Genomic DNA, 41,287 nt, shown 5'->3' on the forward strand with positions numbered 1-41,287 from the left:
TCACAGTTCGTCTTGCGGTACTCGGCTCGTACCACGCGGCGCTGAGAGCTCGGTGCGCACCAAGCCCGTGCCGTGGCTTCGCGAATTTTCCACGGCCCGTACATCGGTACCTCAAGGCACCAGGAAGTCAATCTTGGCCGGGCGGGCCCCCGCCATTGCCCGGGAGCCGCCGATCAGCTTCCTGCCTACGCCACGTGAGGAGCCGTCAGTTGTTGTCGCCCGTGTCTTCCTCGTTGTTCAGGATGTCGGCGTCGATGTCGTTCAGGTGCAGCAGCGTGAGAATGTCGACGTACTTCACCGAGTCGTTGAGGACGTCGTTCAGTGCGGTCAGGTCGTCGAGGATGCTGAGCTGGCTCAGGATGCTCTGCCCGCTGTTGTTCGGGTTGGGGCCGACACTGGCCGAGGCCGCGGTGGCGGAGAAGCCCAGGGCGGCGGCCGCGATTGCTGCACCGGCCAGAATGCGACGGATCATGTTTGGTTTCCTCCATGGATCGGCGCGGAAAACCCGACGCCATAGTCGTTTGTGCAGGGCTGTGAGGTGCCGCCAATAACAATCGCGGCAGGCAGCGAGAACCGCAACTCAGAATGCCCTCATGAAGGTCAAGGAGGCGCCTCGATTTCTTGGCACTCGGTTTTCCCGCTCATCGACGGCGCTCGGTATATTGCGTGTACCGGCAGGCCGTCGAACGAGATTTGTTTTGGCCGCCCCCGAGAATGCCCGCGCAATCGTTCACCGCCGGTTAGGCAACGATCACCCGAAACTTGAGAATCTCCCGCACGCCGATCGGCGAATGGAGCCGGCGGCCGGACGGCATTGATCACCGGCCCTCATAGAAAACGACCATGAATTCCGGACGCCGGAGCTCGTCATCGCGGCCGGGGGTACGCCCCCGGGCGGGTCAGGAGGGGTCGCTCAGGTGGTCGAGGGCCGCCGAGAGCCGCTGGACGGCCTCCAGGCACTCGCGCGCCCCCTCGACCCCCAGCTCCCCCACCAGCCGGTCGGCGAACGCCTGGTGGGCGGGGACGATCTTGGCGATGGCCTCCCGCCCGGCCGCCGTGGGCTGGAGCAGCTTGGCCCGCCGGTGCGCCGGATTGGGCCGGTATTCGGCCAGCTCCCGCTCCACCAGCAGATCCGCGATCCGCTGCACCCCCTGCCGGGTCATCCCCATGGCCCGGGCGATGCCGGCGACGGGCAACGGCTCGCGCAGGACGGCCCCGAGCACCTGCCACCACGCGGCCGTCATCCCCACCGGCCGCGCCAGACCCTCCGCCACGTGCAGGAACTGGCCGTAGAGCCGGAAGGAGCCCAGGGCCAGCCCGGACAGCAGGTCACCGCTCTCGCTCATGCCGCCATCAGCACCTCGTAGGCCGTGGCGTCGCTCCTGGAGAACAGCCGGAACCAGGCGTCCAGCACCTCGGGCCGGTAGACGTCGAGCCGCCGGAAGATCTCCCTGGCGAACGCCACCGGCTCCGTCGGCCCGGCCGTGACGAGGTCGCCCCCGAGCACCGCGTCCCGGTCGAGGTAGTGCTTGGAGCCCGCGTATCCCTCCTGCGCCTCCAGATACTGCACCACGGCGCTGGTGTGGTCGCGGTCGTCCAGCAGCCCCTCGCGGGCCAGCCCGGCCGTGGCGCCGCAGATGGCCGCCACCGGCACCCCGGCGTCGAGGAACTCCCCGGCCTTGCGCGCGAACGGCGCCAGCTCCGCGCCCGCGTCCCACAGATCGGCCCCCGGCAGGATGAGCAGCGCGCTGTCGGCCGGGGAGAGCTCTTCGAGCGCGAGGTCCGGCGTGATCCGCAGGCCCCCCATGGTGACGATCGGATCGGTGGTCGGGCCGACGGTGACGATCTCGTAGCCGCCGGGCTCCCGCATGTAGCGCCCGTTGCGCAGGTGGGCGGTGGCGTGACCGGTCTCCCAGTCGGCGAGCGTGTCGTAAACGGCGTGGTGAACGATTCCCTTCATGACAGCATCTTGTCATTTCGACATCATGTTGTCAATCGATTCCCGTGCGAGGATAGGCGGCATGGCAGAGATCGTCGGCGGAGGACGTCCGGTCAACGACGCCGAACGGCGCGTGATCGCATATCTGCGAGACCACGCGCCCGCCGACTGGCTGCTGCTGCACAACGTCGAGGTCCCGCGCGGCCATGACGTCTTCGAGGTGGACCTGATCGTGCTGACCGGCCACTCGCTCGTGGTCGTCGACGTCAAGGGCACCCGGGGGCGCATCGAGGTGTCGGGCACGCGCTGGTTCCCGCCGCGCAGGGAGGCGTTCGGGTCTCCGGTGGCCAAGCTGCGGGGCACGGCGAAGGCGCTCAAGGGCCTGCTGGTCTCCAGGGCCACCCAGCTCGAACGCGTCTACGTCGACAGCCTGGTCGTGCTGACCTCGCCCGACGCCGAGCTGATCGACCCGGCCGGGCGCGACGCGGTCAACGTCGCCGACCTGCCCGGCCTGCTGGCCACGCTGAGCGACGTCTCGCGGGTCAGGCGCGGGTGCAGCCCCGACGCGAAGCCGTACATGACGGCGATCCTCGACGCGCTCAACCAGACCGTGCGCCGCAGCACCGCCCCGCCCAGGTTCGGCAACTGGGAGGTGGAGGAGCAGCTCGGCGGCGACACCAAGGTCACCGAATATCGCGCGTTCAACGCCACGCTGCCGGGCAGCGAGACCGTGCTGCTGCGGGTCTACCAGGCCGACCCGCTGGCCGACCACACGGCGCGGGCGGCCGAGCGGCAGCGCATCGCCAACGCCTACCAGACGCTGGCCCGCATCCCGCCGCACCCGTGCGTGGTGCGCTCGCGCGACTTCTTCGCCATCGACGACGAGAGCCGCTTCGTGCTGGTGCTCGACGACGTGCACGGCGAGGCGCTGCACCTGGCGCTGGGCAAGGGCGCCCCGCTGGGCGTGATCCAGGACCTGATGCGCGGGCTGGCGCACGCGCACGCCAACGGCGTGGTCCACCGCGCGCTGACCCCGGCCGCCGTGCTCGTCACCGACGACGGGCGCGCGGTGCTGACGGGGTTCGACTACGCCAAGCCGGGGCCGCGCAACTACACCGTCGCCCACGAGCTGGGCAACGTGCTCGACGCCCACTACGTGGCGCCGGAGTGCCAGGAGCGGCCCGACCGCATGACGACCGCCTCCGACGTGTACGCGGCCGGGGTCATCGCCCACCAGCTCCTCACCGGCCTGCTCCCGACCAGCGCCGACGCCCAGGGCCCCGAGGTGCCCGAGGTGGTGCGCCGGATGCTCGACCACTCGCCGGCCAAGCGGCCCACGGCGGCCGAGGCGCTGCAGGCCCTGGAGAGCGCGCCGGCCGCCCCGGAGTCGAGGCTCAAACGGCTCGTACGCCGCATAGTGTCCCGCTCATGACGATCAACCTGCGCCCTGTGGAAGAGGACGACCTGCCCTTCGTCCACAGGCTCACCAGCGACCCGCACAGCACCGGCGAGTTCCAGTGGTACGGCTTCCAGAGCCCCCACCGCCTGCGCGACCGCTGGAGCAGCGGCTCCTCGTGCGCTACCTGTTCGACCACTCCACGGCCAACCGGATCGAGGCGTCCACCGAGCTCACGAACGTGGCCGAGCAGCGGGCGCTGGAGAAGGCCGGTTTCACCCGTGACGGAGTGCTCAGGGGCGCCGGGTTCCGGGCGGGTCAGTGGCGTGACGGCGTGCTCTACAGCGTGATCCGCTCCGACCTGGGTCAGAGGCTGGAGCGCAGGGCGCTGGCGTGCCGGAGATAGTCGAGCGCCAGCCCCGTGCGCCCGGCCGAGCGGTGCAGCTCCCCCAGGAGCTGGGTGGTGGACGCCTCGCCGCTGCGGTCCCCCAGCTCCTGGAAGATCTCCAGCGACCGTTCGAGCCCGGCCGAGGCCGGGGCCAGCTCGCCGCGGGCCGCCTGCAACCCGGCCAGGCTCTGCAGCGCGTACGCCCCGCAGTGCCGGTCCCCCAGCGACTCGAAGATCTCCAACGCGTGCCGGTGGAACGACATCGCCTGGTGCAGGTGGCCCATCTGGAGGCACACGCAGCCCTCCCGGTGGGCGTCCCCGAGCTCCTGGGCCAGCCGCATGGCCTGGCCGAGTGACTCCGACGCCTGCGCCAGGTCCCCCGACTTCAGGCACACGCGGCCGATGGCCTGGCGGGCGAAGGCCTCGCCGTGCCGGTCGCCGGTGGCCAGGAAGATCGCCAGGGCGTGCCGGAAGTGGCCGAGGGAGCGCGCGTGGCGGCCGCGGAACTGGCTGACCGCTCCGAGGCCGCAGATGGAGGTGGCTTCGGCCCTTCTGTCTCCTAATTCATGAAATATCCGGCGGGAGCGGGTGAAGCCCTCGGCGGACTCGTCGTACCGGTCCTGGTAGAGGCTCACCTGCGCCAGGCCCCTCAGCATGGCGGCCTCGCCGTACCTGTCGCCGGCCGCGCGGGCGGCGGCCAGGGCGGCGGCGTGTGTGCGCCGCCACGTCTCCAGGTGGCAGTGCAGGTCGAGGTAGGGCACCATCGCGGCGGCCAGCCCCCACGCGGACTCGGCCAGCCCGAGCCCGGCCGCCACCTCCACCGCCCCGGCCAGGGCCTCGTGCTCGGCCTCGAACCAGGTGACCGGGTCGGAGGTCAGCCGTTCGAGCGTGTGCTCGGGCAGCCGCCAGCGCGGCGCCCTGGCGGCGGTGAGGCTGAAGACGGTGGTAGGCAGCCGCGCCATGGCGTGCTCGGTGGTCGCGGTCCACGCCGCCAGCACCCGCCCGACCGCGTCCAGGCCGTCCCCGCGCTGCAGGGCGTGGCGGGCGATGAGGCCGGGCACCCGGTAGCGCGGCTGGCCCATCGGGTCGGTGCCGACCAGGTCCAGCAGGTTGACGTCCACCAGCAGGTCAGTGACGTCGTGTGCGCCGTGCCGGCCGAGGGCCGCGTCGACCACCCAGCCGGGCTGGGCGGGCGCCCCGAGCAGGCCCAGCGTGCCCAGAGTACGGGCGGCCTCCCGCGGCAGGCGCTCGTAGCCGTGGTCCAGGGTCGCCCGCACGTCCCGCAGCTCGCCCAGCCAGTCGTCCTCCAGCCGCTGCCGCAGCACCGACAGCGACCATCCGGGCCGCGCGGCCAGCCGCGTGCCCGCGTTCCGCACGGCCAGCGGGAGCCCGCCGCAGGCGGCCACGATGGCGCGGGCGGCCTCCCGCTCGCGCGCCACCCGCTCCACGCCCGCGATCTGCCCGAGCAGCGACAGCGCCTCCTCGGGGGCCAGCTCGCCGAGCTGGATGCGGACCGCGCCGGGTAACTCGGTGATCCGGCGGCGGCTGGTGACGATCACCGCGCTGCCGGTGCCGGGCAGCAGCGGCCGTACCTGCCCGGCGTCGCGGGCGTCGTCGAGCAGCACCAGCATGGGCCGCTCGGCCAGCAGCGAGCGCAGCAGCGCCGAGCGCTCGGGCACGGTCGGCGGCGCGGCGTCCACGCCGAGCGCCCTGAGCGCCTCGGCCAGCAGGCCGGCCGGCTCCCTGCCGCCCAGCTCCAGGTAGAGCTGCCCGGCCGGGTACGCCTCGCGCAGGGCGTGCGCCGCGTGCACGGCCAGCGCCGACTTGCCCGCCCCCGGCGGCCCGGAGATCACCGCGACGGCGAACGGCCGGCCCAGCTCGGCCACCGCGTCGGCCCGGCCGGTGAAGTCGGGCAGGTCGGGCGGGAGCTGGCGGGGCGCCGCCCGGAGCGCCCCGGCGGCGGTCCGGCGGCGCGGCGACGCCTCGCCCGCGCGGGTCGGGGCCTCGTCCGCCAGGATCAGCTCGTACGCGCCGCGCAGCCCGGCCCCAGGCTCGACCCCGAGCTCGTCCACGAGCTGGTCGCGGACGCTTGCGTAGACCCGCAGGGCCTCGGCCTTCCTGCCGTCCTCGTGCAGGGTCAGCAGCAGGCGGCCCCACAGGTCCTCCCGGTAGGGGTGCTCGGCCAGCAGCCCGCGCAGCTCGGTGATGGCCCCGTCGCGGTCACCGCGCTCGATCCGCCGCTCGACCATCGCCTCGGCGGCGCGCAGGCGCAGCTGGTGCAGGGGTTCGAGGCGGCGGTCCCAGACGGGGCTGCCGGGCAGGTCGCACAGCGGCGCGCCACGCCACAGGGCCAGCGCCCCGGCGTGATCGCCCCGGTCGACCAGGTCCTCGAACGCCAGCAGATCGAGCGCGCCGCGGTCCACGTCGATCGCGTAGCCGCTGCCGTCGGCCCGCAGCCACTCGGGGCCCAGGTCAGTGCGGAGGTCGGAGCGGAGGTCGGAGCGGAGCGAGCTGACGTACGTACGCAGGTTGGCCTGGGCGGAGCGGGGCGGACGGTGCGGCCAGAGCACCTCGGCCAGCCGGTCGGCGCCGACCACCCGCCCCGCGTCCAGCAGCAGCGTGGCCAGCAACAGTCGTGGTTTCCTGCCGGAGATCCGGACGGGACGCCCGTCGGAGCGGACCTCGAGCGGCCCGAGCACGTGGAAGGTGACCGTCATCCGCATCAGCTCCTCTACGGAGGCCTGACAGCTCTTTGTATCGGTTCTGGACGATTCTTGTGCGGCCTGTGCGGACCCTGGTCTCAGAGATCCCACGGGAAAGGATCACCTCATGAAGCTCAGCGGAGCAATGGTCGCGGGCCTCGCCTTGTTATTCGGTCTGGGTACGACCTCCGCCGCCGCGGCCGACCCGGAGCCGGAATCGCCGCAGGCGCAGATACTCGCAACGAACTTCCAGCTGCCGTTCCCCTGCGGCCAGAGCTGGACGGGCAACTCCAGCGCCAGCAGCGCGCACCAGTCGTGGGAGATCGACTTCAACCGGGGCAGCACCGCCGGCGCCGACCTCGGCGACCCCGTGGTGGCCGCCGCCTCGGGGACGGTGGCGATCTCGGCCCACCAGGGCTCGACCAACGGGTTCGGGAACCTCGTCAAGATCGACCACGGGGGCGGCTGGGCCACGTACTACGCCCATCTGAACGTCCGCTCGGTCAGCGCCGGCCAGGCCGTCTCGCAGGGCCAGCAGATCGGGACGGTCGGCAACACCAGCAAGCCAGGCAACAACATCTCGCCTCACCTCCACTACGAGGTACGGCTGGGAACCAGCTACCCGTCCAACATCCAGAAGGCCGTTTTCAACGGCGTCACGTTCGGGTACCCGCAGCAGACGCTGACCTCGAGGAACTGCGGCGGCTCGACCAACCCGTACACCCCGCAGGAGGTCTGCGGCTCGGGCTACAGCGTGATCGACTCGGCCGCGCTCGGCAGCGACGGCACCGTCTACCTGCTCTACAACAGCGGCAACGGCAACAACTGCGTCGCCACGCTGAAGTCGAGGTCCCTCGGCACGGCCACCGCCACCAGCGCCTACCTGGAGGTACAGGGCAGCACGAGGAAGACCGACTCGGGCAACTACGGCTACTACGCGGGACCGGTCATCGCCTCGGCGGCCGGCACGTGCGTCAGGTGGGGCGGCAAGGCCGGCGCGTCGGCCTACGACAGCCCGTTCGAGCACTGCGACTGACCTGACCCGGGCAGGCCGGGCGGAATTCCGCCCGGCCTGCTCGGCGGTGCCTATTCGGGAGTGATGGTGTCGAGCACGTCGATGACGTAGAGCATGGGCCGCTCCCCCGGGGACGGCACGGCCACCCGGCTGCCGACCCGCTGCCCGGCCAGCGCGTCCACCCAGGCGGCCGGCACGGCCCCCTCCTCCAGCGTGAACGCGCTGGGCCCGCCCCGCCGGTACGAGGAATCAACGACGGTCCTCGACGGCCAGGACGCGGCCACGTACTGGATGACCACCTTCGACCCCGCCACGACCTCCCGTCCCGACCCGTCGATGACGGTACGCGGCGGCGCGGCCGGCGTGAGGTCGGCCGGGATCACCGGCAGCGTGCGCCCGACGAGCCGCGCGTCCGGCGGGTAGCCGCCCAGGATGTCGAAGACGAACACCAGCGTGTCCGTCGGCGAGACGCCGGTCAGCGGCACGTTCGGGCCGAGGGCCTCGCCCGCCGAGCTGACCAGCATGACCCTGGTGCCCGCCGGCCGGCCGATGAGCGACTGCCGCCAGGTCTCCGACACCTGCCTGCCGTCGAAGACGACCGTGGTGGGCTGGTTGCCGTCGTAGGTGCTCATGTACGGCCGGTTGCCGGACCAGCGCCGGATGTCCACGTCGGCGAGCACCACGTCACCGGGCACCGTACGCCGCCCGCTGCCCACCGACAGCACCGTGATCCGCGGCATGCGCCCCGGCTGGCCCTTGGGTATGGAGACGATCGGCTTGCTGCCGAACCGCCCGGTGACGACGGGTTGCGTGCCCTCCTCGGCCAGGCCACACGACGTGGCGAGCATGAGGAGGGCAGGCCAGAACAGACGCACGATTTCCTCCCGGACCAGATCCGAAGGAGTTACTTGCCGCAAGTGCCAAAAGGAAAGCTTCGGGACGCGCCATCTCACGACAAACTTGTCCCGTGAGCGAGCGAGTCATCGGATGCGGCAGTCTGCTCTCGGGGGAGGAGTCGCTGTGAGCAAGCCCAACTTGGCGCGGCGGGTGGCGGAGGCGGCCGAGATCGCGCTGACCACCCGAAAATACGTGACGTTCATCGACGTCGTGACCGGCCTGCGCTGGCTGCACTCCAGGCACGTGGACACCTGGCGGCAGGGCCGGGCGGCCACGCTGGCCGAGCTGGCGGCGGTCGACGAGGAGCGCCTGGTCACCACGGCCGCCCTGCTGCGCGACTGGGCGCGCGCCAAGGGGCTCAGGCCGGTGGACACGCCCTACGTCGCCGGCACCCGCGACCGCCGCGAGCTGCGCTTCACCGCGCGGCACCCGCAGGAGCCGTTCCGGGTGCACTGGCTGTCCCCCGACCTCAGCGAGGCCAGGGTGCGGCGGCTCACCGAGACGCAGAGCAAGGCGCCCGACCTGGTGGCGGTGGCCCCGCTCGACGCCTGGACGTGCGCGTCCTGCGCCGACACCGGCCCCTACCTGATCATGGAGGACGACCGGCCCCACTGCCTGACCTGCGCGGACATGGACCACCTGGTCTTCCTGCCGGCCGGGAACGCGGCGCTCAGCCGCCGCGCCAAGCAGGAGAGCGGCCTGTCGGCCGTGGTCGTCCAGTACAACCGGCGGCGCAAGGTCTACCAGCGCCTGGGCCTGCTGGTGGAGGACGCCGCGCTGGCCGCCGCCGAGGACCGGTGCCTGGCCGACGAGGAGGTGCGCCTGCGCCGGCGCGAGCGCGACCGCGTACGCCGGGCGGAGCAGGACGTCGACTTCCAGGCCCGGATGGCCGCCGAGATCGCCCGGCTGTTCCCCGGCTGCCCCGAGCCGCGGGCACGGGAGATCGCCGAGCACGCCGGCCAGCGCGGCAGCGGCCGGGTGGGCAGGTCGGCGGCGGCCAGAGCCCTCGACGAGAACGCGATCACCCTCGCCGTGATCGCCTCGATCCGGCACCTCGACACCGACTACGACCGCCTGCTGATGGCGGGCGTGCCCCGGATGGAGGCGCGGGAGCAGATCAGGGACCGCATCGAGCGCAAGCTCGATGAGTTCCGCGGGCCGCGCTAGTGTCGAAAACATGAGCGACTGGCACGACACACGGGAACAGCTCCGCGCGTTCGCACTCGGGCTGCCCGAGGCTCACGAGGACCACCCCTGGGGTGACACGGTCATCAAGGTCAACAAGAAGGTGTTCCTCTTCCTCGGCGTCGACGAGGAGACCGAGAAGTGGGGTCCCGCGTTCGGCGTGAAGCTGCTGTCGGAGGCCCACGGCCACGCGCTGACCGTCGAGGGCGCCCAGCCGAGCGGCTACGGCCTGGGCAAGGCGGGCTGGGTGACCGTGCCCTTCCTGTCGGCGCTGCCGGAGACCGAGATCCTGCTCGACTGGGTGGAGGAGAGCTACCGCGCGATCGCCCCCAAGCGCGCGATCAAGGAGCTCGACCTCAGGTGACCGCCAGCCGCGTGGCGTACCTCTCGTCCCGCCAGAGCTCCTTGTCCAGCACCTCCAGCAGCGTGGTGGCGGCGTCGTAGGTGTCGGCGTAGCCGATGTAGAGGGGCGCGAAGCCGAACCTGAGGATGTCGGGGGCGCGGAAGTCGCCGTGCACGCCCTGGTCGATCAGCGCCCGCATGACCGGGTAGCCGTCGGGGTGGCGCAGGCTCACCTGGCTGCCCCGCGCGGCGGGGTCGGCCGGCGAGGCCAGCTCCAGCCGGTCGCCGACCAGGTCGACGAAGAGCGAGGTCAGGGCCATGCTCTTGGCTCGCACCTGGTCCATCGGCACCCGCTCCCACACGTCGAGCGCCGCCTCCAGCGCCGCGAACGACAACACGTGCGGGGTGCTCACCGCGAAGCGCCTGATGCCCTCGGCGGGCCGGAAGCCGGTCTCGAACGCGAACGGCTCGGCGTGGCCGTGCCAGCCGGACAGCACGTTCTCGGCGGTGGCGTGGTGGCGGGGGTTCACGTAGAGGAACGCGGGCGCGCCCGGACCGGCGTTGAGGTACTTGTACGTGCAGCCGACCGCGAAGTCGGCCTCCGAGACGTCCACCTCCATGGCGCCCACGCTGTGGCACACGTCCCAGACGATCAGCGCCCCGGCCGCGTGCGCCTCGGCGGTGACCGACGGCACGTCGTGGCGGGCGCCGGTGCGGTAGTCCACCTCCGACAGCAGCACCACGGCGGCGTCGTCGAAGCGCCCCTCGGCCAGGTCGCGCAGCTCGTAACCGCCGCCGAGCAGTTTGGCCAGGCCCTGCACCATGTAGTGGTCGGTGGGGAAGTTCCGCACGTCGGAGACGATCACCCGGCGCTCCGGGCGCAGCCTCAGCGCCGCCGCCACCGCCTGGAAGATCGCGATCGAGGTCGCGTTGCCCACCACGACCTGCCCGGGGCCCGCGCCGATCAACGGGGCCAGCCGGTCGCCGGCGCTGAGCGGCTGCGCGTACCAGCCGGCGTGGTTCCAGCCTCCGACGAGCTGCCTGCCCCATTCGTCCTCGACGGTCCGCCGCACCCGCTCCGCGGTACGGCGGGGCAGCGCGCCCAGCGAGTTGCCGACGAGGTAGACGACCCCCTCGGGCAGGACGAACTCCTCCTTGAAGGCCCGCAGCGGATCCTCGGCGTCGAGGGCGAGGCACTGATCGCGATCCAAGTTCACTCCTGACGTGGGGGGATGGTGGCCAATACCCGGTTCACGCCATTCTGGTACTTCCGGACGTACCAGTTCTGCACCGGGTTGTGCCGCGCGTCCAGGCGGAACGTGCCGCGCGGCCCCGACAGCTCGCCCAGCTCCCCCAGCCGCCGCCCCAGATCGCCGCCCCTGGACAGCGCCGCGTCGATGAGGCGCATGGCGTCCCAGCTCTGCAGCGCCACCGCGGACGGGTTCTGGCCGGTCCTGGCCCGCCACCTGGCGACGAAGGCGGCGTTGTCCGGGTTGTCCAGCGCGGGCGAGTACATGCCGACGGTCGTGATGCCCTCGGCGTCCGGGCCGACGGCCCGCAGGACGTCCTCGTCCGTCAGGTTCATGCAGGCCAGCAGCTCGATCTTGGTGTCGTAGCCGAGCCGCTTGAACGCGGTGGTGAACGCGACCGCCTCGCCGCCGGCGTAGAAGGCGTACAGGAGCTTCGCCTCCGGCGGGATCTGCTCGAAGTACGGCTCCAGGTCGGTCAGCCGGCCGTACGGCGTCAGGATCTGCTTGAGCGGCTCGGCCCCGAAGCCCTCGGTGAAGCCCCTGAGCGTCTCGACGCCCGCCGAGTAGTCGGAGGCCATGACCACCACGCCCTGCCCGCCGTACCGCTCGGCGGCGTGGCGGCCGGCGGCGTGGCCGTGGTCGTGGTTGGTGTAGGAGACGCGGAAGACGTTCGGGCCGGCCAGCTCGTCGGCGCCCGCGTTGGCGACCACCACCGGCGTACGGCCCGCCTGGCCGGCCACCGCCACGGCGACGGGCGAGGCGATCAGACCGGTGATCGCGTCCACGCCCTCCTCGTCGATGAGCTTCCTGGCCGCCTGCTGGCCCTGCTCCGGCGAGCCCCCGTCGTCGGCCACGACGAGCTCGGCCGGCCTGCCGCCCAGGCGCTCGCCGTGGTCGTCGAGATAGAGGCGCATGGCGGTCTCCATGTCGTCGCCGAGCACGGCGTACACGCCGGTCTGCGAGATGATCGCGCCGATCCTGACCTGGCGCTCGTCCTCATCGGGCGGCGGCACCGACCCGCCGCACCCGGCGGCCATCAGCACCGCCAGACCGACCGCGGGCAGCCCCAGCACGGGTACGCGCATGGGGTGGCTCCCTTCAGCCCAGGAACGCCTCGGCGTTGCCGGCGAGGAGCTTGGCGCGGGCCGCGCCGGACAGGAAGCCGGCGTTGCGGATCAGGTCACCCGAGGGTGACTCGCCCAGGGGATAGGGAAAGTCGCTGCCGAGCATCACATGGTCCTCCCCGAGGGTGTCGACGAGCAGCCGCAGCGCGCGCTCGTCGAAGACGGCAGAGTCGACGCTGAACCTGCCGAGGTAGTGGGACGGCGGCCGTTCGGAGCCGCCGACCACGTCGTGCCTGCGGTGCCAGGCGTTCTCGACCCGGCCGAGCCAGAAGGCGAACGAGCCGCCGCCGTGCGCGAAGCAGATCCGCAACGTGTCCGGCACGCGGTCGAACACGCCGCCGAGGATCATCGCCAGGATGGACAGGTGGGTCTCCGCCGGCATGCCGACCAGCCACTGCGCCATCCAGCGCGCGACGCGCGGCCCCGTGGGCATGTCCCACGGGTGCACGAAGACGGGAACGTTCCGCCCGGCGCAGTGGCGCAGGAACTCCACGACCCCGGGGTCGTCGAGGTCGCGATCGCCGACGTGGTTGCCGATCTCCACGCCGCGGTGGCCGTTGTCCAGGCAGCGGTCGAGCTCCGCGCAGGCCAGCTCCGGGTCCTGCAGCGGCACCTGGCAGAACGGGATCAGCCGATCGCCGGCGCAGATCTCCAGGGCCAGGTCGTTGAAGACCTTCGCGATCCGTACGCCCTGCGCGGCCGGCCGGTCGTAGCCGAAGAAGACGGGCGTGGGCGAGACCACCTGCCGGTCCACGCCGTCCTTGTCCATCCGTTCCAGCCGGACCCGAGGATCCCAGCAGTCATCCTGAATTTTCCGGAATTGTCGGTCGTTGATGAGGATCGTCGCTTCGCGCTCCGACTCGATCCTCAGCCTGGGCGCCCCGGGCCAGCCCAGTTCGGGCCAGCCCTTGGGCACGTGGTGCGTGTGTACGTCAGTGACCATAGAGGACCATCTAGCCCTTGCCAGGGTGCAGCGCGCCGCATTGACCGCAGGTGCGGGCCTTCTCGTCGCCGTAGAACGCCTCGAAGACCGGCGGCAGGTCCTTGACGATGTCGCGGACCTGCAGCTCGACCTCGTGCACGAGGCCCCCGCACTCCATGCAGTACCACTGGAACTTCTCCAGCTCGCCCTCCGGCCGGATGCGCTCCACCACCAGCCCCACCGACCCGGCCTCGGGCCGCTGCGGGGAGTGCGGCACGCGCGGCGGCAGCAGCCACATCTGGCCCTCGCGGATGTGCACGGTCCCGGGGCCGTCCTCGGTGACGACGTTGACGTGCATGTTGCCGCGCACCTGGTAGAACAGCTCCTCGTACGGGTCCACGTGGAAGTCGGTCCTGGAGTTCGGCCCGCCGACCACCATCACGATGAAGTCGTTCGCCTTCTCGAAGACCACCTTGTTGCCGACCGGCGGCTTGAGCAGGTGGGCGTGCTCGTCGATCCACCTGGTGAAGTCAATGGGCGCAATCATGATCGCTCCTGCGGATGGTAGGCGACGGCTTGCATCTCGATGAGGAGATGGGGGTGCGGCAACTGGTGCACCGCGACCGTGGTCCTGGTCGGCCCCTCCTCGTCGAAGAACTCGGCGTAGACCTCGTTGTATCCCCTGAAGTCGTTCATGTTCACCAGGTAGGTGGTGATCTGCACGAGGTCGGCGAGCGAGCCGCCCGCCGCCTTGAGGATGTCGCCGACGTTCTCGATGACCGCTCTGGTCTGGGCGCGGATGTCCAGGTTCGTCGCCCCGTACTTGTCCACCTCCACGCCCACGAACGTGTCGTCGGGCCGCCGGCAGCTGGTGCCTGAGACGTACAGGAAGTCGCCGGCCCGTTTGACGTGCGGGAACCGCCCTCGGGGGGTGGCCTTGCCCGGCACCCGGATGGCCTTGGGCCTCACTTCCCGAACACCGCCCGCACGGAGCCGAGTCCCTCGATCCGCGCCTCGAACACGTCCTCGGGACCCACGGGCACCACCGGCCCCAGCGCACCGGTCAGCACCACGTCCCCGGCCCGCAGCGCGAAGTCGGTGCGGCCGAGCCGGGAGGCCAGCCAGACGGCGGCGTTGAGCGGGTTGCCCTGGCACCTCTCGCCGGCGCCGGTCGAGACCTCCTGCCCGCCGCGGCTCATCGTCATCCCGGCCGCGCGCAGGTCGAGCCCCGCCAGCGGCACGGGCGTGCAGCCCAGCACGAACGCGCCGCCCGAGGCGTTGTCCGCGATCGTGTCGGCCGCCGTGATGTCCCAGCCGGCGATCCGGGAGTCGGCGATCTCGATGGCGGGCAGCGCGAACTCCACCGCCCTGATCACGTCGGCCACCGTGAACGGCCCGCCCTCCAGGTCCCTGCCGAGCACCAGCGCGACCTCCGCCTCGGCCCGCGGCTGCAGGAACCGCTCCACCGGGATCGGCAGCCCGTCGCCGTGGCACATGTCCGCGAAGAGCATGCCGAAGTCCGGCTGGTCGACGCCGAGCTGCTGCTGCACCACCGGGTTCGTGAGGCCGATCTTCCTGCCGACCAGCCGCCGCCCCGCGCCGAGCGCCCGCCTCGTGTTGATCTCCTGTACGGCGTACCCGTCGGCCGCCGTGCTGACCAGGTCCCTGATCGGTGCGCAGGGCTTGCCCGAGCGCGCCGCCTCCGCCAGCCGGTCGGCGGCCTGGGCGCGCGCGTCCACTGCCTGGGACCATTCGTCATGCATCGGGCTGCTCCAGTTTGATGGTGATCGTGGTGGGTTCGGAGTAGAAGTCGAGTGACCGGGTGCCGCCCTCCCGGCCGATGCCCGAGAGCTTCACCCCGCCGAACGGGGTCCGCAGATCGCGCAGATACCAGGTGTTGACCCAGACGAGCCCGGCCTCCAGGCGCTGGGCCACGCGGTGCGCGCGGTCGAGGTTGGTGGTCCACAACGTGGCGGCCAGGCCGTAGTCGCTGCCGTTGGCCAGGTCGATCGCCTCGGCCTCGCTGTCGAAGGGGGCGACGTGGCACACGGGACCGAAGATCTCCTCCCTGTTGAACCTGGACCACTCCGACAAGCCTGTCACCACCGTCGGTTCCACGAAATACCCGGAATCGCGATGATCGCCGAATACAGGGACGCTGCCCCCCGTGAGCACCTTGGCTCCCTCCGAGCGGGCCAAGGCGTAGTAGGAGAGCACCTTGTCGCGATGTTCCGACGAGATCATCGGCTGGGGCTCCACCTCCTGGGCGCGAACGGCCAGCCGGGCGCAGAAGTCCTCGAAGATCGAGCGGTGGACGTACATCCGCTCGGTGCACAGGCAGACCTGGCCGCCGTTGGTGAAGACCGACTTCATGGTGCCCTCGACCGCCCGGTCGAGGTCGCAGTCCTCGAAGACCAGCCCGGCGTTCTTGCCGCCCAGCTCGAACGAGATCGGCTTGACCCGGTCGGCCGCCGTCTTCATGATCGCCGTGCCGGTGGCGGTGGACCCGGTGAACGTCACGGCGTCCACGCCCGGGTGCTCGACGAGCAGCTGGCCGGCCGGCCCGTGCCCGAAGATGATGTTGACCACGCCGGGCGGAAGCCCCGTCTCGGAGCAGATCTCGGCGAACACGGCGGCCGAGCCGGGCGTCTGCTCCGACGGCTTGACCACCACGGTGTTGCCCGCGACGAGGGCGGGCGCGAGCTTCCAGGTCATGAGCAGGAACGGCAGGTTCCACGGGACGATCACCGCGACCACGCCGTGCGGCCTGCGTACGGTGTAGCTGAGCGTCCCGGACAGGTGGAAGGCGTCGTCGGGACGCTGGGCGGCGATCTCGGCGAAGGCGCGGAAGTTCGCGATGCCGCGCGGGATGTCGAGCGTGCGCGTCTGGTCGAGCGGCTTGCCCGTGTCGGCGATCTCCGCCGCCACCAGGTCGTCGAACCGGGCCTCGATGCCCTCGGCCAGGCGCCGCATCCACCCGGCGCGCTCGCCGACGGGCATCCCCGCCCAGTCGCGCGCCGCCTCCCTGGCCGCGCGCACCGCCCGGTCGGCCACCTCGGGATCGGCCTCGTGGACCTGTCTGACCACCGCGCCCGTCACAGGGTCGTGGACGGGAAACGCCTTGCCCGCGGCCACCGGCTGGCCACCGATGAAATGGGTCAGCACAACAGTCTCCTCATCTCTCCCTCACTCCCCGGTATAGATCGCCGTGCGCTCCCTGGACAACAGGGTGTTCCGGGACACGGAACCCCCGATCGCATCGTCTCGCCGGAACGCGGCGCGCGCCATGCGCGATGCTGGTGGACATGCAGACCCGTACAGATCGAATCGCCGCCCACGACGGCTCCTTCGACGTCCGCGTGTGGCTTCCCGACTCCGGCACCGGCCCCGGGCTCCTCCTGGTGCAGGAGATCTACGGAGTGGGCCCGTACATCGAGAAGGTCGCCCTTGACCTGGCCTCCCGCGGTTACGTGGTGGCCGCGCCGGACCTGTTCTGGCGCCTGCGGCCACACTGGCAGGGCGAGCACACGCCCGAGGGCACACAGGCCGCGATCGAGCTGAGCGCGGGCTTCGATCTCGCGCAGGGCGTGGCCGACTGCGCGCTCACGGTCGCCCATCTGGACGCGCGGCCCGAGGTGAGCGGCGGCGTCGGCGCGCTCGGCTTCTGCCTGGGCGGCTCGATCGGCTACATGCTGGCCACCCAGGTCGAGATGGCCGCGGTCCTGTCCTTCTACGGCTCGGCCGTCCCCGACGCGACCGGCCTGATGGAGCGCATCGAGGCGCCGCTGCTGCTGGTGTTCGGCGGCAGCGACCCCTACATCCCGCGCGAGCGGGTTGCGGTCGTCGAGAAGGCCGCCGAGTCCAGGCCGAACGTGGTCATGCACGTCGAGGAAGAGGCCGGGCACGCCTTCCACAACAGCGAGTCGCCGATGTTCCACCACCCGGAGGCCGCGGAGCGTGCCTGGCGGGTGGCACTGGCCTTCCTTGAGGAGCATCTTCCCGCCCGATGAGACCTGTCCAGATGGACATCTTCCGGTACCCCTAGATCAATCGCCATCATGGTCGGATGGCGCGGACGTGGGAATTGTGGGGAAACGTCATTATTGCTGGTACGTTTGCGCTCCCCCTGGCCTTGCTAGCAATCTTGCTCCTCTCCCGCCACCGCGCCCGCGCCCGCCATCCGGCTGCCCTGCGCACCTCGATCGCCGACGTCGGCATCGCGGTCGGGACCGCTCCATGGATATGGATGATCCTCACGCCGTCGGACGGCCCGGCAGGGGTCGGCCTGGTCCCGCTCGCCGACCTCGCGGACCTCGCCGAGGCCCCGTGGGAGGCGGTGTCGGTGCAGGTCGGAGGCAACCTGCTGGTCTTCGCGGCGCTGGGCGCCCTGCTTCCCGTACGCAGCCGCGCCATGTCCTCGATCGCCCGCGTTGCGGCCATCGCGGCGGCATTTTCGGTCCTGGTCGAGGTGCTCCAGTATGTGCTGCGCCTGGGTCGTTTCTCGTCCGTGGACGACGTCATCCTCAACACGGCAGGCGCTGCGATCTTCGCTTTGGTTACTCGCCGCTGGTGGGCCGATCGAATACCGGCCGGGACCGTTCCACGGTAACGGTCCGCTAAAACATCGCGGAATTCACCACACGGGCACGATCCGCTCAAAATCAGCCCGCGACCATCGCTTGCTTCTGTGCGATCGTGGACAAGACGGGGCAAGTTCTCTGGAGACGCCACAACCTGGTTGGTGACAGAGGGTGATCAAAGTTGTCTGAATCCCCGGTACCCCACGAGCCCCCTATCTATCGACGCATCGCCGACGGTCTCCGCGCCCGGATTCTGTCCGGCGAACTGCGCGACGGGGACCGACTACCGGGCGAGAACGCGCTCATGGCCGACTACGCAATCGCACGAGCCACCGCCAGGCAGGCGCTTGCCGTACTGATCAACGAAGGGCTGGCGGTGCCCAGACGAGGTTCGGGGGTTTACGTGCGGCTGTTCAAACCCATACGCAGGCACGGCTCGCGCCGTCTGTCACGAGAGCAGTGGGGCCAGGGGCGGGCCATCTGGGACGCGGACACGCGTGGCCGGCCTTTCACCGTGGACCGGGTGGAGGTGGCGTTGGAGCGAGCCACGGAGGAGGTGGCGGGCGTCCTGGAGAGCGGCGAGGTATGGGTACGGCGGCGCCGCTACTCGGTGGACACCAGACCCGTGCAACTGGCCACGTCCTACTTCCCCGCCCATCTGGTCGAGGGCAGCGCGATCACCCTCGCGGACACCGGCCCGGGCGGCGTCTATGCCAGGCTGAGCGACCTGGGCGTCCCGCCCGCCCACTTCACCGAGGAGGTTCGGGCCCGGATGCCGGGGCCGCGCGAGAGCGGGCTGCTCGACCTACCGGGCGGCACCCCCGTCATCGTGATCTCGCGGACGGCGTACACGTCGGGCGGGTTGCCGATCGAGCTCAACGAGATGGTGCTGGACTCGGCGGCGTACGTACTCCAGTACGACTTCGACGCGTGATTCAAGCCGATCTGTCAAGCGATAGGTTGACCTGTCCGTCACGATCATTGAATTCTCTAGAGAGGTGCCGCATCTTCTAAGGAGATGGAAACCTCGCCTGGGGGCCCGGGAAAGGTGGACAGCGATGTCCTTTGATCGGCACCTTGCCGAAATCGCCCGGGAATACCCCCAGTGGACCATCTGGCGGAGCGATGCGGGCCGCTGGTGGGCCACGAGACACCATCCGCTCAGCGCGGCGCAGCGCGATGCCGGATGTGCGATGACCATCGACGCGGACGACCCGGACGGCCTGCGCGACCAGCTCCGGGACCAGGAGAGGCGGGCCGGCGAGCAGACCACGTGGCGGGCCGGCCCCGCACCTCCTTGACGCAGGTCGTGGAGCGTTCCGCGACCGGCGTACACAAGCAGCCCGGTGCCGGGTCCAGCGTCTCGGCGGCCCCGGTACCGGGCCCCCAAACAGGAGGGGCCACGAACGCGGAAGCCTCCGACCCTATCGGGGGCGGGGGCTTCCGCTCCCCACCCCCGTAGAGTCGTCGGCATGCTGTTCGAGCGGCGCCTGCGCGAGGGCATCCAGGATGGTTCGATCACCCTGGCCTTCAGGCGATGGAAACGTCCCCAGGTCACGGCCGGCGGGCGCTACCGCATGGGTCACGGGCTGATGGCGGAGGTCACCTCGGTGGCGGTGACCTCCGCCGAGGACGTGACGGAGGAGGAGGCCAGGGCGGCGGGCTATCCGGACCGCGCCGCCCTCCTCGCGGACCTCGCGGCGCGGGGCTCCGACCCCGTCCACCGCCTGGCGCTGCGCCTGGTGCGCGAGCCCGACCCGCGCGACGTGCTGGCCGCGAGCTCCACACTGGCCCAGGAGGAGGTGGCGGCACTCACCGCGCGGCTGGACCGGATGGGCCCCTGGGCGCTCCCCACGCTGCGGCTCATCGCCGCACGGCCCGGGGTGCGGGCCGGGGACCTGGCGCCGGAGGTGGGCCAGGACGTCGCCCGGTTCAAGCTCAACGTGCGCAAGCTGAAGGAGCTCGGCCTGACGATCAGCCTGGAGACCGGCTACCGCGTCTCACCACGGGGTGCGGCCTACCTGGCGGCCAGGCCCTGACCCCTGTCCCCACGGGGACAGGGGCGAGGCGGCCTGGTTACTTCTTCGCCTCCGACAGCCGGACGATGTGCACGTCCGTGTCGTCCGAGATGCCCTCTTCCTTGGGCTGCTGCTGCTCCTCGGGCTCGTCCTCCTCGACGATCACCCGCACGTCGTCCTGCGGGTTCTGCGGCGCCGGCGGCGTCGCGGCCTCGGGGACCAGCGGCCCGGCGTTCGACTCGCTGCGCATGAGGTCACCGAGCACCGAGCTGATCTCCGTCAGCCGCCGCACGACCTCGGTGTGCGTGTTGGACAGGTATTCGACCCGCCGCCCCGCCTGCTCGTCCAGCGCGGCGGTACGCTGCCGCGCGGCGGCCAGCATCGAGTCGGCCTCCCCGCGCGCTCCCGTCGTGAGCTGCTCGGCCTGCGCGGTCGCGGACTGCACCAGCTGCTCGGCCTGCGCGGTGGCGGACTGCACCAACTGCTCGGCCTGGGCGTGGGCGGACTGCAGTGACTGCTCAGACTCGGACCGGGCCGAGGAGAGCAGCTGCTCGGCTTCGGACCGCGCCTCCCTCAGCGTCTCCTCGGCCTCCGTGCGGGCGGCGGTGAGCTGCTCCTCCGCGTCGCTGCCCGCCTGGGCCAGCATCCGCTCGGCGGCCTGCGTGGCCTCGCTCACCCGCCGCTCGGCCTCCGCCTGCGCGGAGGTGAGGATCTTGTCGGCGGTCTCGCGGGAGCTCGTGACGAGCCGGTCGGCCTCCGACTTGGCCGCGTCGCGCACGCTGGCGGCCTCGGCCTCGGCGTCCTCGCGCTTGGACGCGGCCTCCTCCTCTCCGAGCCGGAGGATCTGCGCGAGTCTGGGGCTGAGGTCCTCGTAGCTCTGAGGGGTCTCGACCATGCGCCGCCTGGCCTCGGCCAGCTCGATGCGGCCCTGTTCCGCCTGGTCGATCGCCCGTGCCAGCCTCTCCTCCAGATCCCGTATCTGGTTACGGGTACGGATCATGTAGTCGTGGACCTGGCGGCGGTTGTAGCCGCGCATCACGACTTCGAAGGTGTCCTCTTGCATCAGATCGGGAATGCTCTCGTGCTGGTGTGTCATGGGGGTTACCTAAGGGTGGTTTGCGTGAGGCGGGGGAAAACTGCGGGTTGTGAGGGTCTGGCGACGAGACGTCAGGAAACGACTTTCCTGCCATCTGCCCACGTCCGCAACCCGAACGCCATACCCCGACCTGGAATTACGATGTGTCGAATGTACATAGCAGCGTTGGACAACGGAGCAGTCCCAGACATACACCCTGAGGCGTACATAGCCCCCAGCGCCGTCGTGGTCGGCAACGTACGCGTGGGCCGGGCGTCCAGCATCTGGTACGGCTCCGTTCTCCGTGGGGACGACGAGCGGATCGAGATCGGCGCGGAGTGCAACGTCCAGGACCTGTGCTGCCTGCACTCCGACCCCGGCGAGCCCGCGATCCTGGAAGACCGCGTCAGCCTGGGCCACAAGGCGATGGTCCACGGCGCCCACGTGGAGTCCGGCGCGCTGATCGGCATCGGCGCGATCGTGCTGGGGGGCGCCCACGTGGGGGCGGGCACGCTGGTGGCCGCCGGAGCGCTGGTGGGCCCCGGCAAGAAGATCCCCGCGGGCGTGCTGGTCGCGGGCGTGCCGGGCAAGATCGTGCGTGAGCTCACCGACGACGACCGCGACTCTTTCGCGCGTACGCCGGACAACTACATGGCCAAGGCGCTCAGGCACCGGCAGGCGTCATCGCTTTGATCAGGACCTCGTCCGACACCGACGCGCTGTTGAGCGGGTCGGCATATTCCGGCAGCTCCGGCCTCAGGAAGCGGACGAAGTCGACCGTGACCTCGAGGTCGGGCGTGCCCTTGACCTGCGTGGCGTTGGCCTTGGCCGCGTCCTTCTTGAGCAGGCTGTAGCTGTCCCAGTCGGTGTAGGCCGTGATCCCCCACTGGAGCACGTCAGGCAGGGTCGACGGCCAGCGCCGGCCCACCTTCCACTTCCCGCCGTCCTCCTTGTACAGCGCGACGAAGACCCGGCCCACCCTGGCCAGCGAGAGCTCCACCCACCCGCTCTTGACGGCCAGCTCCTGCGGTTTGGAGCTGCCGTCCTGGGTGTACTTCACCTCGACCTGGCCGCTCTTCTCGCCGGTGCCGGTGGTGACCGACACCCAGTTGGGCTTGGCGTACGAGTTGGGCTGGCGGGCCATCAGCCCCCCGAGCGAGAACTTCCGCTTGGGCTGGCCGCCCTTCTTGCCCTCGACCTTGATCCGGGCGTGCATGACGATGTCCCCGGCGAGCTCCTGGTAGACGAAGGGGCCCCGGAAGCCGTCGAACCAGGCCGAGGTCTTGGGCTCCAGGTACAGCGAGCCCTTCACGGTCTTGTTCACGTCGTACTTGGCGATCCGGTCGATGTCCTTCTCGGTCTCGCTGAGCTTGGTCCACATCGTCAGGTCGGCGGCCTTGTCGAACTCCGTGGAGGCCGCGCCGACCTCCCCACCGGGCGCCGGGGGCGTGGCGTTCTGTAGCGTGAGTATGCCGGGACCGGTGGGCGTCGGCCGCGCCGACGTGGACGTACCGCAACCGGAGAGCACGCTTACGACTGCCAACATCCCTGCTACCTTCGCCCTCATAGCGGACATTCTGCCGTGAAATGCCGATGGATGATCCGAGTACTCCCAGTACGATGACCGCCGTGCCACCCTGGGACGCGTTCACCGCCACAGAGGCGGAGGTCCGCGCGATGGTCGCGGACCCGCGCTGGCAGGGCCTTTCCGTGCCCGACCGCGCCCACGTGCTCGCTGCCAGAATTCTTGTGACCCCAGCCGGCGACCGATGGATCTTCGGGGCCCACGCCCGCTGGCACCTGCTCGACCCCGCCGACGGCCGCTGGCACCTGGCCCCGCCGCCGAGGGGCACGCGGGTCCGCCAGGTGGGGCACCCGGCGGCGGCCCTGCCGGACGACGTGGTGCCGGCCGGCCACGACTTCCACGCCGAGCCCGGCTCCGTCCAGTCGTTCGTCGGCCCCGACGTGCCCGAGAGCCTCACCGAGCAGGTCCGCGTGCTGGTACGCGCCGGCGGGCGCAAGTCGGAGCTGGACTACCCGCTGACGGCGTTCGACGAGATCTTCGCCTCCGACGTGCCGAGCACCGTGGCGGCCGTCTGGGGCACGATCATGTGGTGCGCGTACGCGCCGGCCTTCGACGGCAACGAGCGGCTGATCACCGTGTTCGGCGAATACCTACGCCGCCCGCTGCCCGGCGACGAGTGGGTGCGCTGGCTGCCCGCCCCGCCGCTCCTCGACCTCGTCACGCTCGTGGTCGAGCGGCTGCGGGCCGGGCGCTCGCGGGAGGCGCTCAGGCTGGCCGCCGTGATGGCGGACACGGCCCAGATCCTGCTGCTGGACACCCGCTTCAGGCCGCGGGCGCTGGCCCTGCTCACGATGGTGGAGCCCGTGCTGCGCCGGCCGGGGCTCGACGACGCGCACGACGCCGCCGAGCCGGTGCGCCGGGCGTGGCTGGGGCGCTGCCCGGCGCGGCTGTGCCGGGCCCTGCTCGTGGAGAACGACCCGGAGGCGCACTTCTCCCACGCCCTCTACGACCTCGTGGAGGCGCTGTCCTTCATGCCGGACCCGCGGGAGGCCGCGGCCGCGTTCCTGGCCGACCTGTCCGACTCCAGGGGGACGCTGCCGGGGCGGCTGGACCACCGGCTGCGGCTGGCGTACGAGGAGTTGCGGCGCGCGGGGCGCACCGGCACGTCCGCCGCCGAGTCGACGCAGCCGGAGGGCTTCCCGGTCCGTACGGGCGGGGTCTCGGTCGCGCCGGCCCCGGTGCTGGAGGTGGCGCCGCCGGACCGGGCGAGCGGGGCGGCGGTGCTCGGGGCCGCGTACGCCATGGGGCTCGCGTGGGGCCGGCTGACGGGGGCCAAGGTGCCGGAGCGGGGGCTGGCGGGGCAGGCGGCACTCGTCCGTAAGATCGTCCACGAACGCGACGATCACCACACCGGTCACGCCTAAACCACTAATACCGTTATTTCACCCTTACTCCCCCTATATCGTTCTAACACTTCTGATAACAGCAAATTCGCTGAATTGTGATCTCGGATTCGGGAAATGATCCTCCTGGGGGCCCCGCGGCGCGGAAAGGAATGACTCCGATGGGCCATGTCGCCGGAAGGGCCTCAGCCGTAACCTCGTAGAGGGTGTGGGCTGCGGAAGGAAGGACGACGCGGTGGGGCACGACGACCTGGACTCTCGGGTCCACGACCGTGTCGCGTTGGACGAGATTGCGCTCTACGCCGAGGTGCTCACGGCCGTGGCTGTCAGCGAGCGGCGGCTGACCTTGGACGAACTCGACGACGCGCTCGGATTGCGGACTTCGGCGAGCCGCTGAAGGACCAACACGATTACTAGCCCCGGGGACCTAGTTCCCGGCTCCAAAGGGGTCGGGAAGGCTGGTTTCCGGGGTTTCTCATAACTAGTCAATCCGCCGCCCGGTCCTCCGACTTACGGACGAGACGGCCACTCCTACGAGCGCACGAGGCGGGCGATCGCCGCCGAGGCCTCCTTCACCTTCGCCTCGGCCTCGGGCCCGCCGGTGTTGATCGCGTCGGTCACGCAGTGGGAGATGTGCTCCTCGAGCAGCCCCAGCGCCACCGCCTGCAGCGCCCGCGTCGCCGCGGAGACCTGGGTGAGCACGTCGATGCAGTAGGCATCGTCGTCGACCATGCGCTGCAGGCCCCTGATCTGCCCCTCGATCCGCCGCAGGCGCGTCAGATAGGCCTGCTTGTCCCCGCTGTACCCATGCATGGTTCTACGGTACCCGTAACAGGTATCCGCTAGCGGAGATCGGCGATGAGCTTCTCCCACTGCTCGGCCACCTCGTCGGCCGAGTGGCGCACCGCCGTGTCCCGCGCCCCCGCCGCGAGCGAGCGCCGCCTGCGCTCGTCGTCGATCAGCGCCAGCAGCGCCGCCGCGAACAGCTGCGGATCGCTGTCCACCTCGGGCACCAGCACGCCGTTGTAGCCCGTCGCCACGAACTCCCTGGGCCCCCTGGCCCCCTCGAAGGCCACCACGGGCACCCCGCACCCCATGGCCTCCAGCACGGTCATGCCCAGGTCTTCACTGTGCGAGGTGTTGGCCACGATCGACGCCTTGGCGAACTCGCCCGCCAGATCCGGCGTGGTGCCCATGAAGTAGACGTGGTTGTGCAGGTTGAGGTCGCGCACCAGCGCGCGCAACCGGCGCTCCTCGGGCCCGCCGCCGTAGAGCCGCAGCCGCCAGTCCGGCCGCTTGTCCGCCACGATCGCGAACGCCCGGATCAGCCGGTCGTAAGCCTTCATCGGCACCCACCGCCCGCCGGCGGCCACGATCCGGTTGTCCATCCGCGAGCGCGGCCACGGGCCGCTCGGGAGCGCGTCCAGCACGCTGTGCACGACGGGCCCGTCGCCGAGGAGCTTGGTCCACTCCTCCTGGGCCGACTCCGTGGCCGTCACGACGGCGCTCAGGCGCGGGTAGAAGCGTTGCACGGGACCCGGCACGGCCGGTCGGCCCCACTCCCGGGCGATCTTGATGGTCTCGCGCGGCGCGTGCCGGGCGGCCTGGACGCCGATCCCGGGCCGGGTCGTGATCAGGACGTCGGACCTGAGGTTGCGCAGCACCCGCCACAGCGCCACCTCAGTACGCACCTGGCCGCGCGGCAGCAGGTGCCTGACCCCCGGCCTGGCGTCGACCACGCTGCGCATGGTCACCTGCGGGCCGACGGGGAAGAACGGCTTCTCCTTCTGCCGCCTGATGCTGATCACCTCGACGTCGTGCCGCTCGGCGAGTGCGGTGGCGAGGTTCAGCGTGGCGCGGACGTCGCCCCGCATGGCGTACGCCGAGGCGAGGACCAGGCTGACCTTCATCCGCCGACCTCGATCCGCAGCTCGTCGTCCGCGGTGTAGCAGGGCTTGATGAGCACGCCGTCCACCCTGGCCGACGGGTAGTGCAGGCGGCGCCGCTTGCCGTCGACGTCGTCGAGCCGCGCGCCCAGCCGCAGCGGCGTGGGCACCCCGTCGACCTCCAGCGCGGGCTCCCAGGTGCCGGAGCTCGCCGCGCCGTCGGGGTCGGCGGCCAGCACGTCCACGAGGGAGACGGCGGCGTGGAAGCGCACGCCCTGCACCGTGGCCGTGGCCGACAGGTGGGCGCTGGTCTGCCGCCGGTCGAGCGTCAGGACGGCCTCGTGGCGGGAGTCGTCGTCCTCGAGCCCGGTGAAGGCCAGCAGGCCCATCACCTCGAAGCGGCCCTCCCTGAACCAGATGGAGCGCACCTCGGCCACCGGCTCGGCGTCGGAGATCTTCAGCGCCAGGAACCCGTTGCGGGTGCGGTAGGAACGGTAGGCGAGGGACCGTTTGCACAGCGCGTACGCGTCGAGGTGGTCGAGCGAGAAGCCCGGATCCACGCTGCGCAGCCTGCTGCGCTTGCCGTCATTGCGCAGATAGGCGTCCCAGCGCCCGGTGCTGAGCTCCAGCGGCGCCAGCGAGACCGCCAGCGTGGCCTCACGCGCCCGCGCGCCTGGACTGCCGAGCAGCACGTCGCGTTCCACCCCCGTGGTGCGATGCCTGAGAACGAGTTCGGTGCCGTCTTCCAGTGGTTCGTCGATGGCTAGTCGCAGGGAGAGCACGTCGGCCAGGGTGACCTCGGCGTCCGTGACGACGACGCCCATCACGAGCCCCCTCCCCGTCGAATAGAGCCATGCGACGTTGAGGTTACCGTGATTTTCCCGTTATGTGGATGCCGGATTTCGCGTAGACACACCCGTTGACAGGCGAAACTCCTCCACACCAGGTGTGGAGGAGTCCGACATCTCGTGGTCAGGAAGCTCCCTTGACCGACTTGATCAACAGCTGGGCCACGTCCACGACTTCGAGCGACTCCTTGGCCTCGCCGTTGTTCTTCTTCTCGTTGATCGCGTCACCGAGCATCACCATGCAGAACGGGCAGGCGGTGGAGACGGTGTCGGGATTCGTGGTCAGCGCCTCGTCCACGCGCTCGGTGTTGATGCGCTTGCCGATGCGCTCCTCCATCCACATGCGCGCGCCGCCGGCGCCGCAGCAGAAGCCGCGGTCCTTGTGGCGGTGCATCTCCTGGGTCTGCACGCCGGGCACCTTCGACATGATGTCGCGGGGCTGGGAGTAGACCTTGTTGTGGCGGCCGAGGAAGCACGGGTCGTGGTAGGTGATCTTCTCCTCGATCGGCGTGACCGGGGTGAGCAGGCCCTCGTCGACCAGCTTGGACAGCAGCTGGGTGTGGTGCACGACCTCGTACGTGCCGCCGAGCTGCGGATATTCGTTGGCGAGGGTGTTGAAGCAGTGGGGGCAGGTGGCCACGATCTTCTTCACGCCCGCGTCGTTGAGCGTCTCGATGTTCTGCTGGGCGAGCATGTTGAACAGGTATTCCATGCCCAGCCGCCGGGCCGGGTCACCGGTGCACGCCTCCATCGGGCCGAGCACCGCGAACTTCACGCCCGCGATGTGCAGCAGCTCCGCGACGGCCTTGGTGGTCTTCTTGGCCCGGTCCTCCAGCGCGCCCGCGCAGCCCACCCAGAACAGGTATTCGGCGTCCTCGGGCATCTTCTCCTCGACGACCTCGACCTCGAAGTCGAGCTCCTCGATCCAGTCGGCCCGCTTCATCTCGGACATGCCCCACGGGTTGCCCTTGTTCTCCAGGTTCTTCACCATCACCCCCGCCTCGGACGGGAACGACGACTCCACCATCACCTGGTAGCGGCGCATGTCGAGGATGTGGTCGATGTGCTCGATGTCCACCGGGCACTGCTCGACGCAGGCGCCGCAGTTGGTGCAGGACCACAGCACGTCGGGGTGGATCACGCCGTCCTCGCCGACCAGCGGCTTCTCCAGCAGCGCCAGCACGTCGGTGTCCTTGTGCTCGACACCGCCCGCGGCCGCCATCAGGTACGGCGCCACCTTGAAGGCGTGGTCACGCTGGTCGAGGATGAGCATCTTCGGCGACAGCGGCTTGTCGGTGTTCCACGCCGGGCACTGCGACTGGCAACGGCCGCACTCCGTACAGGAGTAGAAGTCGAGGAAGCCCTTCCACGTGGTGTCGCCGATCTTGCCGCGCCCGAGCCGCTCCGGGTCGAGGTCCTCGTCCTCGAAGTCGACCGGCTTGCCGTCCACGCGCATCTCCGGCGCGCCGCCCAGGCCGTCGGGGCGGCGCGAGAAGAGCACGTTGAGCGGGGCGGTGAAGATGTGCAGGTGCTTGGAGTTCACCACGATGACCAGGAACACCAGCATGAAGCCGATGTGCAGGAGCAGCGCGATCTCCTCCAGCAGCCCGCTCTGCGGCAGCACGTCACCGAGCGCGAGCGACACGAAGGCGCCCGAGGAGTAGGGGAAGTTGCCGTTGGCGGCGGCCGCGCCGCGGGCGAGGAAGAGCGTCCAGATGATGTTGAAGATCATGAACAGGACGAGCCACGCGCCGCCCAGGTGCGAGCCGGAGAAGCGGGAGTCGCGGCCGAGCGTCTTGGGCGAGTTCTTGATCCGGATGATCGCGAAGGCGACCAGGCCGAGCAGACACGCGACGGCGATGAAGTCCTGCAGGAAGCCGAGCACGCCCCAGGTCCCGATGAGCGGGATGTGGAAGTCGGGCCTGCCGGTGATCGCCCCCTGGATGATCGCGCCGTACGCCTCCACGTAGACGGTCAGCAGGATGAAGAACGCCCACATGACGAAGAAGTGGGCGGTGCCCGACGGCGTCCACTTGAGCAGCTTCTTCTGCCCGAACACCTCGACGAGCTGAGCCTTGAGCTCGTCGCCCACATGTGTCCTGGCATATTCGATGCGCTCGGGCGCGGGCGGTCCCACGGTCGCGAGCCTGTACAGGAACAGCGCCCTGCGGCCGGCCATTGCCACCGCCAGGACGGTCATGACGAGCCCGATGATGGCTACCCAGAGCACGGGGTCCTCCCACAGACGACGTTGGCTGTCAGCGTACGGTCACCCGCTGCGCAGGCATACGACCAGATCCTACCCACGAGTAACTTTACCGGTCTACGTGACATACCCTAAGGTCACCGACATATCCAGAACAATGCTCTAGGCGGTGAAGTACCTCTGGATGGTCGGCGCGAGCAGCTCGACCAGCTCGTCGTGACCGGCGCTGGCCAGCGGTTCCAGCTTGATGACGTAGCGGGCCATGATGACGCCGAGCATCTGCGCGAAGGCGGCCTCGACCCTCAGGTGCGGCACCCGCAGCCGGTCGGCCACTTGGAAGAGCAGGGCGTTCGTGATGAACTCCCGGAACATCGCGACCGCCTGGTCGTGGGTCACGGCCGAGCGGATCAGGGCCAGCAGCGGCTCCCTGGTCTCCTCGGAGGCGGTGACGCGCAGGATCATGCGTACGAGCCGCTCCCCGATCTCCTCGCGCGGCCCCTCCAGCAGCACCGGGAGGACGTCCTGCGGCGTGATCGGCAGGGCCATGGCCGCCGCGAACATACCGGCCTTGGTGTCGAAATAGTGGTGCACGAGGGCGGGATCGACCTGGGCCTCCCTGGCGATGCCGCGCACGGTGGCCTTGTCGAACCCCTTCTCGGCGAAGACCCTCCGCGCCGCGGTGAGGATCTCCCCCCGCGTGTCGGCCGACCCGGGCCTGCGCCCGGGACGCCGCTTCACCGTCACCGGCCCACCGCCAGGTAGACCCGCATCGGCACGGACAGCAGCCCCTCGGGGAACGCCTTGCGCAGCTCCACCCGCTGCCGCTCGACCAGCTCGTCGGCGCGCTCCTGCGACAGCGCCGCCATGTAGGAGTGGGAGCGCAGGTCGAGCAGGAAGTCCTCGATGCCGACCAGCCTGGTCCACGGGATCCAGCGCTCGGCGATCACCTCGAAGGCCGAGGCGATGGGCGGCACCGACCACTCCTCCACCGCGGGGCCCCAGTAGCTGGGAACCTCCTCCGCCAGGCGTGCCTCGTAGGCGGCCAGCCACTCGGCCTGCGCGGCGTGGTTGAGGTTCCAGCAGCCCGCGATCGCGCCCTCCGGCCGCAGCACCCGCCTGGCCTCGGCGATCGAGGCCACCGGGTCCAGCCAGTGCCACGACTGGGCGTACGTCACCAGGTCGGCCACCCCGTCGGCCAGCGGCAGCGCGTTGCCGTCCGCCAGCACGGCCGCGGCCGGGGCGCCCTCCTCGGCGCCGGTCCTGGACACCAGGCGCCGCAACATCGGCTCGCCCGGGTCCACCCCGATCACGCGCGCTCCGCGCGCCCTGAGCGCGCGCGTCATGATGCCGGTGCCCGCGCCGATGTCGACCGTGGTGGCGCCGTCCAGCGCGACGCCGGACACCTCGGTCAGCGCCCGGTAGAGCTCGTCGGGGTAGTGGGGCCGGCCGGCGTCGTAGGCGTCCGCCACGCGATCGAACGACCTGCCCAGATTCTTGATGGGACCTGTGTTCATGTGGATGCCGCCAGGTGCAGCCGGGCGAAGGCCAGCCCCTCCGCCAGGTCGTCGATCCGCTCGGTGCGGCTGGTCGCCTTACGGGTGTTGATCTCGAGGACCACCAGCCCGGAGTAGCCGTTGTTGGCCAGCCGCTCCAGCATCTGCGCGCACGGCTGGTTGCCCCTGCCGGGGACCAGGTGCTCGTCCTTGTTCGTCACGCCGATGCCGTCGGCCAGGTGCAGGTGCGCGAGCCGGTCGCCGAGCTTGACGGCCATCTCCATGGCGTCGGAGCCCGACACGGCGGTGTGCGAGAGGTCCAGCGTCACCTGCGGGAAGTCGTAGTCGATCGGGTTCCAGTCGGGCGAGTAGGGCACGACGTCGTTGCCCCTGGCCCGCAGCGGGAACATGTTCTCCACCGCGAACGTGACATCGGTCTCGTCCCGCATCCTGGCCAGCCCGGTCTCGAAGTCGCGGGCGTAGTCGCGCTGCCAGCGGAACGGCGGGTGGACGACGACCGTCGAGGCGCCCAGGCGTTCGGCCGCCTTCTGCGCCTTGACCAGCTTCGCCCATGGGTCACGGCCCCAGACCCGCTGCGTGACCAGCAGGCATGGCGCGTGAATGGCCAGGACGGGTATCTCGTAGTGCGCGGAAAGCCGCTCGATCACGTCGATGTCCTGGCTCACCGGGTCGGCGCCGACCATGATCTCGACGCCGTCGTAACCCAGGCGGGCGGCCAGCTCGAACGCGTCAGGAGTGCGTTCCGGATATACCGAAGCGGTGGACAATGCGATCTTCGCATTGGGCACGCGGATGACATCAGCCACGCTGCCAGCCTAAGCCGGAGAAGCCGATCTGGCGCGCGAGCCCCTGTGGTGAGGCGCGTTCCGGGTTACCGCTCCATCTACTGTTATGGCATGCCACGGATAGCGAAAGGTGCGATTCCCAGCCCGAACATCTGGAACACGCCCCAGGTCTACGAGCTGGAGAACCGCGCCGTCGATCCCGAGGGGGCGGCCGACGCGGCGATGCGCGCCCTGCGTCCCTGGGACGGCGCCACCGTGCTCGACATCGGCTGCGGCACCGGTTACCACCTGCCGGTCCTGGCCGCCCAGGCGGCGCGGGTGATCGGCGTGGAACCGCACGGCGACCTGGCCGCGCTGGCCCGCCGCCGCTGCGCGGGCCTGGCCAACGTGACCGTGCACGCCGCCGCCGCCCAGGACCTGCCGCTGCCGGACGCCGGGGTGGACGTGGCCATCGCGCGCTGGGCGTACTTCTTCGGTCCCGGCTGCGAGCCGGGGCTGCGCGAGCTGTCCCGGGTCGTACGCCGCGGCGGGGCGGCCTTCGTCGTGGACCTCGACGCCACGCGGGGGTCGTTCGGGCGCTGGTTCTCGCACACCGTGCCGACCTACTCCGCCCGCGAGGTCGAGGCGTTCTGGGATCTGCACGGCTGGCAGCGCCGGCCGCTCGACCTGCGGATGGCCTTCCAGCGGCGGGCGGACCTGGAGGCGGTGCTGCGCATCGAGTTCGCGCCAGAGGTGGCCGAGCAGGCCATCGCCGAGACGCCGGGCCTGGAGCTCCCCTACCCGAACGTTCTGCGCTGGCGCTACTTCTGAGGCTTGACCCTGACGCCGGTGTCAACGTTTACCGTGGTGGCATGCGCATCGGTGAGCTGGCGGAACGGACCGGAGTGAGCACCCGCTCGCTCCGCTACTACGAGCAGCACGGGCTGCTCAACGCCCGCCGCGGGTCCAACGGCTACCGCCACTACAGCGAGGACGACGTCAGGCTGGTGTCCGAGATCCGGGCCCTGCTCCAGATCGGTTTCACGCTGGAGGAGACGCGGCCGTTCGTGGACTGCCTGCGCCGGGGGCACAGCACCGGGGGGTCGTGCGCGGAGTCGGTCGAGGTCTACGAGCGCAAGCTCAGCGACATCGACCGGGAGATCCGCGTGCTGCTCGCCCGCCGCGCCGAGGTGGCCGCCCAGCTCGCCCAGTCGTGCCCAGGATGCTTTGTTAGGGGATGAAGATGATCACGTTGACCACGGACAACTTCGAGGAGCAGGTGCTCAAAAGCGACAAGCCGATGCTGGTCGACTTCTGGGCCGAGTGGTGCGGGCCGTGCCGGATGGTGGCGCCCGTGCTGGAGCAGATCGAGTCGGAGTACGGCCTGGCGATCGGCAAGCTGAACACCGACGAGAACCCCGAGATCATGGCCCGCTACGGGGTGATGGGCATCCCGACGATGATGTTGTTCGAGAACGGCGAGCCGGTCAGGCGGATCGTGGGCGCCAAGCCGAAGCGCATGCTGGTCTCGGAGCTGGGGCTGTCCCAGGAATAGTCGTGGATCGCCGGCGACTGTCGAAGATTGTCGGTGCCGGCCGCTAGCCTGCTCCGCATGGCCAAGACTGCCCAGAAGCCCGGATACCGCTGCGCGGAGTGCGGTTGGCGCACCACCAAGTGGGTCGGCAGGTGTGGAGAGTGCCAGGCTTGGGGCACGGTCGACGAGGAAGGCGCCCGCACCGGGGTCAACGTCGTCCAGGCGGGGGCCACCACCGCTCCGGCCCTGCCCATCGGCCAGGTCAAGGCGGAGATGGCGACTGCCCGCACGACCGGCGTGGCCGAGCTCGACCGGGTGCTGGGCGGCGGCCTGGTGCCGGGCGCGGTGGTGCTGCTGGCCGGCGAGCCGGGCATCGGCAAGTCCACGCTGCTGCTGGAGGCCGCGGCCCGCATCGCCGAGCGCACCACGGTCCTCTACGTGACGGGCGAGGAGTCGGCGGCCCAGGTGCGCCTGCGGGCCGACCGCATCGGCGCGATCCAGGACCAGCTCTACCTCGCCGCCGAGACCGAGCTGTCGGCCCTGGTGACCCACGTGGAGAAGGTCCAGCCCCAACTGCTCGTGGTCGACTCGGTCCAGACGGTCGGCTCCGCGCAGGCCACCGGCGTGCCGGGCGGCGTGACGCAGGTGCGCGAGGTCGCGGCCAACCTGGTGCGCCTGGCGAAGGAGCGCAACATGGCCACCGTCCTGGTGGGTCATGTCACCAAGGAGGGCTCCATCGCCGGCCCCCGCACGCTGGAGCACCTGGTGGACGTGGTGCTCAGCTTCGAGGGCGACCGCCACTCCAGGCTCCGCATGGTGCGAGCGATCAAAAACCGGTTCGGCCCCACCGACGAGATCGGCTGCTTCGACCTGCACGAGCGGGGCATCGAGGGCATCACCGACCCGAGCGGGCTGTTCGTCTCCCGGCGCAGCGAGCCGGTGCCCGGCACCTGCGTCACCGTCACGGTCGAGGGCACCCGCCCGCTGCCCGCCGAGGTCCAGGCCCTCGTCGCCCGCACCGAGGCGCAGCAGCCCCGGCGCTCGTCCTCCGGCCTCGACACCTACCGCGTGCAGATGATCCTCGCGGTCCTGGAGCGCCGGCTCAACGCCCGCCTCGGGGGCTGCGACGTGTTCACCGCGACGGTCGGCGGCATCAAGCTGGCCGACCCGGCCGTGGACCTCGCGCTCATGCTCGCCGTCGCCAGCGCCGCCGGTGACAAGCCGCTGCCACCCGGCCTGGTGGCGCTGGGCGAGGTGGGGCTGGCCGGCGAGCTGCGCCCGGTCAAGGACGTACGCAGGCGGCTGACCGAAGCGGCGCGACTCGGTTTCAAACGTGCCCTCGTGCCCGCGGGCTCCCTGGAGGAAGACACCCGCAGGCGCGGCAGCCAGCGCGCTCTGGTGCCCGTGGGGCCGGTGGCGTTCGCACCCGGGTTCGAGGTGGTCCAGGCGGAGAACGTCTGGGACGCTCTCACACACGTCACATAGCGCGGCTAAGCTGAGGTGACCGATCGACACGGGGGTCAGGTGGATAGGAGCTCGGACGACCGCCGTCGCGAAGCCCTGGCCGCTGTAGCGCCGGGCACACCTCTGCGCGACGGCCTGGAACGCATCCTGCGCGGGCAGACCGGCGGGCTGATCGTGCTCGGCTACAACAGGGTCGTCGAAGAGGTCTGCAGCGGCGGCTTCGAGCTCGACGTCGAGTTCTCGGCCACCAGGCTCCGCGAGCTGGCCAAGATGGACGGCGCCATCGTGGTGAGCGGCGACCAGAAGATCGTGCGGGCCGCCGTGCACCTCGTGCCCGACCCCTCCATCCCCACCGACGAGTCCGGCACCCGCCACCGCACCGCCCAGCGCGTGGCCAGGCAGACGGGCCTGCCGATCATCGCCATCAGCAAGTCGATGCGCATCATCGCCCTCTACCTCGACGGCATCCGCTACGTCCTGGAGGAGTCGGCGGCCATCCTGTCCAAGGCCAACCAGGCCCTGGCCACCCTAGAGCGCTACAAACACCGCCTCGACGAGGTCTCCGGCACCCTGTCGGCCCTGGAGATCGAAGACCTGGTCACCGTCCGTGACGTGTCGGCCGTGGCGCAGCGGCTGGAGATGGTCCGCCGCATCTCCGACGAGATCAAGGGCTACGTCGTCGAGCTCGGCACCGACGGCCGCCTCCTGTCCCTGCAGCTCGACGAGCTGGTGGCCGGCGTCGACTCCGAGCGCGAGCTGGTCATCCGCGACTACCTCCCGGCCCCCGCCGGCCGCCGCCAGCGACGCCTCCTGGAGGCTCTGCACGACCTCGACAAGCTGTCGGGCAGCGAACTCCTCGACCTCTCGGCCGTGTCCCGCGTCCTCGGCCACAACGGATCCGACCAGCTCGAAAGCCCGGTCAGCCCCCGTGGCTTCCGCCTCCTGGCCAAGGTGCCCCGCCTACCCGCCACGGTGGTGGACCGTCTGGTCAACCACTTCGGCGGCCTGCAGAAGCTTCTCGCGGCCAGCATCGACGACCTTCAGGCGGTCGGGGGCGTCGGGGAGTCCCGGGCGCGCAGCGTCCGCGAGGGCCTGTCCCGCCTCGCCGAGTCCTCCATCCTCGAACGCTACGTCTGAGCTTCGCCGGAGAGCGGCAACCCCCATACGCCTCGGGCATGACCCGACGCTCGCCCCGCAGGGACAAGGCGCCCATCACGCGCGCGCCGGGAGAGCGGGCGTGACGGGTCCCCGATCGGGCGGGACGTACGCGAAGCCGGGCTACCGGAGGTGGAAGACGCCCTTGGCGCTGCGCAGCTTGCCCATGCGGACCATGGCCACGTACGTCCCCGGCAGGGCCGCCGCCGGTGTGGCGCGGCAGTCGGAGCTGGAGCGCCGCCGGTCCCACTCCAGCGAACGCACGTACGGCACCCCCCGCTGCAGCTCCTTGACCTCGGCGCCCTCGCCGCTCACGCAGTCGGCGGTGGACCAGATGCGGTCCGCGCCCGAGGTGATGCGGACCTCCATGGCGCGCGGGCCCACGTCGGCCGTGCACATCACCGACCCCGTGTTCACCAGCGTGACCAGGAAGCCGGGCCGGGAGTCACCCGGGTAGATCTGCTCCTTGCCGCCCTGGAGGCTCAGCACCAGGTCCTCCTCGGCGCACGGCTCCCCGGCCCGCTTCGGACGCTGCGTGGGCGTCGCCTTCGGGGTCGTGGGGGTCGGGGACGGGCTGGCCGTGCCCATGGCGAGCGTACGGAGGCCCGCCAGCAGCGGATCGACGGCAGGGGTGGCACTCGTGCCCGCGCTCACGCTCGCGCTGGGTGAGGACTGCGCGCTGGACGAGCGTTCGGGGCCGCTGCCTCCGCTGGAGCACGCCCACGCCACAACGGCCACCACGACGAGCACCGCCACCAGCACGCTCATCCGGCGCCGCCAGTAGATGTCACCGCCGTCGCCACGCATCGTATCCGGATCCATACACCAAGGATGGTGAGCGGCCGACGACGCAGAGTGACGACACGCCGAGCTTGGCCATCTCGCAATACCCTTGACCGCGTGGTTGAGCCGAACCTCCTGCACGCGCCCGTTCTGGACTGGTACGAGGACAACGCCCGGGACCTCCCGTGGCGGGCGACCGACGCGACCCCGTGGGGCGTGCTGGTCAGCGAGATCATGCTCCAGCAGACCCCGGTCGTACGCGTCCTGCCCATCTGGCACGAGTGGATGGAACGCTGGCCCACGCCCAAGGCGCTGGCCGCCGAGCAACCCGGCGAGGCCGTACGCCACTGGGGCCGCCTCGGCTACCCCCGCCGCGCGCTGCGCCTGCACGCCTGCGCCCGGGCGATCACCGAGGAGCACGGCGGCGAGGTGCCGTCCGACCACGCGACCCTGCTGGCGCTGCCCGGCATCGGCGAGTACACCGCGGCCGCCGTCGCCAGCTTCGCCTACGGCGGCCGGCACGCCGTCCTCGACACCAACGTCCGGCGCGTCTTCGCCAGGGCGGTCCGCGCGGAGGAATACCCGCCCACCGCCACCTCGGCGGCCGAGCGGCGGCTGGCGGAGAGCCTGCTGCCCGAGCTGGGCGCCGCCCGCTGGGGAGTGGCGGTGATGGAGCTGGGCGCCCTGGTCTGCACGGCGCGCGCCCCGCGCTGCGCCGACTGCCCGATCACCCACCTGTGCGCCTGGCGCCTGGCGGGCAAGCCCCCGCACACCGGCCCCGCACGCAAGGGCCAGACGTACGCGGGCACCGACCGCCAGTGCCGGGGCCGCCTGCTGGAGGTGCTGCGCTCGGCCCACGGCCCGGTGCCCAAGGCCGCGCTGGACGCGGTGTGGGACGATGCGGTGCAGCGCGAGCGCGCCCTGGACGGCCTGGTCGCCGACGGCCTCGCCGAGGCCCTGGACGACGGCACCTACCGCCTCCCCCACGCCTGACAACCCCCTGCACCCACCAGGCCGCCCCTCCTAGCTCCCCGACACCCAGGCGGACCATCGTCTCCATCGGCTCCCCCGCACCAGCCGGGCCGCCGTCCCTCCGGCTTCCCGGGCGCCAGCCGGATCGCCGCTCCTACGGGCTCCCCGGCGCCCAGGCGGGCCATCGTCCCCACCGGCTCCCCCACACCAGGCGGGCCGCCATCCCCCGGCTCCCTGGGCACCCGGCGGGCCGTCCCTCCTACCGCCGGCTCCCGTGCGCGGCCGGTGGTCGCCGGGCGGGGGAGCTCATCGCACCCAGGGCGGTACGAGGCGCTCGGCGTCCTTCGGGGCCAGGTCGCACGCGTCCGGCTCCGAGACCCCGCCGGGGTTGTACGCCTGAGCCCCCGCCGGGGCGACCACCACCGACACGAACCCGCGCTCGGCATCGGCGAACATCTGCCGGCTCACATCCGCCGGCAGCACCATCGTGTCGCCGGCGCCCACCTCGTACCGCTCGCCGCCCAGCTCCACCACGGCACCCCCGTCGAGCCACGTCCACACCAGCTCGGCATCGAACGCGTGCACCGGCCCGACCATGCCCGGCCTGGCGTCCACCCGCCAGACGGCCTGCCCCGCCTGTCCCTGCGTCGGGGAGGCGAGGGTGGTCATGACCCCGTTGGGCGTCTCGACCTTGCGGGACTCACCCGCGAGAACAACGGACATCGATCTCTCCTCACTCTCACGCGATCCACGGCGGAACGCCGTAGTCGGCACCGTCCGGGGCGAACGCGCGGGCACCGGCCGCGGCCGTGACGACGGCGGTGTACCCGGTGCCGGGATCGGCCAGGACGCGCCGTACCGTACGGGCCGGCATGACGACCGTGTCCCCGGCGGCGACGGCGTACGTCTCCCCGCCCAGCTCGACGGTCGCCGCCCCGGCGACCCAGCTCCACACCTGCTCGCTGTCGAAGTCGTGCACCGGCCCCTCGGCGCCGGGCCGGGCATCGACCCTCCACAGGGCCCTGGAGGCCCCTCCCTGCGTCGGCGAGGCGAAGGTCGTCATGACCCCGCCAGGAGTCTCCGACCGCCTCGCCTCGGCATCACGTATGACGGACACGCCGCTTTACCCCCTAAGATAGGCAACCACGTTGTCCATATAGTTAACCAGGTTGTCTATCGTGTCAACATACGGCTTCGAACTCCCGCTACGCCTGCTGCTCGCGTTCCGCACGCTGATCGACGAGCTGCACGCCGAGCTCGCCCGGCAGGGCCATCCGGACATGCGGCCCATGCACGGATTCGTCATGCAGGCGATCGGCCCCGGCGGCACCACGGCCGTCGAGCTGGGCCGTACGCTGGGCGTCTCCAAACAGGCCGCGGGCAAGACCATCGACACCCTGGAGCGCGTCGGCTACGTCGAACGCACCACGGACCCCCACGACAGCAGACGCAAGATCGTCCGCCTGACCCCGTACGGGATGGACGCGCTCAACCGCTCGGCCCGCATCTTCGACGAGCTGCGCGCCCGCTGGGCCGGCGAGCTCGGCGAGGACCGCCTGAGCGCCCTGGAGTCCGACCTGCGCAGGATGACCCCGGGCAACCCCTGGCGCCTGGACACGCCGGGGTGGTTCGGCAACCTCTAGACAACCGGTCCTGAACGACCGGTCCTGAACGACCGGTCCTGAACGACCGACATTCTCCTGGCGGCCGGCTCTGGAGGGCCGCCGGCAATCTCCTGGCGGACGGTCCTGGAGGGCCGCCGGCAATCTCCCGGCGGACGGTGGTCCTACGCGGCCAGCTGCAGGCCCAGGCTGGTCAGGCTCGTACGCGCCCAGGCCAGCTCCTCGGCCAGCAGCGACACCAGCGCCCCCGGCCCCTTGGCCCGCCCGGGGACGGTCAGGTTGTGCGTCTCCACCTCGATGTGAGCGCTGCCGCTCACCGCGCCCGACAACATCGCCGTGAGCGTGTCGTGCAGCACGGCACCCGTGTTCGGCGTCTCGCCGGTGTGGTTGTGCACGTGGCCCAGCTTGACCACGGGCGCCCCGGCCTTGGCCAGCCCCTTCAGCGCCGCGCCCGGCTCCTCGTCACCGCAGGCGAGGTGGCAGGCGTCCAGGCACACGCCCAGGTGCTCGGAGTCGATGCCGCCCACCCGCTCGAGCGCCTGCTCGGTGGTCTCCAGCACGCACCCCGGCCACGGCTCGAACCCGACCCTGATCGTCTTGCCGGTCGTGCTGTAGATACCGCGCAGCTCACGCGCCAGCCGCTCGAGGCGACGGGTCGCGATGGAGTGCAGGTCGGCGGGCCAGTCGCGGCGCCAGCCGATCGGGATCGTGGAGATGCTGCCGAACCGTACGTCCTCCGGCAGCAGGAACGCCAGGATCTTGGCCAGCGCCATCGTGTAGCGGTAGCGCTCCGGCTTGGCCCAGTCGGGCCCCGGGACCTCCTGGTTGCGGCCGCCGGTGCCGTTGAGGCTGACGACCTCCAGCCCGCGCTCCTCCAGGGAGCGGCGCAGCCGTACGAGCTCGATGCGGTCGGCCGTGAGGTGGTCGGCGACGCTCGGGGACAGCCACAGCCCGATGCCCATCCGCTCCACACCCAGCCGCTTGCGCACCGGGACCGCGTATCGGGTCAGGTGCGCGATGAGGTTCTCCAGGTCCTCAGCGGGGTGGACGCCTGCGTTGTAGGCGAGGTGAACGAGCGTTCCGTCATCGTGACGCAGGCGCATCGGTTTCCTCCACGGCTTGCTTGTGTGTGTTCCCGTCGCCCGCATCGGACGTGCGAACCCTGCGAGCATGCCTGCTAGCTGATGTCTCGCGCGTCCGCCCTGAGTTGATTTCTCACTACTCCCCGGGGAGCAGCCCTCAACTTAGGAACACGATCTTGTGGCTCACTTGGATGAGACTTGGTGAAGCTCTACGCAGTGTAGTACTACTCGCGGTGGCGGTATACCCGCACACCCAACATTTACGCAACGACGGCAACCTTCTCACTTCTCCCAAATCCCGGAAGTGAGGATCGCCAAGACGCCGTACGTGCCGCCCATCGCCTCGTGCGGCGAACATCGGACATAGGGGGAGGGATTGCCCGGACACGTCCCTATAGGCCCCCAGGGACGATCTCAGACCCGCCGCGCCCCTCCCCCGCCACCGCCGACGGCCGGCCGTGACTCCCCTCCCCGCCACGGCCGACGGCCGACCATGGCCCGGAACGCCTGGACGCGCCTGGCAGGCCCGCCCAAGCCATCACTATCGAGCGGGCACGCTCACGCGCCCGGCGTCACCCGCGCGGCCACGTTGATCCGGTTCCAGGTGTTGATCATCGCGATGGCCACCACGAGCACCGCGAGCTGCTCCTCGCTGTAGTACTCGGCCGCCTGCTGCCACACCGCGTCCGGCACCGCCTCGCGGTCGGCCAGCCTGGTCGCCTCCTCCGTCAGCGCCAGTGCGGCCCGCTCCTCCGGCGTGAACACCGTGGCCTCGCGCCAGGCCGCCACCATCCAGAGCCGCTCGTCGCTCTCGCCGGCCTTCTTCATGTCCCGGCTGTGCATGTCCACGCAGTAGGCGCAGCCGTTGATCTGGCTGGCCCGCAGCTTGACCAGCTCAAGGGTGGCGGTGGGCAATCCGCTGTCGTGCAGCAGCTTCTCGACCGAGAAGAAATGGCGGTAGATCTCGGGAACGTGCTTGGCGACGTTGATCCGCTGAGTCATGGGAACCTCCGTAATTTCGTCGTACGCAGCTAGGACAGGACAGCCCGTCCCGCTGTGACAGCTCCCGGCGAAAAAGGTTCGCACCAGGGCCCCTACCCCTGGCCTCGGCTCTCTCGGCCCCGCCCGACCCCACGGGCCCGCCCATCGCAGCAGCGCCACTTTCCCGGTTCCCGCCCCGACGCCGGCGCAGCGCGGCGCCCATGAGCGGTACGGCCGCCCCCCGTACGCCAAAGGCGACGACGGCGGACAGACCCGGGTGGGACGACGGGACGATGGGCAGCCCCTTCGAGGTAGTAGCGGGCAGCCGAATTCGATATGCACCGCTCACGCGAAACCCTGTACGGGCACGCGAAAAGCCCCCGCGTGAGTTTCCTCACACGGGGGCTTCCGTCAGAACGTGGTCAGTTCTGGATCGGAGCGGCGATCGCGGCAGCCGAGTCCGGGATCTTCGAGGACGTCTCGCCCTTGAAGAGGAACTTGGCGTTGTCGCCCTCGCCCTCGATCGTCACCTTCACGACCTGCCCCGGCCGGAGCTCGCCGTAGAGGATCTTCTCCGACAGCGAGTCTTCCAGCTCGCGCTGGATGGTCCGGCGCAGCGGCCGGGCGCCCATGACGGGGTCGTAACCCCGGTCGGCCAGCAGCTGCTTGGCCTCGGGCGAGACCTCGAGCCCCATGTCGCGGTCCTTCAGCCTGG

At 70.8% G+C, this 41,287-nt stretch carries 45 protein-coding genes and 1 pseudogene; 19 read left to right on the forward strand and 27 right to left on the reverse strand.

The features are described 5' to 3' along the window. Nucleotides 1-205 precede the first annotated feature (205 nt). The 3 genes from ACTWPW_RS48220 to ACTWPW_RS48230 form a co-directional block, all read right to left on the reverse strand. Nucleotides 206-472, reverse strand: coding sequence for a hypothetical protein (locus tag ACTWPW_RS48220; RefSeq protein WP_364114209.1), 267 nt, complete (start codon nucleotides 470-472; stop codon nucleotides 206-208). Between the two features lie 427 nt (nucleotides 473-899). Next, on the reverse strand, nucleotides 900-1,346 hold the full coding sequence (locus ACTWPW_RS48225) for a MarR family winged helix-turn-helix transcriptional regulator (RefSeq protein WP_443172755.1): 447 nt from the start codon (nucleotides 1,344-1,346) through the stop codon (nucleotides 900-902). Then, complete coding sequence (locus tag ACTWPW_RS48230; protein WP_443172756.1) at nucleotides 1,343-1,960, reverse strand: type 1 glutamine amidotransferase family protein; 618 nt, start codon at nucleotides 1,958-1,960, stop codon at nucleotides 1,343-1,345. Before ACTWPW_RS48230 ends, ACTWPW_RS48225 begins: the two co-directional genes overlap by 4 nt. Before the next feature lie 61 nt (nucleotides 1,961-2,021). On the opposite strand from ACTWPW_RS48230, the gene mads6 reads away from it, so the two are divergent. After that, on the forward strand, nucleotides 2,022-3,371 hold the full coding sequence (mads6, locus tag ACTWPW_RS48235; RefSeq protein WP_375110721.1) for a methylation-associated defense system protein kinase MAD6: 1,350 nt from the start codon (nucleotides 2,022-2,024) through the stop codon (nucleotides 3,369-3,371). A gap of 142 nt (nucleotides 3,372-3,513) precedes the next feature. Then, the gene (locus ACTWPW_RS48240) at nucleotides 3,514-3,741 is read left to right on the forward strand and encodes a GNAT family N-acetyltransferase (RefSeq protein WP_443172757.1); all 228 of its coding nucleotides are present in this window, start codon (nucleotides 3,514-3,516) and stop codon (nucleotides 3,739-3,741) included. On the opposite strand, the gene ACTWPW_RS48245 is transcribed toward ACTWPW_RS48240, so the two are convergent. Then, nucleotides 3,702-6,440, reverse strand: coding sequence for a BTAD domain-containing putative transcriptional regulator (locus ACTWPW_RS48245; protein WP_443172758.1), 2,739 nt, complete (start codon nucleotides 6,438-6,440; stop codon nucleotides 3,702-3,704). The genes ACTWPW_RS48240 and ACTWPW_RS48245 overlap by 40 nt on opposite strands. Nucleotides 6,441-6,552: 112 nt before the next feature. On the opposite strand from ACTWPW_RS48245, the gene ACTWPW_RS48250 reads away from it, so the two are divergent. After that, nucleotides 6,553-7,461 (forward strand): M23 family metallopeptidase, encoded by a 909-nt coding sequence (locus tag ACTWPW_RS48250; RefSeq protein WP_375110718.1) that lies wholly within the window; start codon nucleotides 6,553-6,555, stop codon nucleotides 7,459-7,461. A 50-nt stretch (nucleotides 7,462-7,511) separates the two neighbouring features. Here ACTWPW_RS48250 and ACTWPW_RS48255 read toward each other — a convergent pair whose 3' ends face one another. Continuing rightward, the gene (locus ACTWPW_RS48255) at nucleotides 7,512-8,315 is read right to left on the reverse strand and encodes an FKBP-type peptidyl-prolyl cis-trans isomerase (RefSeq protein ID WP_375110717.1); all 804 of its coding nucleotides are present in this window, start codon (nucleotides 8,313-8,315) and stop codon (nucleotides 7,512-7,514) included. A 145-nt stretch (nucleotides 8,316-8,460) separates the two neighbouring features. Between ACTWPW_RS48255 and ACTWPW_RS48260 the strand changes: the two genes are divergently transcribed. Beyond that, nucleotides 8,461-9,504, forward strand: a complete 1,044-nt coding sequence (locus ACTWPW_RS48260) for a DUF2293 domain-containing protein (protein WP_375110716.1) — start codon at nucleotides 8,461-8,463, stop codon at nucleotides 9,502-9,504. A gap of 10 nt (nucleotides 9,505-9,514) precedes the next feature. Next, the gene (locus ACTWPW_RS48265; RefSeq protein WP_375110715.1) at nucleotides 9,515-9,886 is read left to right on the forward strand and encodes an MmcQ/YjbR family DNA-binding protein; all 372 of its coding nucleotides are present in this window, start codon (nucleotides 9,515-9,517) and stop codon (nucleotides 9,884-9,886) included. Here ACTWPW_RS48265 and kynU read toward each other — a convergent pair. The 7 genes from kynU to ACTWPW_RS48300 are packed head-to-tail and all read right to left on the reverse strand — an operon-like array spanning nucleotide 9,879 to nucleotide 16,325. Further along, on the reverse strand, nucleotides 9,879-11,075 hold the full coding sequence (kynU, locus tag ACTWPW_RS48270; RefSeq protein WP_375110713.1) for a kynureninase: 1,197 nt from the start codon (nucleotides 11,073-11,075) through the stop codon (nucleotides 9,879-9,881). The genes ACTWPW_RS48265 and kynU overlap by 8 nt on opposite strands. A gap of 2 nt (nucleotides 11,076-11,077) precedes the next feature. Beyond that, nucleotides 11,078-12,199, reverse strand: coding sequence for an ABC transporter substrate-binding protein (locus tag ACTWPW_RS48275; protein WP_443172759.1), 1,122 nt, complete (start codon nucleotides 12,197-12,199; stop codon nucleotides 11,078-11,080). A gap of 13 nt (nucleotides 12,200-12,212) precedes the next feature. Then, nucleotides 12,213-13,181, reverse strand: coding sequence for an amidohydrolase family protein (locus tag ACTWPW_RS48280; protein ID WP_443172760.1), 969 nt, complete (start codon nucleotides 13,179-13,181; stop codon nucleotides 12,213-12,215). A gap of 10 nt (nucleotides 13,182-13,191) precedes the next feature. After that, nucleotides 13,192-13,707 carry a 3-hydroxyanthranilate 3,4-dioxygenase gene (locus tag ACTWPW_RS48285; protein ID WP_375110709.1) on the reverse strand — a complete coding sequence of 172 codons (516 nt, stop codon included), beginning with the start codon at nucleotides 13,705-13,707 and terminating at the stop codon, nucleotides 13,192-13,194. Next, the gene (locus tag ACTWPW_RS48290) at nucleotides 13,704-14,129 is read right to left on the reverse strand and encodes a RidA family protein (protein ID WP_375110708.1); all 426 of its coding nucleotides are present in this window, start codon (nucleotides 14,127-14,129) and stop codon (nucleotides 13,704-13,706) included. The genes ACTWPW_RS48285 and ACTWPW_RS48290 overlap by 4 nt, the downstream gene beginning before the upstream one ends. Next, complete coding sequence (locus ACTWPW_RS48295; protein WP_364114239.1) at nucleotides 14,126-14,923, reverse strand: 2-keto-4-pentenoate hydratase; 798 nt, start codon at nucleotides 14,921-14,923, stop codon at nucleotides 14,126-14,128. Before ACTWPW_RS48295 ends, ACTWPW_RS48290 begins: the two co-directional genes overlap by 4 nt. Next, nucleotides 14,916-16,325 (reverse strand): aldehyde dehydrogenase family protein, encoded by a 1,410-nt coding sequence (locus ACTWPW_RS48300; RefSeq protein ID WP_364114241.1) that lies wholly within the window; start codon nucleotides 16,323-16,325, stop codon nucleotides 14,916-14,918. The genes ACTWPW_RS48295 and ACTWPW_RS48300 overlap by 8 nt, the downstream gene beginning before the upstream one ends. 140 nt (nucleotides 16,326-16,465) lie before the next feature. On the opposite strand from ACTWPW_RS48300, the gene ACTWPW_RS48305 reads away from it, so the two are divergent. The 4 genes from ACTWPW_RS48305 to ACTWPW_RS48320 all read left to right on the forward strand — a co-directional run bounded on the left by ACTWPW_RS48305 (nucleotide 16,466) and on the right by ACTWPW_RS48320 (nucleotide 19,779). Then, entirely contained in the window at nucleotides 16,466-17,170 is a 705-nt protein-coding gene (locus ACTWPW_RS48305; RefSeq protein ID WP_375110707.1) for a dienelactone hydrolase family protein, read from the forward strand. Between the two features lie 56 nt (nucleotides 17,171-17,226). Beyond that, complete coding sequence (locus tag ACTWPW_RS48310; protein ID WP_443172761.1) at nucleotides 17,227-17,769, forward strand: VanZ family protein; 543 nt, start codon at nucleotides 17,227-17,229, stop codon at nucleotides 17,767-17,769. 152 nt (nucleotides 17,770-17,921) lie between these two features. Beyond that, nucleotides 17,922-18,674, forward strand: coding sequence for a GntR family transcriptional regulator (locus ACTWPW_RS48315; protein WP_364114247.1), 753 nt, complete (start codon nucleotides 17,922-17,924; stop codon nucleotides 18,672-18,674). Nucleotides 18,675-19,212: 538 nt separating this feature from the next. Beyond that, a complete protein-coding gene (locus tag ACTWPW_RS48320) occupies nucleotides 19,213-19,779 on the forward strand; it encodes a hypothetical protein (protein WP_375110705.1) in 567 nt (188 codons plus the stop codon). 37 nt (nucleotides 19,780-19,816) lie between these two features. On the opposite strand, the gene ACTWPW_RS48325 is transcribed toward ACTWPW_RS48320, so the two are convergent. Beyond that, a complete protein-coding gene (locus ACTWPW_RS48325) occupies nucleotides 19,817-20,854 on the reverse strand; it encodes a hypothetical protein (RefSeq protein WP_375110704.1) in 1,038 nt (345 codons plus the stop codon). 150 nt (nucleotides 20,855-21,004) lie between these two features. Here ACTWPW_RS48325 and ACTWPW_RS48330 point away from each other — a divergent pair, with 150 nt between their 5' ends. After that, a complete protein-coding gene (locus ACTWPW_RS48330) occupies nucleotides 21,005-21,526 on the forward strand; it encodes a gamma carbonic anhydrase family protein (protein WP_364114253.1) in 522 nt (173 codons plus the stop codon). Here ACTWPW_RS48330 and ACTWPW_RS48335 read toward each other — a convergent pair. Next, nucleotides 21,498-22,379, reverse strand: a complete 882-nt coding sequence (locus ACTWPW_RS48335) for a hypothetical protein (RefSeq protein ID WP_375110703.1) — start codon at nucleotides 22,377-22,379, stop codon at nucleotides 21,498-21,500. The two genes, ACTWPW_RS48330 and ACTWPW_RS48335, sit on opposite strands and share 29 nt — an antisense overlap. 74 nt (nucleotides 22,380-22,453) lie before the next feature. On the opposite strand from ACTWPW_RS48335, the gene ACTWPW_RS48340 reads away from it, so the two are divergent. Continuing rightward, nucleotides 22,454-23,782, forward strand: a complete 1,329-nt coding sequence (locus ACTWPW_RS48340) for a hypothetical protein (RefSeq protein ID WP_443172762.1) — start codon at nucleotides 22,454-22,456, stop codon at nucleotides 23,780-23,782. A 214-nt stretch (nucleotides 23,783-23,996) separates the two neighbouring features. Next, entirely contained in the window at nucleotides 23,997-24,158 is a 162-nt protein-coding gene (locus ACTWPW_RS48345; RefSeq protein WP_020540796.1) for a hypothetical protein, read from the forward strand. 134 nt (nucleotides 24,159-24,292) lie between these two features. On the opposite strand, the gene ACTWPW_RS48350 is transcribed toward ACTWPW_RS48345, so the two are convergent. The 7 genes from ACTWPW_RS48350 to ACTWPW_RS48380 form a co-directional block, all read right to left on the reverse strand. After that, nucleotides 24,293-24,574 carry a metal-sensitive transcriptional regulator gene (locus ACTWPW_RS48350; RefSeq protein ID WP_364114259.1) on the reverse strand — a complete coding sequence of 94 codons (282 nt, stop codon included), beginning with the start codon at nucleotides 24,572-24,574 and terminating at the stop codon, nucleotides 24,293-24,295. A 29-nt stretch (nucleotides 24,575-24,603) separates the two neighbouring features. Continuing rightward, nucleotides 24,604-25,671: a glycosyltransferase gene (locus tag ACTWPW_RS48355; RefSeq protein ID WP_443172763.1), complete on the reverse strand. Its 1,068-nt coding sequence runs from the start codon at nucleotides 25,669-25,671 to the stop codon at nucleotides 24,604-24,606. Next, nucleotides 25,668-26,471, reverse strand: coding sequence for a hypothetical protein (locus ACTWPW_RS48360; protein ID WP_364114263.1), 804 nt, complete (start codon nucleotides 26,469-26,471; stop codon nucleotides 25,668-25,670). Before ACTWPW_RS48360 ends, ACTWPW_RS48355 begins: the two co-directional genes overlap by 4 nt. Nucleotides 26,472-26,619: 148 nt before the next feature. Next, a complete protein-coding gene (locus tag ACTWPW_RS48365; protein ID WP_443172764.1) occupies nucleotides 26,620-28,725 on the reverse strand; it encodes a (Fe-S)-binding protein in 2,106 nt (701 codons plus the stop codon). A gap of 138 nt (nucleotides 28,726-28,863) precedes the next feature. Then, nucleotides 28,864-29,445 carry a TetR/AcrR family transcriptional regulator gene (locus ACTWPW_RS48370; RefSeq protein ID WP_364114267.1) on the reverse strand — a complete coding sequence of 194 codons (582 nt, stop codon included), beginning with the start codon at nucleotides 29,443-29,445 and terminating at the stop codon, nucleotides 28,864-28,866. Then, nucleotides 29,442-30,215 carry a class I SAM-dependent methyltransferase gene (locus tag ACTWPW_RS48375; RefSeq protein WP_443172765.1) on the reverse strand — a complete coding sequence of 258 codons (774 nt, stop codon included), beginning with the start codon at nucleotides 30,213-30,215 and terminating at the stop codon, nucleotides 29,442-29,444. Before ACTWPW_RS48375 ends, ACTWPW_RS48370 begins: the two co-directional genes overlap by 4 nt. Continuing rightward, entirely contained in the window at nucleotides 30,212-31,021 is an 810-nt protein-coding gene (locus ACTWPW_RS48380; RefSeq protein WP_364114271.1) for a sugar phosphate isomerase/epimerase family protein, read from the reverse strand. Before ACTWPW_RS48380 ends, ACTWPW_RS48375 begins: the two co-directional genes overlap by 4 nt. A 90-nt stretch (nucleotides 31,022-31,111) precedes the next feature. Here ACTWPW_RS48380 and ACTWPW_RS48385 point away from each other — a divergent pair, with 90 nt between their 5' ends. Genes ACTWPW_RS48385 through disA form a run of 5 tightly spaced genes read left to right on the forward strand, consistent with a single transcriptional unit; the run spans nucleotide 31,112 to nucleotide 35,114 of the window. Continuing rightward, entirely contained in the window at nucleotides 31,112-31,810 is a 699-nt protein-coding gene (locus ACTWPW_RS48385; protein WP_375110698.1) for a class I SAM-dependent methyltransferase, read from the forward strand. A gap of 41 nt (nucleotides 31,811-31,851) precedes the next feature. After that, nucleotides 31,852-32,220, forward strand: coding sequence for a MerR family transcriptional regulator (locus ACTWPW_RS48390; RefSeq protein WP_375110697.1), 369 nt, complete (start codon nucleotides 31,852-31,854; stop codon nucleotides 32,218-32,220). A 2-nt stretch (nucleotides 32,221-32,222) separates the two neighbouring features. Beyond that, nucleotides 32,223-32,534 (forward strand): thioredoxin, encoded by a 312-nt coding sequence (gene trxA / locus ACTWPW_RS48395; protein WP_375110696.1) that lies wholly within the window; start codon nucleotides 32,223-32,225, stop codon nucleotides 32,532-32,534. Between the two features lie 57 nt (nucleotides 32,535-32,591). Next, nucleotides 32,592-33,998 (forward strand): DNA repair protein RadA, encoded by a 1,407-nt coding sequence (radA, locus tag ACTWPW_RS48400; RefSeq protein ID WP_375110695.1) that lies wholly within the window; start codon nucleotides 32,592-32,594, stop codon nucleotides 33,996-33,998. A gap of 39 nt (nucleotides 33,999-34,037) precedes the next feature. Next, nucleotides 34,038-35,114 carry a DNA integrity scanning diadenylate cyclase DisA gene (gene disA, locus ACTWPW_RS48405; protein WP_364114281.1) on the forward strand — a complete coding sequence of 359 codons (1,077 nt, stop codon included), beginning with the start codon at nucleotides 34,038-34,040 and terminating at the stop codon, nucleotides 35,112-35,114. A 141-nt stretch (nucleotides 35,115-35,255) separates the two neighbouring features. Here the strand turns inward: disA and ACTWPW_RS48410 are convergent, their stop codons facing one another. Then, nucleotides 35,256-35,954, reverse strand: coding sequence for a hypothetical protein (locus ACTWPW_RS48410; RefSeq protein WP_364114283.1), 699 nt, complete (start codon nucleotides 35,952-35,954; stop codon nucleotides 35,256-35,258). Between the two features lie 78 nt (nucleotides 35,955-36,032). On the opposite strand from ACTWPW_RS48410, the gene ACTWPW_RS48415 reads away from it, so the two are divergent. Continuing rightward, the gene (locus tag ACTWPW_RS48415) at nucleotides 36,033-36,908 is read left to right on the forward strand and encodes an A/G-specific adenine glycosylase (RefSeq protein WP_375110693.1); all 876 of its coding nucleotides are present in this window, start codon (nucleotides 36,033-36,035) and stop codon (nucleotides 36,906-36,908) included. Nucleotides 36,909-37,193: 285 nt separating this feature from the next. Here ACTWPW_RS48415 and ACTWPW_RS48420 read toward each other — a convergent pair whose 3' ends face one another. Then, nucleotides 37,194-37,610 carry a cupin domain-containing protein gene (locus tag ACTWPW_RS48420; protein WP_375110692.1) on the reverse strand — a complete coding sequence of 139 codons (417 nt, stop codon included), beginning with the start codon at nucleotides 37,608-37,610 and terminating at the stop codon, nucleotides 37,194-37,196. A 16-nt stretch (nucleotides 37,611-37,626) separates the two neighbouring features. Then, nucleotides 37,627-37,950 carry a cupin domain-containing protein gene (locus tag ACTWPW_RS48425; RefSeq protein WP_375110691.1) on the reverse strand — a complete coding sequence of 108 codons (324 nt, stop codon included), beginning with the start codon at nucleotides 37,948-37,950 and terminating at the stop codon, nucleotides 37,627-37,629. A gap of 115 nt (nucleotides 37,951-38,065) precedes the next feature. Here ACTWPW_RS48425 and ACTWPW_RS48430 point away from each other — a divergent pair, with 115 nt between their 5' ends. Then, nucleotides 38,066-38,530 carry a MarR family winged helix-turn-helix transcriptional regulator gene (locus tag ACTWPW_RS48430; RefSeq protein WP_375110690.1) on the forward strand — a complete coding sequence of 155 codons (465 nt, stop codon included), beginning with the start codon at nucleotides 38,066-38,068 and terminating at the stop codon, nucleotides 38,528-38,530. Between the two features lie 143 nt (nucleotides 38,531-38,673). On the opposite strand, the gene ACTWPW_RS48435 is transcribed toward ACTWPW_RS48430, so the two are convergent. The 3 genes and pseudogenes from ACTWPW_RS48435 to ACTWPW_RS48445 all read right to left on the reverse strand — a co-directional run. Beyond that, entirely contained in the window at nucleotides 38,674-39,612 is a 939-nt protein-coding gene (locus tag ACTWPW_RS48435) for a sugar phosphate isomerase/epimerase family protein (RefSeq protein WP_364114293.1), read from the reverse strand. 537 nt (nucleotides 39,613-40,149) lie between these two features. Beyond that, complete coding sequence (locus ACTWPW_RS48440) at nucleotides 40,150-40,593, reverse strand: carboxymuconolactone decarboxylase family protein (protein WP_443172766.1); 444 nt, start codon at nucleotides 40,591-40,593, stop codon at nucleotides 40,150-40,152. 401 nt (nucleotides 40,594-40,994) lie between these two features. After that, a pseudogene (locus tag ACTWPW_RS48445) lies at nucleotides 40,995-41,287 on the reverse strand (ATP-dependent Clp protease ATP-binding subunit ClpC); the annotation flags it as partial.

The sequence above is a fragment of the Nonomuraea sp. KM90 genome, assembly GCF_052246675.1.
Taxonomy (GTDB): Bacteria; Actinomycetota; Actinomycetes; order Streptosporangiales; family Streptosporangiaceae; genus Nonomuraea.

Coding starts and splice junctions, on each gene's coding strand:
- ACTWPW_RS48220 (WP_364114209.1), bottom strand. CDS start 472: ATGATCCGTCGCATTCTGGCCGGTGCAGCAATCGCGGCCGCCGCCCTG.
- ACTWPW_RS48225 (WP_443172755.1), bottom strand. CDS start 1,346: ATGAGCGAGAGCGGTGACCTGCTGTCCGGGCTGGCCCTGGGCTCCTTC.
- ACTWPW_RS48230 (WP_443172756.1), bottom strand. CDS start 1,960: ATGAAGGGAATCGTTCACCACGCCGTTTACGACACGCTCGCCGACTGG.
- mads6 (WP_375110721.1), top strand. CDS start 2,022: ATGGCAGAGATCGTCGGCGGAGGACGTCCGGTCAACGACGCCGAACGG.
- ACTWPW_RS48245 (WP_443172758.1), bottom strand. CDS start 6,440: ATGACGGTCACCTTCCACGTGCTCGGGCCGCTCGAGGTCCGCTCCGAC.
- ACTWPW_RS48250 (WP_375110718.1), top strand. CDS start 6,553: ATGAAGCTCAGCGGAGCAATGGTCGCGGGCCTCGCCTTGTTATTCGGT.
- ACTWPW_RS48265 (WP_375110715.1), top strand. CDS start 9,515: ATGAGCGACTGGCACGACACACGGGAACAGCTCCGCGCGTTCGCACTC.
- ACTWPW_RS48275 (WP_443172759.1), bottom strand. CDS start 12,199: ATGCGCGTACCCGTGCTGGGGCTGCCCGCGGTCGGTCTGGCGGTGCTG.
- ACTWPW_RS48280 (WP_443172760.1), bottom strand. CDS start 13,181: ATGGTCACTGACGTACACACGCACCACGTGCCCAAGGGCTGGCCCGAA.
- ACTWPW_RS48285 (WP_375110709.1), bottom strand. CDS start 13,707: ATGATTGCGCCCATTGACTTCACCAGGTGGATCGACGAGCACGCCCAC.
- ACTWPW_RS48295 (WP_364114239.1), bottom strand. CDS start 14,923: ATGCATGACGAATGGTCCCAGGCAGTGGACGCGCGCGCCCAGGCCGCC.
- ACTWPW_RS48305 (WP_375110707.1), top strand. CDS start 16,466: ATGCAGACCCGTACAGATCGAATCGCCGCCCACGACGGCTCCTTCGAC.
- ACTWPW_RS48310 (WP_443172761.1), top strand. CDS start 17,227: ATGGCGCGGACGTGGGAATTGTGGGGAAACGTCATTATTGCTGGTACG.
- ACTWPW_RS48320 (WP_375110705.1), top strand. CDS start 19,213: ATGCTGTTCGAGCGGCGCCTGCGCGAGGGCATCCAGGATGGTTCGATC.
- ACTWPW_RS48325 (WP_375110704.1), bottom strand. CDS start 20,854: ATGACACACCAGCACGAGAGCATTCCCGATCTGATGCAAGAGGACACC.
- ACTWPW_RS48330 (WP_364114253.1), top strand. CDS start 21,005: ATGTACATAGCAGCGTTGGACAACGGAGCAGTCCCAGACATACACCCT.
- ACTWPW_RS48335 (WP_375110703.1), bottom strand. CDS start 22,379: ATGTTGGCAGTCGTAAGCGTGCTCTCCGGTTGCGGTACGTCCACGTCG.
- ACTWPW_RS48340 (WP_443172762.1), top strand. CDS start 22,454: ATGACCGCCGTGCCACCCTGGGACGCGTTCACCGCCACAGAGGCGGAG.
- ACTWPW_RS48350 (WP_364114259.1), bottom strand. CDS start 24,574: ATGCATGGGTACAGCGGGGACAAGCAGGCCTATCTGACGCGCCTGCGG.
- ACTWPW_RS48355 (WP_443172763.1), bottom strand. CDS start 25,671: ATGAAGGTCAGCCTGGTCCTCGCCTCGGCGTACGCCATGCGGGGCGAC.
- ACTWPW_RS48360 (WP_364114263.1), bottom strand. CDS start 26,471: ATGGGCGTCGTCGTCACGGACGCCGAGGTCACCCTGGCCGACGTGCTC.
- ACTWPW_RS48375 (WP_443172765.1), bottom strand. CDS start 30,215: ATGAACACAGGTCCCATCAAGAATCTGGGCAGGTCGTTCGATCGCGTG.
- ACTWPW_RS48385 (WP_375110698.1), top strand. CDS start 31,112: ATGCCACGGATAGCGAAAGGTGCGATTCCCAGCCCGAACATCTGGAAC.
- ACTWPW_RS48390 (WP_375110697.1), top strand. CDS start 31,852: ATGCGCATCGGTGAGCTGGCGGAACGGACCGGAGTGAGCACCCGCTCG.
- trxA (WP_375110696.1), top strand. CDS start 32,223: ATGATCACGTTGACCACGGACAACTTCGAGGAGCAGGTGCTCAAAAGC.
- radA (WP_375110695.1), top strand. CDS start 32,592: ATGGCCAAGACTGCCCAGAAGCCCGGATACCGCTGCGCGGAGTGCGGT.
- ACTWPW_RS48410 (WP_364114283.1), bottom strand. CDS start 35,954: ATGGATCCGGATACGATGCGTGGCGACGGCGGTGACATCTACTGGCGG.
- ACTWPW_RS48420 (WP_375110692.1), bottom strand. CDS start 37,610: ATGTCCGTTGTTCTCGCGGGTGAGTCCCGCAAGGTCGAGACGCCCAAC.
- ACTWPW_RS48425 (WP_375110691.1), bottom strand. CDS start 37,950: ATGACGACCTTCGCCTCGCCGACGCAGGGAGGGGCCTCCAGGGCCCTG.
- ACTWPW_RS48435 (WP_364114293.1), bottom strand. CDS start 39,612: ATGCGCCTGCGTCACGATGACGGAACGCTCGTTCACCTCGCCTACAAC.
- ACTWPW_RS48440 (WP_443172766.1), bottom strand. CDS start 40,593: ATGACTCAGCGGATCAACGTCGCCAAGCACGTTCCCGAGATCTACCGC.